Annotated in this window: 47 protein-coding genes and 6 tRNA genes; 17 read left to right on the plus strand and 36 right to left on the minus strand. The window is 36.3% G+C overall.

The window, feature by feature from the left end; genetic code table 11:
* The 5 genes from H6W52_RS09520 to H6W52_RS09540 all read left to right on the plus strand — a co-directional run bounded on the left by H6W52_RS09520 (position 1) and on the right by H6W52_RS09540 (position 2422).
* Positions 1 to 71: transfer RNA gene (locus H6W52_RS09520), tRNA-Phe, on the plus strand.
* 117 nt (positions 72 to 188) lie between these two features.
* A tRNA-Phe gene (locus tag H6W52_RS09525) sits at positions 189 to 261 on the plus strand.
* Positions 262 to 395: 134 nt separating this feature from the next.
* Entirely contained in the window at positions 396 to 1571 is a 1176-nt protein-coding gene (locus H6W52_RS09530; RefSeq protein ID WP_116097817.1) for a thioredoxin family protein, read from the plus strand.
* A 1-nt stretch (position 1572) separates the two neighbouring features.
* The gene (locus H6W52_RS09535; protein ID WP_116097815.1) at positions 1573 to 2211 is read left to right on the plus strand and encodes a DUF3575 domain-containing protein; all 639 of its coding nucleotides are present in this window, start codon (positions 1573 to 1575) and stop codon (positions 2209 to 2211) included.
* A gap of 4 nt (positions 2212 to 2215) precedes the next feature.
* Positions 2216 to 2422: a hypothetical protein gene (locus H6W52_RS09540; RefSeq protein ID WP_076392260.1), complete on the plus strand. Its 207-nt coding sequence runs from the start codon at positions 2216 to 2218 to the stop codon at positions 2420 to 2422.
* A 79-nt stretch (positions 2423 to 2501) separates the two neighbouring features.
* Here H6W52_RS09540 and H6W52_RS09545 read toward each other — a convergent pair whose 3' ends face one another.
* Entirely contained in the window at positions 2502 to 3713 is a 1212-nt protein-coding gene (locus tag H6W52_RS09545; RefSeq protein WP_116097813.1) for an exo-beta-N-acetylmuramidase NamZ domain-containing protein, read from the minus strand.
* Positions 3714 to 3717: 4 nt separating this feature from the next.
* Here H6W52_RS09545 and H6W52_RS09550 point away from each other — a divergent pair, with 4 nt between their 5' ends.
* Both H6W52_RS09550 and H6W52_RS09555 read left to right on the plus strand, forming a co-directional pair.
* On the plus strand, positions 3718 to 4947 hold the full coding sequence (locus H6W52_RS09550; protein WP_116097911.1) for an ABC transporter permease: 1230 nt from the start codon (positions 3718 to 3720) through the stop codon (positions 4945 to 4947).
* A 525-nt stretch (positions 4948 to 5472) separates the two neighbouring features.
* A complete protein-coding gene (locus H6W52_RS09555; RefSeq protein WP_076392256.1) occupies positions 5473 to 6456 on the plus strand; it encodes a PLP-dependent cysteine synthase family protein in 984 nt (327 codons plus the stop codon).
* 58 nt (positions 6457 to 6514) lie between these two features.
* On the opposite strand, the gene H6W52_RS09560 is transcribed toward H6W52_RS09555, so the two are convergent.
* The 3 genes from H6W52_RS09560 to H6W52_RS09570 form a co-directional block, all read right to left on the minus strand.
* Positions 6515 to 7042, minus strand: coding sequence for a YcxB family protein (locus H6W52_RS09560; protein ID WP_116097811.1), 528 nt, complete (start codon positions 7040 to 7042; stop codon positions 6515 to 6517).
* 133 nt (positions 7043 to 7175) lie between these two features.
* Complete coding sequence (locus tag H6W52_RS09565; protein WP_116097809.1) at positions 7176 to 7478, minus strand: chaperone modulator CbpM; 303 nt, start codon at positions 7476 to 7478, stop codon at positions 7176 to 7178.
* Positions 7479 to 7481: 3 nt separating this feature from the next.
* Positions 7482 to 8402: a DnaJ C-terminal domain-containing protein gene (locus H6W52_RS09570; RefSeq protein WP_116097807.1), complete on the minus strand. Its 921-nt coding sequence runs from the start codon at positions 8400 to 8402 to the stop codon at positions 7482 to 7484.
* Positions 8403 to 8496: 94 nt separating this feature from the next.
* Here H6W52_RS09570 and H6W52_RS09575 point away from each other — a divergent pair, with 94 nt between their 5' ends.
* Both H6W52_RS09575 and H6W52_RS09580 read left to right on the plus strand, forming a co-directional pair.
* Entirely contained in the window at positions 8497 to 9696 is a 1200-nt protein-coding gene (locus tag H6W52_RS09575) for a dicarboxylate/amino acid:cation symporter (protein WP_116097805.1), read from the plus strand.
* Positions 9697 to 9942: 246 nt separating this feature from the next.
* Positions 9943 to 10473, plus strand: coding sequence for a hypothetical protein (locus tag H6W52_RS09580; RefSeq protein ID WP_116097803.1), 531 nt, complete (start codon positions 9943 to 9945; stop codon positions 10471 to 10473).
* 2 nt (positions 10474 to 10475) lie between these two features.
* Here the strand turns inward: H6W52_RS09580 and H6W52_RS09585 are convergent, their stop codons facing one another.
* The 3 genes from H6W52_RS09585 to H6W52_RS09595 all read right to left on the minus strand — a co-directional run bounded on the left by H6W52_RS09585 (position 10476) and on the right by H6W52_RS09595 (position 13943).
* Entirely contained in the window at positions 10476 to 10859 is a 384-nt protein-coding gene (locus tag H6W52_RS09585; RefSeq protein WP_116097801.1) for a DUF779 domain-containing protein, read from the minus strand.
* Between the two features lie 254 nt (positions 10860 to 11113).
* Entirely contained in the window at positions 11114 to 12151 is a 1038-nt protein-coding gene (adhP, locus tag H6W52_RS09590) for an alcohol dehydrogenase AdhP (protein WP_076392242.1), read from the minus strand.
* A gap of 262 nt (positions 12152 to 12413) precedes the next feature.
* Entirely contained in the window at positions 12414 to 13943 is a 1530-nt protein-coding gene (locus H6W52_RS09595; RefSeq protein ID WP_116097799.1) for an aldehyde dehydrogenase family protein, read from the minus strand.
* Positions 13944 to 14124: 181 nt separating this feature from the next.
* On the opposite strand from H6W52_RS09595, the gene H6W52_RS09600 reads away from it, so the two are divergent.
* Positions 14125 to 15048 carry an AraC family transcriptional regulator gene (locus tag H6W52_RS09600; protein ID WP_116097797.1) on the plus strand — a complete coding sequence of 308 codons (924 nt, stop codon included), beginning with the start codon at positions 14125 to 14127 and terminating at the stop codon, positions 15046 to 15048.
* Positions 15049 to 15096: 48 nt separating this feature from the next.
* Here H6W52_RS09600 and H6W52_RS09605 read toward each other — a convergent pair whose 3' ends face one another.
* Both H6W52_RS09605 and H6W52_RS09610 read right to left on the minus strand, forming a co-directional pair.
* On the minus strand, positions 15097 to 16425 hold the full coding sequence (locus H6W52_RS09605; RefSeq protein ID WP_116097795.1) for a hydroxymethylglutaryl-CoA synthase family protein: 1329 nt from the start codon (positions 16423 to 16425) through the stop codon (positions 15097 to 15099).
* Positions 16426 to 16572: 147 nt separating this feature from the next.
* Positions 16573 to 17133 (minus strand): RNA polymerase sigma factor, encoded by a 561-nt coding sequence (locus H6W52_RS09610; RefSeq protein WP_116097793.1) that lies wholly within the window; start codon positions 17131 to 17133, stop codon positions 16573 to 16575.
* Between the two features lie 307 nt (positions 17134 to 17440).
* Between H6W52_RS09610 and tyrS the strand changes: the two genes are divergently transcribed.
* Positions 17441 to 18736 (plus strand): tyrosine--tRNA ligase, encoded by a 1296-nt coding sequence (gene tyrS / locus H6W52_RS09615; protein WP_116097791.1) that lies wholly within the window; start codon positions 17441 to 17443, stop codon positions 18734 to 18736.
* A 121-nt stretch (positions 18737 to 18857) separates the two neighbouring features.
* On the opposite strand, the gene H6W52_RS09620 is transcribed toward tyrS, so the two are convergent.
* Positions 18858 to 19310, minus strand: coding sequence for a hypothetical protein (locus H6W52_RS09620; RefSeq protein ID WP_076392232.1), 453 nt, complete (start codon positions 19308 to 19310; stop codon positions 18858 to 18860).
* Positions 19311 to 19555: 245 nt separating this feature from the next.
* On the opposite strand from H6W52_RS09620, the gene H6W52_RS09625 reads away from it, so the two are divergent.
* The 3 genes from H6W52_RS09625 (at position 19556) to H6W52_RS09635 (ending at position 22161) form a co-directional block, all read left to right on the plus strand.
* Entirely contained in the window at positions 19556 to 20194 is a 639-nt protein-coding gene (locus H6W52_RS09625) for an alpha/beta hydrolase (RefSeq protein ID WP_116097789.1), read from the plus strand.
* A gap of 109 nt (positions 20195 to 20303) precedes the next feature.
* Positions 20304 to 21635, plus strand: a complete 1332-nt coding sequence (locus H6W52_RS09630) for a PDZ domain-containing protein (RefSeq protein WP_116097787.1) — start codon at positions 20304 to 20306, stop codon at positions 21633 to 21635.
* 1 nt (position 21636) lies between these two features.
* Positions 21637 to 22161: a hypothetical protein gene (locus tag H6W52_RS09635; protein ID WP_116097785.1), complete on the plus strand. Its 525-nt coding sequence runs from the start codon at positions 21637 to 21639 to the stop codon at positions 22159 to 22161.
* On the opposite strand, the gene H6W52_RS09640 is transcribed toward H6W52_RS09635, so the two are convergent.
* From H6W52_RS09640 to H6W52_RS09765, 26 genes are all read right to left on the minus strand, one after another.
* A complete protein-coding gene (locus H6W52_RS09640) occupies positions 22158 to 23180 on the minus strand; it encodes a L,D-transpeptidase (protein ID WP_241277901.1) in 1023 nt (340 codons plus the stop codon). The genes H6W52_RS09635 and H6W52_RS09640 overlap by 4 nt on opposite strands.
* A gap of 211 nt (positions 23181 to 23391) precedes the next feature.
* Positions 23392 to 25611 carry a beta strand repeat-containing protein gene (locus tag H6W52_RS09645; protein WP_116097781.1) on the minus strand — a complete coding sequence of 740 codons (2220 nt, stop codon included), beginning with the start codon at positions 25609 to 25611 and terminating at the stop codon, positions 23392 to 23394.
* 51 nt (positions 25612 to 25662) lie between these two features.
* Entirely contained in the window at positions 25663 to 26346 is a 684-nt protein-coding gene (locus H6W52_RS09650) for a hypothetical protein (RefSeq protein ID WP_116097779.1), read from the minus strand.
* A 20-nt stretch (positions 26347 to 26366) separates the two neighbouring features.
* Positions 26367 to 26990 (minus strand): hypothetical protein, encoded by a 624-nt coding sequence (locus tag H6W52_RS09655; RefSeq protein WP_123891955.1) that lies wholly within the window; start codon positions 26988 to 26990, stop codon positions 26367 to 26369.
* Between the two features lie 475 nt (positions 26991 to 27465).
* Positions 27466 to 27846 (minus strand): hypothetical protein, encoded by a 381-nt coding sequence (locus H6W52_RS09660; RefSeq protein ID WP_116097775.1) that lies wholly within the window; start codon positions 27844 to 27846, stop codon positions 27466 to 27468.
* 157 nt (positions 27847 to 28003) lie between these two features.
* A tRNA-Asp gene (locus H6W52_RS09665) sits at positions 28004 to 28077 on the minus strand.
* Between the two features lie 32 nt (positions 28078 to 28109).
* Positions 28110 to 28183, minus strand: a tRNA-Asp gene (locus tag H6W52_RS09670).
* Between the two features lie 35 nt (positions 28184 to 28218).
* Positions 28219 to 28292 (minus strand) — tRNA-Asp (locus H6W52_RS09675).
* Between the two features lie 36 nt (positions 28293 to 28328).
* Positions 28329 to 28402: transfer RNA gene (locus tag H6W52_RS09680), tRNA-Asp, on the minus strand.
* 133 nt (positions 28403 to 28535) lie between these two features.
* A complete protein-coding gene (trxA, locus tag H6W52_RS09685; RefSeq protein ID WP_076392215.1) occupies positions 28536 to 28853 on the minus strand; it encodes a thioredoxin in 318 nt (105 codons plus the stop codon).
* 85 nt (positions 28854 to 28938) lie between these two features.
* Positions 28939 to 30114, minus strand: a complete 1176-nt coding sequence (locus H6W52_RS09690; RefSeq protein ID WP_116097773.1) for a cysteine desulfurase family protein — start codon at positions 30112 to 30114, stop codon at positions 28939 to 28941.
* A 117-nt stretch (positions 30115 to 30231) separates the two neighbouring features.
* Positions 30232 to 30819 carry an HAD-IB family hydrolase gene (locus H6W52_RS09695; protein ID WP_087712461.1) on the minus strand — a complete coding sequence of 196 codons (588 nt, stop codon included), beginning with the start codon at positions 30817 to 30819 and terminating at the stop codon, positions 30232 to 30234.
* Positions 30820 to 30890: 71 nt separating this feature from the next.
* Positions 30891 to 31616 (minus strand): SDR family NAD(P)-dependent oxidoreductase, encoded by a 726-nt coding sequence (locus tag H6W52_RS09700; RefSeq protein ID WP_116097771.1) that lies wholly within the window; start codon positions 31614 to 31616, stop codon positions 30891 to 30893.
* Between the two features lie 5 nt (positions 31617 to 31621).
* Positions 31622 to 32938 (minus strand): FAD-binding oxidoreductase, encoded by a 1317-nt coding sequence (locus tag H6W52_RS09705; protein ID WP_116097769.1) that lies wholly within the window; start codon positions 32936 to 32938, stop codon positions 31622 to 31624.
* A complete protein-coding gene (locus H6W52_RS09710; RefSeq protein WP_076392205.1) occupies positions 32935 to 33822 on the minus strand; it encodes a decaprenyl-phosphate phosphoribosyltransferase in 888 nt (295 codons plus the stop codon). The genes H6W52_RS09705 and H6W52_RS09710 overlap by 4 nt, the downstream gene beginning before the upstream one ends.
* Before the next feature lie 107 nt (positions 33823 to 33929).
* Positions 33930 to 34619, minus strand: coding sequence for an OmpA family protein (locus tag H6W52_RS09715; protein WP_116097767.1), 690 nt, complete (start codon positions 34617 to 34619; stop codon positions 33930 to 33932).
* 22 nt (positions 34620 to 34641) lie between these two features.
* The gene (locus tag H6W52_RS09720; protein WP_087712458.1) at positions 34642 to 35136 is read right to left on the minus strand and encodes a lipocalin family protein; all 495 of its coding nucleotides are present in this window, start codon (positions 35134 to 35136) and stop codon (positions 34642 to 34644) included.
* Between the two features lie 125 nt (positions 35137 to 35261).
* Complete coding sequence (locus H6W52_RS09725) at positions 35262 to 36929, minus strand: S8 family serine peptidase (RefSeq protein ID WP_116097765.1); 1668 nt, start codon at positions 36927 to 36929, stop codon at positions 35262 to 35264.
* Between the two features lie 4 nt (positions 36930 to 36933).
* Entirely contained in the window at positions 36934 to 37554 is a 621-nt protein-coding gene (locus tag H6W52_RS09730; RefSeq protein WP_372487775.1) for a WbqC family protein, read from the minus strand.
* Positions 37555 to 37664: 110 nt separating this feature from the next.
* Complete coding sequence (gene lepB, locus H6W52_RS09735; RefSeq protein WP_116097763.1) at positions 37665 to 39350, minus strand: signal peptidase I; 1686 nt, start codon at positions 39348 to 39350, stop codon at positions 37665 to 37667.
* Positions 39351 to 39472: 122 nt separating this feature from the next.
* Positions 39473 to 40174: a 4-hydroxy-tetrahydrodipicolinate reductase gene (gene dapB / locus H6W52_RS09740; protein ID WP_116097761.1), complete on the minus strand. Its 702-nt coding sequence runs from the start codon at positions 40172 to 40174 to the stop codon at positions 39473 to 39475.
* Between the two features lie 165 nt (positions 40175 to 40339).
* On the minus strand, positions 40340 to 40981 hold the full coding sequence (locus H6W52_RS09745; protein WP_116097759.1) for a DUF5683 domain-containing protein: 642 nt from the start codon (positions 40979 to 40981) through the stop codon (positions 40340 to 40342).
* Positions 40982 to 41872 carry a ParB/RepB/Spo0J family partition protein gene (locus H6W52_RS09750; protein ID WP_087712454.1) on the minus strand — a complete coding sequence of 297 codons (891 nt, stop codon included), beginning with the start codon at positions 41870 to 41872 and terminating at the stop codon, positions 40982 to 40984. It lies immediately after the preceding gene.
* Between the two features lie 35 nt (positions 41873 to 41907).
* Entirely contained in the window at positions 41908 to 42681 is a 774-nt protein-coding gene (locus H6W52_RS09755) for a ParA family protein (RefSeq protein WP_116097757.1), read from the minus strand.
* Between the two features lie 165 nt (positions 42682 to 42846).
* Positions 42847 to 43683 carry an energy transducer TonB gene (locus H6W52_RS09760; protein ID WP_116097755.1) on the minus strand — a complete coding sequence of 279 codons (837 nt, stop codon included), beginning with the start codon at positions 43681 to 43683 and terminating at the stop codon, positions 42847 to 42849.
* Positions 43684 to 44192: 509 nt separating this feature from the next.
* Positions 44193 to 45479: an adenylosuccinate synthase gene (locus tag H6W52_RS09765; protein WP_116097753.1), complete on the minus strand. Its 1287-nt coding sequence runs from the start codon at positions 45477 to 45479 to the stop codon at positions 44193 to 44195.
* Positions 45480 to 45645: 166 nt separating this feature from the next.
* Between H6W52_RS09765 and H6W52_RS09770 the strand changes: the two genes are divergently transcribed.
* The 3 genes from H6W52_RS09770 to H6W52_RS09780 are packed head-to-tail and all read left to right on the plus strand — an operon-like array spanning position 45646 to position 47146.
* Positions 45646 to 46497 (plus strand): toll/interleukin-1 receptor domain-containing protein, encoded by an 852-nt coding sequence (locus H6W52_RS09770; RefSeq protein ID WP_116097751.1) that lies wholly within the window; start codon positions 45646 to 45648, stop codon positions 46495 to 46497.
* 4 nt (positions 46498 to 46501) lie between these two features.
* The gene (locus H6W52_RS09775) at positions 46502 to 46639 is read left to right on the plus strand and encodes a hypothetical protein (protein WP_185144404.1); all 138 of its coding nucleotides are present in this window, start codon (positions 46502 to 46504) and stop codon (positions 46637 to 46639) included.
* Positions 46640 to 47146, plus strand: a complete 507-nt coding sequence (locus tag H6W52_RS09780; protein ID WP_116097749.1) for a hypothetical protein — start codon at positions 46640 to 46642, stop codon at positions 47144 to 47146.
* Positions 47147 to 47327 lie beyond the last annotated feature (181 nt).

The following is a 47327-nucleotide window of genomic DNA, read 5'->3' on the forward strand; positions in this document are numbered from 1 at the left end:
TTTCTTAGCTCAGTTGGTAGAGCAATGGATTGAAAATCCATGTGTCCCTGGTTCGATTCCTGGAGAAACCACTTAAAAAAACCACCTGTAAAAAGGTGGTTTTATTTTCAAAGTTTTAAATAAAATTTGCCAAGGTTAATAATTATTGTTACTTTTGCACCACTTCAAAAAAGAAGCAAAAATTAAATGGTTTCTTAGCTCAGTTGGTAGAGCAATGGATTGAAAATCCATGTGTCCCTGGTTCGATTCCTGGAGAAACCACTTAAAGTCATCTCATTTGGGATGACTTTTTTATTTTTTATTTCACATTGTTAAATCGTAGTTAATCCCATCACAATAGCATCTCCTTTACGTTGAAATTAAGTATATTCGCTTTTTTAAATTTTATTTGAAAAATGAAGAAGATTATCTCCGGTTTATTGTTATTTTCCGCCATTACGGCATTTGCTCAGGAAGCCATTAAATTTGAAGAACTGCCTTTTAAAGACCTTATTGCAAAGGCAAAAAAAGAAAAAAAGATTGTCTTTCTGGATGCCTATGCTTCATGGTGCGGTCCGTGCAAAATGATGGAAAGAAATGTTTTTACGCAGAAATCGGTCGGAGATTATTTCAATGCAAATTTTGTGAACGCAAGATTTGATATGGAAAAAGGAGAAGGAAGAGATATTGCGGCAAAATACGGAGTACGCTCCTATCCTACTTATCTTTTTCTGAATGGCGACGGAGAGCTTGTTTCCCAGAATTTCGGATATATGGAAGAAAGTATGTTTCTGACGATGGCGCAGGATGTAAATTCTCCTAACAACAAAAAAGGTTCGCTGAAAGAACGTTTTGCGAAGGGTGAAAAAGATTCCGATTTTCTGATCAATATTATGAAACTCAATTCCTCTTCGGATTTTAATTTTGCCAAACAGGCATCTGAAAGATATTTTGAAAATAAAAAAGCTACTGAAGAATTCTCAAAAGACGACGTTGGACTGCTGCTGTTTTTCTTAAAATCTACTGAAGACAAAAATTACAAAGTTTTTACAGACCGAAAAGCTGAAATCATCAAATTTTTACCGGAAGAAACGTATAAGGAATTTGACAATCAGATCAAGCTTGGCAAGATTGTGGAGCAGTCTATCGATCAGCAGAATAAAAAAATCAATGATGATTACTTCATGAAAAATGCAGAACCTCTTGTAGGAAAGCATGATGCGGAAGTGAAACTCAACCAGATGAAACTTGGCTATTATGAGCAAAATTCGAATTTTCCGGAATACGAGAAAGCAGCTTTAGCCTATTACAGAAATTCAGAAGCGTTTGAACCTAATGAATTATTAAAAGCAGCGTGGGTATTTGCGGAACACGTAAAAACCCCATCATCCCTGAAAAAAGCGGCGGAGTGGGCTGAAAAATCTGTGATGAGAGGCGAAAGTTCTGAAAACACATATATTCTTGCGAAACTTTATTTTCTAATCGGAAATAAAGAAATGGCAAAAACATACGCAGAAATGTCTAAAAATATGGCAACACAGGCTCAGAAAGATTCTACTTTAGCCGATGAGCTACTAAAACAAATAAAATAAAATGCTTAAAATAAGATTGATTGCAGGGATTTTAACCGTGTTTTTTTTAGGAACACTCAATGCACAGGAACAGGAAGCACAACCGACTTCTGAAAAAAGTGTATACCTTAAAGGAAATGCTTTGCTAATACCTGTAGGAGTTATAAATGTAGGATTAGAGCATCAGTTAAATAAAAAATTCACGGTACAGGGCGATGTTTTAATTTCTCCGTGGAAATCTTTTGCCGGACACGAATTGCAGTATTACTCCGTTTCGCTGGAAGGAAGATATTATTTTGATGAAGCTTTTAAACATTGGTATATCGGAGGAAATATTGCAGGTTCCCGCTTTATTGCCCAAAAGTGGAATTACTGGAGTGACGGCACTTTTGTTGACGAAAAAAATGGAAATGTCTACCAATATTCTGATGTCTACCAAAAAGGTTATTCCATAATAGTTGGAATTACAGGAGGCTATCAGTTTAAACTTGCTGAAAACTGGAACATGGATATTTATGCAGGAATCGGAACTTCTCAGGATTTTTACAAAGGCTATGTACGCTCGACGGGAGCTCGTTATGACGTAGCGGAAGGCTTTAACAAAAGCGGGGAAATTCTTCCTTACAGAGGCGGTGTCATGATTTCTTATAAACTAAAATAAAACAATGAAACTATTCGGTAAAAATCATATTATTATCTGCATCATCACTTTTGGGATTCTTTTTCTGATGAATTACCTGGGAAACGATCAGGCAGATAAGCTGGAAAGAGCTTTAATGATTGCGGCAGCGGGCGTTATCGGTCTGTCAATCGGTCTTGTGATCATGAATAAAGGAAAAGACGACAAAACTCCGCCGCAGAATTTTGATTAAAAAATTTCAATTGTCAATTGTCAATAGTGAATTCATTTTATTTGTGAATCTAAATTGACAATTGACAATTCACGTTTCATCAGTTTTCGTAAACAACATATTTCTTTCTGATTTTCTCGAATTTTTCCAAATCTGATTTCCAGGATGCTTTGATTTCCGAAGCTGATTTTCCGGCAACAATCTGTTTTCTCAGCTCATCGGTTCCGGCTAAAGTATCAAACCACAGATTACTTCCTGTGGTTGGTTTCAGGAAAAAGTCCAGATCAGGATTTTTATAGTTTTTATACGCTTTTATTACCCAGTCCAGATTCAGTTCTCTTAAGTCTTTTCTATAATCTGAAAGGTTTTCGCCGTAGCACAATTTTCCGTTTAAAAAAGGATCTTTTGCTCCTGCACTTGGCTTCGGAGTAAACTGATAAGGAAGATTTTTTGTCCATGGAGATCCGTAAATCTGGAACGGCAAATCTGTTCCTCTTCCCACGGAAACCTGTGTTCCTTCAAAAAAGCATAAACTTGGGTATAAGTTGATGGCTTTATCATTGGGTAAATTCGGGGAAGGCTTATCTGAAATCTGGTAACGCAACATTTTATGATAATTTTTCATCGGAATCAACGTGTATTTTGCCTGAACTCCGTTTTTCAGCCATTTTTCTCCATTTACCATTTTTCCGTACTCTCCTATTGTCAATCCGTATACAACCGGAACTTCATGCATCCCCACAAAACTTGTCCATTTTTTCTTTAAAACAGAACCATCTGTATATCCGTCATGCGGATTTGGCCTGTCTAAAACAATCACTTCAATATTATTTTCAGCGGCTGCTTCCATAAGATAGGTCAGTGTTGAAATATAGGTGTAAAACCTCACGCCGACATCCTGAATATCAAACACCAGAACATCCATTTCTTTCAGTTGTTCCGGAGTCGGTTTTTTATTTTTACCATATAATGATACGATGGGAATTCCGGTTTTCACGTCTACTCCATTCTTTACTTTCTCGCCTGCATCTGCATCCCCTCTGAAACCGTGTTCCGGCGCGAAGATGGATCTTATTCTGATTCCGTTTTTTACCAAAAAATCCACAACGTGCGTTCTATCGCTCATCAGTCCGGTCTGGTTCGTTACCACTCCTACAATTTTTCCTTTCAGCAAAGGCAAATAGAGCTCCGGCTGATCTGCTCCCGTTTTAAAATCTTTTTTATCTTGAGCCTGAGAATAATATTGATTGAATACTCCTAAAAAAATTAGGCAAATAAGAAGTAAATTTTTAATTTTGAAATCTAAATTCATAAGTTTGAAATTTCCTTTATATTTCTCGAAAAAAATAGCGTTTTCCAAAGATAACAAAAATAACCTTTCGAGGGTTATCATCTTCATCGGCAGACTTTCTGTGGCATTGGGAATTATTGTTTCTCTCATTACCGTTTCCACCGGATTCGGTTCTAAGAAAGCGATTAAGGAAAGACTTGCAGATTTCAGCGGACACGTTACCGTAAGATCCACGAGATCAAACTCTTCCTACAATACTTCAGTTCTTGATAATCAGGGACTGAATATCAAGAAAATAAAAGAACTTCCGGATGTTGAAAGTGTGCAGAAATATGCTACGGTAACGGGAATTATGCGGAACGAGCATAATTTTGCAGGGATTATTTTCAAAGGAATCGGAAAAGATTTTGACAGTGTAAGGTTCAAAAAATTTTTAGTTGCCGGAACTTCTCCGAAAGTTACGGAAGTTGGCTATTACAACGGAGTTACCATTTCCCAAAAGATTGCCAATGATCTTCATCTGAAAGTGAAGGACAGCATTGTAACGGTATTTTCAAAGGCAGATCAAAAGCCTATTTACAGAAAATTTGAAGTGGTCGGAATTTATAAAACCGATATTAAAATGATTGACGATCAGTTTGTGTTGGGAGGAATTAATCATGTAAGAAAAATTCAGGATATGAAGCCTGATGAAATGGGCGGACTGGATATTTTCTTTAAAAATGTAAATGATATCGACAGCGATTTTCCTGAAATTGAGAAACTCATCGGCTATAAAAATTATGCTGAAAAAGCCACTGAAAAATATCCTCAGATTACGGACTGGATTAGTATTTTCGATACCAATATCGCTCTGATTATCATCATCATGTTGATTGTTGTAGTCATTAATATCATCATGGTTCTTCTGATCCTGATTATTGAAAGAACAAATTCTATCGGTCTTTTAAAGACTTTGGGAGCAAGCAATTCACAGATCAGAGCCACTTTTATCAATTATACTTTAATTATTATGATTCCGGGATTGCTGTACGGAAATGCGATTGGTCTCGGACTGCTTTTGATTCAGAAAGTTTTTGGAGTGATTACCTTAAATCCGGAAAATTATTACGTTAGTACGGTTCCGGTAGATCTTAACCCGATTGCCATTATTTCAATTTCTGCCGGAATTCTGATTATTTCAGGACTGGCATTAATAATTCCGAGTTATCTGATCAGTAAGATTTCTCCAGTGAAAGCGATTAAGTATAATTGATATTAATTATTCGACGGAATTTGTCATTGCGAGCGAAGCGAAGCAATCTCAGATTTATAAAATTATATTCAACTTTTCTACAATTTGAACATTAAGTTTTATTAAGGCTTTAAGAGTATTAAGGTATAACTTCGTTTTGAGTTGAGATTGCTTCGTCACTACGTTCCTCGCAATGACAAATTTTCTGATAACGGCAAAATCCTAGCCCCGATAGAAACGACATCCTTTTTTGTTGCGGCTGGAGCATAAACTGGAGGTTTACGAACGTAGTTCAGGAAGCCGTAACAAAAAAGATACAGTGGATAGCGGGAATAAGCTCCTTATTGAGTTGGAGAGTGGAGAGTTGGAGAGGGTGAGCGTAAGAAGGTAAATAGAGTGAGAGGGTTTTGAGGGGTTTTTAGAGTTTGGGTTTGGATTGGAAAGGTTGGTTTTGAGGGGTTGAAATTGAGAAAACAGTATTAATTATTCATTTTTAATTATTAATTATCTGAAAGCCGTATCTTTGCAACGCTTTAAAAGACATTTATGAAATACGCAAACAACATCCTCGAAACCATCGGAAATACACCTCTTGTAAAACTTAATAAAGTTTTGGGTGAAGATTTTCCGGCACTGGTTTTGGCAAAGGTGGAAACTTTCAATCCGGGAAACTCTGTGAAGGACAGAATGGCTCTGAAAATGATTGAAGATGCTGAAAAAGATGGAAGATTAAAACCCGGAGGAACGATTATCGAAGGAACGTCCGGAAATACAGGGATGGGACTGGCTCTTGCCGCGATCATCAAAGGGTACAAATGTATTTTTGTAACCAACTCTAAACAGTCTAAAGAAAAATGTGATATTCTTCGTGCTGTAGGAGCAGAAGTTATTGTCTGTCCGACAGATGTAAAACCTACCGATCCGCGTTCTTACTATTCTGTTTCCAAAAGACTGGCTAAAGAAACGGAAAACGGATGGTATGTAAACCAATACGACAATTTATCCAACAGAGCAGCTCATTACGAGTCTACCGCGCCTGAAATCTGGGAACAGACGGAAGGAAAACTAACGCACTTCGTTGTAGGAGCCGGAACAGGAGGTACGATTACAGGCTGCGGAACATTTTTTAAGGAGAAAAATTCTGACATTAAGGTAATCGGAGTAGATACGTACGGTTCGATTTTAAAAGAGATTCACGAAACGGGAGAAATCAATTTAGGAAATGCTTACACGTACATTACAGAGGGAATTGGTGAAGATATTCTTCCTGAAAACTACGATATGTCTGTAATCGATCATTTCGAAAAAGTAACAGATAAGGACGGAGCAGTGTACGCAAGAAAACTGGCTAAAGAAGAAGGTATTTTCTGCGGATATTCTGCGGGAAGCGCAATTTCTGCTTTGGTACAGATGAAAGATCAGTTCACGAAAGACGATGTGATTGTGGTTCTTCTTCACGATCATGGTTCCAGATATGTTGGAAAAATTTACAACGACGACTGGATGAAGGAAATGGGCTGGCTGGATTAATCAGCTTTTTTATGATAAAATAAAACTCAGAGCAAAGCACTCTGAGTTTTTTGTTGTTTTATTCTGAAATATTTTTCTTTAAAACCTGCTTCAGAAAGCTGTATTCCTTTTCGCTCATTGATTTTCTGGGAAACATATAGCTGTATTTTCCTTCAACGGTAATGAATTCATTATTGCTGTAAAAATAAGTAAAATCTTTCCACTCGCTGGTTTCTTTTTCGCCATCGATATTTACGGTAAAGAAATTTTCATCAAACCGGATTTCGTAGATTTTACAGTTTTCAAGCTTATTTAAGTAATTATTAACCTGCTTTTTCCATCTCGAAACTTTATTGATGCTTACGGAAAGAAAAAACGCGCACAGCAAAAACAAAAAACTTACAAAATATAAAATTCCCGCTTTTTCTTTAGTAAAATCATTTCTGAAAACAAAAACGATCAGTAAAATAACAGCAATCACAATCGTTGTAATCGTTTTTCCTCTGGTAGTCGATGAAAAAAACAAACTTCCCTGATTTCCGCTGAAATATATTTCTTCAAAGTCTTTCCTTTTAGGTTTTAAAACAATAACTTTTTCTTCAGTCATAAACAGTAATTTCTGATGCAAAGCTAAAAGAAAAATTTAATTAAATGATGATCTCTTCATTGATCTATTGTTTTTTCACAACTCCAAAACATCAATCATCAATCATGATCCTTCAACTATCAACTATCAACTATCAACTATCAACAAAATTACCATCGATTGCAGAAAGTTTATTCATCAGTTCACGATTCCTCTGTCTGAGATCTTCCATTTTTTTCAGCATTTCATGGATTACTTCTAAACCCGGAAGATTGATTTCCAGATCATAATGCCAGTTGGTAAATCTTTCAAACATGGGCAAATCTTCATACATCAGATAACGGATTTCATTTTCTGTGTGAATAGTAAGCAATCCCGAGTTCACCAATTCATCAAAAAAAGTAATTTCTACGTTATATATTTTTACGAGTTCTTCCCGCGATATTCTTTCACTCATGGCTTAGGAATTTTTAAGTTGTTCAAAAAGTTCTTTCTGCTTTTCAGTCAGGTTGGTCGGTAATTTCACTTCATATGTCACGAAAAGATCACCAAATTCGCCCTCCTTCTTGTACACCGGAAAGCCTTTTCCTTTCAGTCTTACTGTTGTTCCGTTCTGTGTTTCAGGTTTTACTTTCAGATTTACACTTCCATTCAGCGTGTTTACTTTTACATCACCTCCTAAAACTGCGGTGTACAGATCAATTGAAACTTTAGATTTCAGATCATTGCCGGTTCTTTCAAAATTCAGATCAGGAGTGATATTGAACGTAATGTATAAATCTCCATTTGGGCCGCCATTGAAACCGGGATTTCCGTGACCTTTTAATTTAATCTGCTGACCGTCATAAATTCCCGCCGGAATGGTAATTCTTACTTTTTTGCCATTGATTTCAAAAGTCTGAGGATGTGTTGTTGCAGCATCTGTTAAGGTTAAAGTTAATTCTGCCTGAATATCCTGTCCTTTAAATTTTCCCGACGCACTTCCCCTTGAACTTCTGCCGAAACCTCCTCCTGCTCCTCCAAACATACTCTGGAAAAAATCTGAAAAATCTTCCCCGTCACCAAAATCCGCTTCCGAAAATCCGCCTCCGAAGTTTCCTCCCTGATTTTGATACTGTCTTTGCTGCTGTTGCTGTGCTTTTTCATATTCTTCGCCATGCTTCCAGTGTTCTCCGTATTTATCATACTTTGCACGGTTTTCGGGATTGCTCAGAACTTCATTGGCTTCATTCAGCTCTTTGAATTGTCTTTCGGCTTCCTTGTCATCAGGATTGAGATCGGGATGTAATTTTCTTGCGAGTTTTCGATATGCCTTTTTGATATCTTCCTGCGTTGCGCTCTTGTCTACGCCTAAAATTTTATAGTAATCTATATAAGCCATAGAAACGATGTTTACTCAAATTTAAGGATTTTATGACTGAATTTTATATAACAGAATGTTAAAAATTAAGCTATCTTTGGTTAAAAAGCAACGCATGAAAGAAGTGTTGAAAAACTACTCCGGAATTTTACTTTTACTGTTGGGAATCTCTGTCGGAAGCATCATCGGAATTGCGGCTCCCGATATTGTGGATTATATAAAACCTTTGGGAGATATCTTCCTGAACCTGCTGTTTGTAAGTGTTGTTCCGCTGGTTTTTTTTGCCGTTTCCAATTCTATTGCTTCACTGGAGCAACAGTCTAAGTTCGGAAAGATAATGGTAACCATGGCTTTTACCTTTCTGTTCTTTATTTTAACTGCGGCAATTTTCACGATTTGTGCCGTGTATCTTTTTCCGGTTTCCGGAGTTGCTGGAAGCTCGGAAATTGTGGAGGAAGCCACGAGTAATGACAGTTGGGGAAACAGAATCGTAGGATTTTTTACGGTAGGAGAATTTACACAGCTTTTTTCAAGACAAAATATGCTGGCTCTTTTAATTTTTGCTTTCATGACGGGATTTTCCGCCAGAAAAGCGGGAGAAAAAGGACAGGCTTTCCGCTCATTTATCGCTTCGGGCTATGAAGTGATGAAGGAACTGCTTTTGTTGATTATGAAAGTTGCCCCGATTGGTTTGGGCGCATATTTTGCGTATCAGGTTGCTACGCTGGGACCTCAGCTTTTCGGATTTTATGCAAAACCTTTAGGATTGTATTATATTGCAGGAGTAGTCTATTTTCTGGTCTTCTTTTCACTCTATGCGTTTATGGCAAAAGGTCAGAACGGAGTTAAAAGTTTCTGGACAAATGCTGTTTTCCCCACTTTAACCGCTTTGAGCACCTGCAGCAGCTTCGCCACGATGCCTGCCAATTTACTCGCAGCTTCAAAAATCGGAATTCCGAGCCAGATTTCAAATATTGTGATCCCGATTGGCACAACTTTGCATAAAAACGGTTCTTCCATGTCGTCGATCATTAAGATTTATGTGGCATTCTTAATCATCGGAAGAGACTTTTTTGATCCTATGAATCTTCTTTTAGCTTTAGGAATTACTGTATTTGTAAGCATTGTTGCGGGAGGAATTCCAAACGGAGGATATATCGGAGAAATGTTGATGATTTCCGTCTACAAATTACCACAGGAAGCAATTCCGGCAGTAATGATTATCGGAACTCTGGTTGATCCTTTGGCAACGGTTTTAAATGCGGTCGGACAATTGGTAGCTTCTATGTTTGTAAGTAGGTTTGTGAAGGTTTGATTTTTTTATCTAAACACAAATTGCACGAATGTTTTTTCGCGAATTGCACAAATGTTTTCTAAATAATTAAGATTGTCCATACTTTGTCACCATTGAAAAATCTTTAAGTTCTTTGCTGAGTGAAACGCCTTTGCGAACTTAAAAACAGTTGGTATAAAAAAAATATTAGCGATCCTTTGCGTTAAAATTAGCATTATGATCAATAATAGATAATCAAAAATAATTTTATTGTATTAATATTCCTGTATGAATTCTTTTTATAAAAGCATCGGACTTTATGAAAGTCTGAATTTTGACATTGAGATGAAGCAATCTGAGCTGATAGAAAGCCTGAGAAAGATTACTTATAAAACAAATCCCTCTTTTATTTCTTTAATTCCGGATTATGGAATTCCTACAAGATTTGAATACCGTGGAATGGTGAACCAGAAAAATTTTACCATTAAAAGAAGACGGCATTTTTTCGACTTTAATATTATGCATTGTATCATAAAAGGAAGTATTTTGGAACAAAACAACAAAACATTGCTTACGATAGAATTTATACCCTTTCTTTATCATTTTATGATCATGGTTGTCTCAATTGTTTTTGCGCTATGTATTGCTTTTCTAGCCAGTAAAGACGAAAAGAATTATTTTATTCTTGCTGTGCCGTTTCTTATGACGATTGTACAGTATTTCGTCCTGAAAGGAAGCATCCAAAGAGACAAATATGACTTTTTAAGAGAACTGAATTTTATCGCACAGAAAAATAATATCTTTAAAAATACAAAGTAATACTATTCACTGCGTTTCACCTGTTCTAAATTCTCCAGTTCTTCCAGCGTGAAAAGTCTGTAAATGACTTTGAATGTTTTTCCCAGAGGTGTTTCTAAAGAGAATCCGCCCGGTCCGAAACCATCGACAACATCGAGTGTAAAATGTGAGTATTTCCAGTATTCGAAGAGATCACGGTCGATCCAGAATTCATGATTATTAATGGTTCCGATCATCGCGTCATTCATTCTCGGGTAAAATCCTCCTTTTTCAAAACATTGGGGCTGCGTTCCTTCACAGCATCCTCCTGCCTGATAAAACATCAGGCCACCATATTTTTTTTCCAGTTCCCAAATGACTTCCAGAGCTTTTTCGGTTGCTGAAAGTCTTGCTATTTTTGTTTGCATTTTTCTTTATTTTTATTGAATTAAAGGTGTACGAACACAGTTCAGAAGTGAAGTAAAAAATCTTTATAAATGAGGTTTAGATTCTTCCTTCGTCAGAATGACAACATTTTCGGTATTTCAGAATGTCATTATCTCTTCTTTGATTCATTCGCAAAAATCATGTTCTTAACATCCGTTTACTTTGTCATTACCTTTCTTATTATAAAGTTAAAAAGTTTCGGTGAAATTTCATTTCGCCGAAACTCTAAATTTATTTAATTCGAACTTCCTGCAATATCGAGAACGATTCTGCCATCAATCTGCCCTTTCTTCATTTTGTCGAAAACATCATTAATATCTTCTAATTTTGCCGCGGTTACCGTTGCTTTTACCAGTCCTTCATTTGCAAAATCCAGCGCTTCCTGAAGATCTTTTCGAGTTCCTACGATGGAACCGCGCACCGTAATTCTTTTTAATACGGTTTCAAAAATCGGAAGTTCAAATGATCCCGGCGGAAGACCGTTTAAAGCAATGGTCCCTTTTCTTCGAAGAACATCAATTCCCTGTTTGAAGGCAATCGGAGATACTGCTGTTATTAATGCACCGTGCATTCCGCCAACTTCTTTATGAAGATATTCTCCGGGGTCTGTTGTTTTGGCATTAACGACCAGATCTGCGCCTAATTTTTTAGCCAGATCCAGTTTATCATCAGCGACATCAATGGCAGCAACATGCATTCCCATTGCTTTTGCATACTGAACAGCAACGTGTCCCAATCCACCGATTCCTGAAATGGCAACCCATTCTCCCGGTTTTGTTTCCGTTTCCTTTAAACCTTTATATACAGTAACTCCGGCACAAAGAATCGGTGCAATCTCTAAAAAGTTAACATCCGGTTTCAGATGTCCGACATATCGTGAATCTGCAATGACATATTCGGCAAAACCTCCATCAACGCTGTATCCTCCGTTTTTCTGGGCTTCACAAAGTGTTTCCCAGCCTGTAATACAATAATCGCAGCATCCGCAGGCGGAATAGAGCCACGGAACTCCCACTGCATCTCCTTCTTTTACAAAAGCTTCAGGACCACATGCAACCACGATCCCTACTCCTTCATGTCCCGGAATTAAAGGCATCTTCGGTTTTGCAGGCCAATCGCCGTCCACTGCATGTAAATCTGTGTGACAAACACCACAAGCGATTACTTTTACGAGTACTTCATATCTTCCAGGTTCTCTTACGGGAACTTCTTCTATTTTCAGGGGTTGTCCATAGCCTTGAACAACTGCTGCTTTCATTGTTTTTGGAATCATTATTTATTTTTTTGAGTTGGTTTTTAAGTTTAGTCTGGTTCTTTAAAGTTTTGATACGGTTCTAAATGACATGAAAATTCCTGCTCACCCGAAAATTCCGGATCAGGACGAATGGTTGTTCGCGTGAGGGATAGGAAGGGTGGCGAGGAACGAGCCGGTGCGGAGTGAAACGGAGCACCGAAACGAAGTGGAGCCCTGAATAGCCCGACCGTTTTTCCCCGTTGCCGAGACGGGGAAAACGGGCACGCCCTAATATTTAAGATTAAAAGAAACCTAGTTTGTTTTTGTTGTAGGAAATCAGCATATTTTTGGTCTGACGGTAATGATCCAACATCATTTTGTGGTTTTCGCGACCGATTCCCGACTGTTTGTATCCTCCGAAAGGTGCTCCTGCAGGATATGCATGATACTGGTTTACCCAAACTCTTCCTGCTTCAATATGACGCGGAATGTTATAAAGCTGATGCGCATCTCTTGTCCAGACTCCTGCTCCAAGACCGTAAATGGTGTCGTTTGCGATTTTTAATGCTTCTTCTTCGTCTTTGAAGGTGGTGAATGCCAGAACAGGTCCGAAAATTTCTTCCTGGAAGATTCTCATTCTGTTGTTTCCTTTAAAGATGGTCGGCTGAATATAATATCCGTCTTCCAGACCTTCTCCGACATGATTTACATCTCCACCGACAAGCACTTCTGCACCTTCTTCTTTTCCTAATTTGATGTAAGAAAGGATTTTATCTTTCTGGATCTGTGAAGCCTGCGCTCCCATCATTACGGTTTTATCTAAAGGGTTTCCGACTTTGATGGCTTTTACTCTTTCGATCACTTTGGCAATGAAAGCATCTGCGATATCTTCCTGAACCAGTAATCTTGACGGACAGGTACAGATTTCACCCTGATTCAAAGCAAAAAGAACTGCTCCTTCGATGGCTTTATCTAAAAATTCGTCGTCTGCATCCATTACCGAATTGAAGAAAACGTTTGGAGACTTTCCTCCTAATTCTAACGTTACCGGGATGATATTTTCTGTTGCGTACTGCATAACCAGTCTACCGGTTGCTGTAGAACCTGTAAAGGCTGCTTTTGCTACTTTCGGGTTGGTTACCAAAGCCCTTCCCAGTTCTGCTCCGAAACCGTTCACAATGTTTACCACTCCTGCCGGAAGCAAATCGCCGATGAGTTCCATAAGAACCATAATGGAAATCGGAGTACTTTCTGCAGGTTTTAAAACGACGCAGTTTCCTGCTGCCAAAGCCGGAGCTAATTTCCAGACTGCCATTAAGATCGGGAAGTTCCACGGAATGATCTGTGCGATTACTCCAAGCGGTTCGTGAACGATTAATGAAACGGTATCTTTATCCAGTTCGTTGTGAGAACCTTCTTCCGCTCTGATAACGGACGCAAAATATCTGAAATGATCAATTGCCAAAGGAATATCTGCGGCTAAAGTTTCTCTTACCGCCTTCCCGTTATCGATGGTTTCAACGGTTGCGATGTATTCTAAATTCTGCTCGATCCTGTCGGCAATTTTGTTTAAAATGATGCTTCTTTCTGTGGAAGAAGTGTTTTTCCACGTTTGGAATGCTTTTTCGGCTGCATTTACCGCCAATTCAAGGTCTTCTTTGGATGAATGCGCTGCCTGTGTGAAATTTTTACCGTCAATAGGTGAAACTACATCGAAGTACTGTCCGTTGACCGGAGCTGTAAATTGCCCATTGATGTAGTTGTCATATCTTTTTTTGAATTCAGGCCATTGGAGTAATGTTTCTGATTGTTGTTGTGTTGTAGTGCTCATATTCGTACAATTTTAATTTTTATCTATTGCCAAATTACATTTCCTTCAATGATTCTGATAGCACAATCGTACAAAAAAACTTCAAAATCGTACAGACAGAAAATTTTATTATTTCATTAACAGTCTTGTAAGCCGATTATTTTCTATATTTGAGTAAACAGGCTATTAAAAATGTTTAGAAATGAACAATAACAAGATTTTATTAGAAACTCCTGAATTGACAAGGGAAAACCAGCTTATGCACTTGGTTGAAAATCAGACAAAATTCAATCTAAACAATTGCGAATTCAGTATCTACGAAACGCATAAGGCTGCTTTCGATGTAAAACTGCATTTTGAAACGATTGCATTCACTGCAATGCTTCGCGGCAAAAAGCACATGAAAATAGATCATAAAACGGGCTATTTCGATTATTTTCCGGGAGAAAGTGTTCTGGTTTCGCCGGGAGAAACGATGGTAATCGATTTTCCTGAAGCGGATGAAACGCCTTCCCAATGTATTTCTCTAAGCCTGAATCCTGAATTCATAGAGAGTTCTCTCAATCACCTCAACTATCATCTTCCAAAGGTGGATGAAACTTCGCGCTGGAATATTGAACTGGATGAGTATTTTCTGTTTAATAATCAGTCTCTGGCTTCAGCTACGAATAATATCATGAGAATTGCGATGGACGACAATTCGCAGAAAGATATTATGGCAGATTTTGCTTTGAAGGAACTTCTGATCCGCCTGATGCAGACGCAAGCAAGAAGCATGGTGGAGAAAAATATTGTTAAAAACAAATCCAGAATTGGTTTTGTGGTAGATTATATTAAGAAAAATCTTCATCAGAAATTATCAATAGACAGCATTGCAAAAATGGCATATGTGAGTAAATCCAATTTCTTTAAAATGTTTAAAGACGAACTGGGAACTTCTCCGAATGAGTTTATTTTGCAGGAAAGAATCAATCGGGCAAAAGAACTTTTGGCGAACCAGAACAGCATTAAAGAAACGGCTTATCAGACAGGGTTTTCGGATGCGAATTATTTTACGAGAGTATTTAAGCAATTAGTGGGAGTAACGCCGAAAAGTTATCAGGATAAAGTTTTATTTCTTGAATAAAAAAAACACCTCAGATTGAGATGTTTTAATATTATTATTGATTTTTAATTATCCCTTATAATCATAATATCTTGCTCCTTTTAAAACAGGATTTTCCAGTTCTACTGATGTTAAACCAAAGCCTTTATAGTTTTCGTTAACTGAATTTTGCAGTTGTTTTCTGTGGAGTTTTTCATAAGTCTCAAAATCAATTGAGGTTCTGTTTTTTAAACTTTCAAATAAATTCCATTTTTTGACCACATTTTTCCAGTTTTCTGAAACTTTTCCGGCAAATACTTTGGATTTTGATCCGCTTCCGTATCCTAAAAATCCGATTTGCTGTCCTGCTAATTCTTCATTTTCGTTAAAAGAAGTCTGTAAAGCAGAAAGTAAAGCCATAAAAATGGAAGCCGTATATATATTTCCGATTTCCGAAGATGCACGTTGAGATTTTTCAATTTTATCATTAATAAACTGAAGGTATTCTTCTGATTTTGCCACCGCTTTTTGTTCTTCAGGCGTTTTGTAAAACAGACCGTTTTCTAAGCTGTAAATTTCTGTGAAAACTCTTTTTCCGTGAAAGGCGTATGGAAGATGGAAGATCAGATATTTCCAGTTTTCGTAAGGTTTATTTTTTCCAGTAATTTCTTTATAATGATCGTAGGCTTCTCTAATTCTGTCCTGATAACACTGGTTGGAATATTGTCCGTCAAAGACAGGTTCATCCGTGAAAATTTCTATTTTTTCGGGGAAACTTTCGGGAGCATTCGTTAAATCTTCTTTTTTGAAATGACGACGCGGCTTGAAAAAGTCAAAGACCGATTCTGTGGCAACACCCCAATTGTTCTCAATTTCAATGAGATCAGGTTTTGAAGAAATTAAAATCGCAACTGCTCCTCCACCCTGTGTATATTCTCCGGAAGAAGCCAGTTCGTATTTTGCGTAATCACTTGCAATGACTACTGCTTTTTTATCAGGGTTTGCTATTACAAAATCTAAAGAATTATGAAGCGCATCTACTGCTCCGATACACGCAAAAGTCATATCTACCACATCACAGTTCCTGAAAGTTCTTTCTCCAAATTCTTTTTCGAGAACTTTTTCTACCATCTGCATAGCGTAAGAAGCGGTTGGTTTAGCGGCATCTAAAGCGCTTTCTGTTCCTAAGTAAATTCTTGATATTTCTTTCGGATTGATATTATAATCCTTTATGAGTCTTAGTAATGCTTCTGCTGCAAATGTTGCGGCATCTTCATGAACATCGGGAAAGCCCATTTTATGCAATCCCAATCCTTTTTCGAGTTTTGCAGGTTCGATTCCTCTTTTTTCTGCTAAATCTTTAATTTCCAAATATAATGAAGGCACATAATAGCTTGCTGCCTCAATTCCAAAAGTCATATTTCTTAATTTTCATACGAATTTAGAAAATGTAAACGTTTAATCATATATGATTTTTAGTAATTATTGAAAATTTATTTAGAATATGATAAAATTCAGGAAAATTATATTTTTAAATTCTAAGATCGGGATTTTAAAAGTTTGTGATTATTGATCGTCAAACTCATTATTTTTCAACAGTTCTGCTAAGACTTTTTTTGCACGCATAACACGAACCTTTGTATTGGCAACAGAAATGCCTAATTCCTCAGCAATTTCTTTGATGCTTTTTTCTTCGAAAAATCTTAAACGAATGATTTCCTGATAATTGACATCTAAAGATTCTATTGTTTTAATAATTTTCTTCTGTTCTTCTTCGGAAATCATCAATTCTTCAGGAGATTTGGCATACTGGTTTTTTACCTCATCCAGATTTTCTGTAGGATCCTGATTTTCGCGGCTTTTTTTTCTCCAAAAATCGATGATGGTATTTTGAGCAATAGTTAAAATCCATGTTTTAAACTGAAAATGAGGATCAAACATATCCAGCTTTGATAAAACTTTTGAAAAAACATTTACGGTGATTTCGTCGGCATCATTTTCGTCGTGAACTTTTTTCATTACAAAAGAAAAAACATCAACCCAAAAAATGTTGATGAGCCTTGTCTGCGCTTTCTGGTCTTTTTCCTTCGCTTTCTGAATGAGAGGAAATAATTGTTCGTCGTTCATTACTAACAAATATAATTGATTTTAGCTAAAAATACAACGCAGAAGATCAAATGATTTTTTCTGTACAATTTGTATTCCGACTGAGGTTTAGCCATGATCGCAGCATTTGTCTGAGCTCATTTTGTTTGATTTTGGTTTCGGCGGCTTTGCCGCCGAAACCAAAATCAAACAAAATAGCGAGTGCGGAGAGCAGGAAACAGCTCCTAAAAAAATCAACCTGTTTTTCATCCTGAATTGAAAGTTTCTGTCTTCGCCTTATTCCCCTGAAATGATTATCTTTGCACATTAAATTTTAAAGCAGAAAATAATGAACTCTTTTATTGAAGAACTGAAATGGCGCGGGCTTTTTGCCGACATGATGCCCGGAACGGACGAACAACTGGATAAGGAAATGACAACAGCCTATATCGGTTTTGATCCTACTGCAGATTCTTTACATATCGGAAGTCTTATTCAGATAAAAATTTTAGCTCATTTTCAGCAGCACGGTCATAAACCAATTGCTTTGGTGGGCGGTGCGACAGGAATGATTGGGGATCCTTCGGGAAAGTCTGCGGAAAGAAATCTTCTGGATGAAGATACTTTGCTGCATTATGTAGACTGTCTTAAAAACCAGCTTTCCAGATTTCTGGATTTTTCGGGAAGCGAGCCGAATAAAGCGGAACTGGTGAACAATTACGACTGGATGAAAAATATTTCTTTCCTTGATTTTGCCAAAAACGTCGGGAAAAATATTACCGTAAATTATATGATGTCGAAAGATTCTGTAAAGAAAAGACTTTCCGGAGAGGCAGGAGTTGATGGAATGAGTTTTACGGAATTTACGTATCAGTTGATTCAGGGGTACGATTTTTTACATCTGTATCAAAATAACGGCGTTAAACTTCAAATGGGAGGTTCTGACCAGTGGGGAAACATAACGACCGGTACAGAACTGATCCGCAGAAAAGCACAGGGTGAAGCTTTTGCCTTAACGGTTCCTCTGATTACAAAAGCCGACGGCTCGAAATTCGGAAAGTCTGAAAGCGGAGAAAATTACTGGCTGGATAAAAAGAAAACTTCACCTTATAAATTCTACCAATTCTGGCTGAATGCAACGGATGAAGATGCGGAAAGATTCATTAAATTCTATACATTTTTAGGAAAGGAAGAAATTGAAACTTTAATTGAAGAGCATAAAACGGCTCCACACGAAAGAAAGCTACAGAAAAAATTAGCTGAGGAAGTTACGGTATGGGTTCACGGAAAAGATGAATACGAGAAGGCATTGAAAGCATCTGAGATTCTTTTTGGACGTTCTACGGCTGAAGATCTGGTAAGTCTTGATGAAGAAACTTTTCTGGAAGTATTTGACGGAGTTCCGCAAAAAGAAGTATTGAAGAATGATGTTTTAGGCGTAAATATCGTAGATCTTTTATCTGAAAAATCAGGATTTTTAAAATCGAAAAGCGAAGCCACAAGAGAGCTGAAAGGAAATGCTATTTCAGTCAATAAACAGAAAATTAATGACGTTTATACAGCTAATGAAAGTGATCTGATTGACGGTAAGTTTTTACTTCTTCAAAAAGGAAAGAAGAGCTATTTTATTGTGAAAGTAATCTAATAGTTTCGTAAAATATAAAAATCTGGGGCGCAAAATTGAAAATTTTGCGCCCCAGATTTTTTAGGTAACATCATAAAAAAAGACCACCTTTTCAGATGGTCTTGGTATTTTGAATGATTTTTTATAGTTCTAAGAAGCTGTAAGAAATTGAGGCACTTTGTGTACCCGATCCTACAACCTTTTTAGTTTTGGCAACTTCTCCGTCTACATAGATATTGATGATTAGCTCAGAATCTGAATAAGGAAGAACAGCATTTGCTGCTAAATTTAGCTGAGCCTGACTTGAGCTTACAAACTGCTCTCCGCTGGACCATGTAGTTCCTGTAGGATTAAAAGTAGTACTCTGCCCTGTTCCGATCTGTGTAACTACAGTAGAAAAAGTTCCTGTAACAGGTGGATTTGCAGGTGGATTTGGACCTTTTGTATTTATTTTAGCTTCAAACTGAATAATATGATCTGTAAATTCATCATCGTCATCTTTCTTACAAGAATTAACAACTAAGATTGCTGAAAATAATACAGCGAATAAAAAAGAAAGTCTAAGTAAACTTTTTGATTTGTAAAATTGCTTCATTTCTCCAAATAGATTTTTAATGTTCCAAATATAGGTTTTTTATCAATATAAAAATAACTTTTATGAAAAATTTCCAACAATGAATTGCAAATAATATCAATTCAATAAATAATTATAACGCTGTTTTTGTCTAAATGTTGGGCGGGTTTAATATTAGTTTTAAGACAGTTTGTCCATCTGTTTTAAATGGTCTTATTTTGATGGAGCTAAAGAATAAATACATCATTAATAATTATCTTTGCCGTATGAATTTAGATTATATTGTAAGAGAACCCGAAAATATCAGTTCCGACACCACGATTCTTTTCATGCTTCATGGCTACGGAAGCAATGAACAGGATCTTTTCAGCTTCAGAGAAACTCTTCCTAAAGACTGGATTATCGTAAGCTTCAGAGCACCAAGAAACACCCAGTTTGAAGGCTTTTCATGGTATGATATCGATTTTAACAATCCTGACAACTTTATTGATGTTCCGCAGGCTACAGAATCTTTAAACAGCGTTACGGAAAGTATTCTTAAAATTGTTAATAGTTACGGAATTACGGAAGGAAAAACTCACCTTTGCGGTTTCAGTCAGGGAGGAATTTTATGTTATGCTCTGGCTCTGAAATATCCTGAAATGTTTAATCTTGTGGCGTGTTTAAGCAGTTACCCGGAAGAAAAGTTACTTACAGATATTGTAAAGGATAAGAAAAAACTGGAAAGACTTCGCTTCTTTATTTCCCATGGAACAGATGATGCGGTAATTCCTTTGGAATGGGGAAGAAAAGCGGCAGATCTTTTATATGATTTAAGCTGTTATTTTACATTCAGGGAATACATGAGCGGTCATGGAGTGAACCAGAAAAATTATATGGATCTGATGGATTTTTTCTCCAAATAGATTATCGAAATTTAAACATTCATTTTAAATTATTAAACAAAATACAAACATTCTCATTTTGGGAATGTTTTTTTATTAAGGGTAAGGATAAATTCAGTAAATTCAGTAAATGAAACTGAGGTATTTTTTTGTGTTCTTACTGTTCGGCATTTTTATGAATGCTCAAAATTCTTTTGAAGTTCAGGATGCAAAAAAAACCGTCATCCCTTTTAAACTTATTGCCAATTTAATTTTTATTCCTGTAAATATTAATGGAGTAAATCTGACTTTTTTACTTGATACCGGAGTCGCAGAAACTTCTATTTTCAGTCTTGAAAATAAAGAAATCAATCTCCAGAATATTGAGAAGATAAAATTTGCCGGTTTAGGAGGAAGCGCAAGTATCGACGGATTTCGTTCCGATAATAATATTGCAAAGATCGTAAAGAATTTTGTAAATAATTCAATGACGGTTTATATTATTACCGATCAGGATTTTAATATTTCCTCCCATGTAGGAATTCCTGTGAACGGAATTATTGGTTATCATTTTTTCAAAGATCATCCTGTTTTAATTGATTATTCGTCTAAAAAAATTATCATTTACAACGATAAAACTTTATTTCAGAAAAAAATAAAAAATTTTAAAGAGATTGAGATCAGCATAGAAAAAAATAAACCTTATGTAATTGCCGATGTGGAAATGACCAGAGAGAGAAAGCCTTCAAAATTGCTGATCGATCTGGGAAACAGTGATCCGATGTGGCTGTTTCCTGCTTTGATAAAAGACTTTGTTTACAACCGACCGAATATTGATGATTATCTCGGAAGAGGTTTTAACGGGGATGTATTTGGAAAACGAAGCAGAATTCACAACCTGTATCTCGGAGATTTTAAATTTGAAAAACCGCTTACCGCAATGCCTGATGAATATTCTATTCAGCACGTAAATATGGTGGAAAACAGAAAAGGTTCCATTGGCGGAGATATCATGAGGCGTTTTACAGTTGCATTCGACTATTCTAACAAGAAAATATATTTAAAAAAGAATGGAAATTACGATGATCCTTTTCATTTCAATATGAGCGGTCTGGATTTTAAACAGGACGGCATGGAATGGACGAAAGATGTGGTGAATCTTCCCGCTAAAAGAAAGGAAAGTCCTTCCAACGGAATTGAAGTGATCAATAATAACCTTCAGTATAATTTTGTTTTAAAACCTATTTTTTCCATCGCCGGAGTGCGTAAAGATTCTCCGGGAGCTAAAGCCGGACTTCAGAAAGACGATCGTTTAATAAGCATCAATGGCAAAAAAACAGAGGACATGACACTCAATAAAATCATGGAAATGATGAAATCCGATGAAGGAAAAACCATCAATATGCTGATTGAAAGAAAAAATAAACAGATGACTTTAAGCTTCACCCTCGAAGATCCTATACCTTACCAAGAACAAGAATGATATGAAAACCGAAGAAACTACGCTGGACAAAATAAGAACCAGACCCCGATTTAAGATGTTTACTCATTTAACAAAAGATGAATACGCAGAAAATCTGAAAAAATATCTAAAAGAACATAAAGGTGAGTTTTCAGGCAACATTAATAAAGAGGTAGCAACCATCTGTGTAGAAACAGATTACGAAACCTACTGGAAGCCAAGACTATCTTTAAGAATTGAAATTGAAGACGAAAAAACTGCGATACGAGGCGTTTTCGGACCCAGTTCCGCAGTTTGGACGTTTTTTATGTTTTTATATTTTGCGTTTTCGATTCTCTGGATGGTATTTATTTCCATGTATTATGTGGAAAAACAGATTAAAAGTCAAGAATTTCCATGGGCACTTACCGCATCTTTTATTATGTTATTCTGCATTGCACTTACCTATGCAGCAGCACGTTTCGGGCAACATAAAGGAAAAGATGAAATGCTGAAACTCAGAAAATTCGCAGAAGAATCTACGCTGCAGTTTGAAAAACTGGATTAAGGAGCAACGGTCTTAGTGGTTTGCGGCATTTGTTCCAATACAGCTTTTGCCGCTTTTATAGAATCTACCACTTTTTCTCTGTTATCCTGTTCTTTAAGTATTCTTTCGATATTGGGCTCGATCATTTTAGTCATTTCTTCTACAGAAACGCTGTTGGCATTAGGATCGCTAAGAAGTTTTCTCCAGGGTTTTCTTTTTCCCCAACCGTAATCTCCATAAACCATTACAGCCGTTCCTTTTGCTTTTGTAGTCGCTCCTCCCGGATTTAAAACCCATGTATCTGCATAACCGTAAAGCCATTTTGCATCTTTCATCAACAATCTTAAACATGAATGCGATGCAGGGTAACCCGGAAGGTCATACTGATGCCATCCAATTCCGTCAAGATTAAAAATATTAAAATTGTAAGGTAATTTCCACTCGCTGCTTACGGTTGAAATTGCCAGTTGTTTTTTCCAGTTGGCAAAAGTAAGACCTGTCTTTGTTTTAGCGGTTTTCTTCCCCATACTTGTAGGACCCCATTTTACCAATGTTCCGTTTGAATATACTCCGTACGCCTGAATAGGGTAAGAGAATATTACAAACTTTTTCACCGGACTTAGTACATCAAGCTGCATTGGGAAAGGAGAATACTCCATTAATGTAGTATCAATTTTTGCAGGAACCACCAAAGTATCGGCATTCCATTTATTTTTAGAATCCAGTCTGTTTAAAGCTAAAATAGCATAACGTTCTTTCTCTGTATATTTTTTGTTAAAGACTCCGAATAAAGAATCTTTCATTTTTTTGTCTTTAGGGAAAATAAAAGCATTATAAAAACCATCTTCCTGCATTGCCGGAGGTAAAGATTCTTTTTCAACTACGGAATCTTTTTTCACAACCACAGAATCTGTCTCAGGATCAGGTTCAATGATTGATGAAGTGGTGTCATTGATTTTGTCGCTGATTTTTTCAATTTCTTTTTTACAGGAAATAATCATTAAGCTGATAAAGAATGCATAAAGAAGTGATTTTTTCACAAGTCTGTTTTTCATAAATAAAAGTGGGCAATAATTTTTTTTCTACTCAGTACAAATATCAGACCTAAAATCGGATAAAAAAAATGCAGAATCAATTTACCGTAAAAATACGGTGAACAGTTAATCTTTTGAATCGAGAATTATTAAATGTAGTGTTAAATATCGTATGAAATTGACTGAAATGTAAGGTATACGAGGTTAATTATCTGAATTAATTTAACCTGATGATTTTTAATCTGTGCTGACCGGTACCCGTTAAAGCGGTAACAGTACCCACTTCCCCGCCGATTTGTATATTAACAGTTTGTCCGGCTGTTAAGTTCACTACTGTTGACGGAGAGCTTGTAATGTTAACTCCGCTTCCTGCATATGGAGATGCCGAACAGGATGATTCTGTATCTGTTGTGCCATTTACAATAATTCGGGTTGTTATAGAGTGATTGGCAGCGGTATTTGCGCTGAAACTGTTGTTGACAATAATCTGGTAGGTTCCTGCTGCCGGAGCCGTAAAATTTCCAGAGGTTGTATTATAGGAAGTTCCTACATTTATTGCTGTCGTATTGTAGGGAATAACAGCATAGGCAACAGCAGGAGTATACGTTGTTGTTCTTGAAGCATCTACAAGCAACTGAGGAAAGGTATAATTACCGGGTTCCCATTGACTGGTAGTGTTATTGTAAATCAATGTCTGTCCGTTAGTCGGAGCTGTATTGGCAACATTTCTTCCCTGAATTTTCGCGACCGTGGAGGCTGCTAAAGTTCCGGTAACATCGCCTGCAATGGATATTCCTGATGTTGGATAAGTTCCGGCTGCTGTTAATTGTCCCTGTGCATTAACTGTGAAGGTAGGAATAGTTGTAGACGCTGTTCCATAAGCTCCGGCAGTGACTGCCGTATTGCTTAAAGATATAGTTCCTGTGGATGTTATGGGTCCTCCTGTAAGTCCTGTTCCTGTTGCAATATTGGTTACAGTTCCCGAATTTACTGCCGATATAGTTCCGTCTGGAGCAACATTTATTCCTGAGCCAATCTTTACCCCTCCAAGAGTTGTGGAACTTGCAATTGGTAAAGAATATGCCGAAGGAAGCAAATGCTTCTGTCCGTCTGCACCAATATAGGTGTTTGTATTTCCTGTTCCTCCCAAGACTCCCGGAGTTCCCGAAACAAGGTTACCAATACCCGTAACTAAATCGTAGTCTAAAGTTACTCCGCTTCCCAATGCAGCATTAGTCCCTCCGGTTACAGATAATCCTGTTGTTGATGTCGTTATATTGCCTCTTGTAAGCGTTGAATTGGGTGATATATTTATCCATGAAGTACCGTTATACTGCAAAATCTGTCCTGTTGCAAGTGCTGAAAGAGATACATCGCTTAAACCGGATAAAGAAAAATTCCCTAAAGTGCCGTTTCCTCTTATATATTGAGCAATTGTTCCCGAGCCGGAGACTGTGATCGTTCCCGAATTGGTAATCGGAGAATTGGAAACACTGAATGCAGCAGGCATACTCAGTCCTACACTTGTAACCGTTCCCGAATTTGCTGCCGATATTGTTCCGTCTGGAGCAACATTTATTCCTGAACCAATCTTTACTCCTCCAAGAGTTGTAGAACTTGCAATTGGTAAAGAATAGGCAGATGGAAGTAAATGTTTCTGTCCGTCTGCACCAATGTATGTATTTGTATTTCCTGTCCCTCCCAAGACTCCCTGAGTTCCCGAAACAAGGTTACCGATACCCGTAACTAAATTATAATCCACCGCTGTTCCACTGCCCAAAACGGCATTAGTCCCTCCGGTTACAGATAATCCTGTAGTGGTTGTCGTTAAATTACCTCTTGTAAGCGTTGAATTAGGCGATATATTTATCCATGAAGTACCGTTATACTGTAAAATCTGTCCTGTTGTAAGAGCAGAAAGCGATACATCGCTTAAACCGGATAAAGAAAAATTCCCTAAAGTGCCGTTTCCTCTTATATATTGAGCAATTGTTCCCGAGCCGGAGACTGTAATCGTTCCCGAATTAGTAATCGGAGAATTGGAAACACTGAAAGCAGAAGGCATACTAAGTCCTACACTCGTAACTGTCCCACTATTCACTGTATTAAGAATACCTCCGGAGAATGTAAGTCCGGCTCCTAAAGATAGCGGACTCACATTACCGGAAGCATTTGCATATAAAATTTTATTGAAAAGCGCCGAGTTGGTATAAACAGCGCCCACTGATTTTACAATTCCATTTACTTCAAGCTTTTCTGAGGGACTGGATATACCAATTCCTACATTTCCGGAGTTTTTATTATAAATATTATTCCCGGATAAAATCCATTTCGATTCATCAACCTGTTTAAGGGTACCTTTATTATCAATAACCCTGACCTGTGAATAGAGCGAAACAGATAAAACTAAAAAAAGAAAATCGAATAATTTGCCCATCTCGTGTTTATCAATAATATGAAAATAAATGATTGGTTTTTAAGAACAATCTTACTTCATGTACTGCACCTCAATAATATCGCCTGCCAATACAGACCAATCATTAGGAGCACTTCCATTCGGAACAAGCGTCACTGCAGATCCCGAAACAGTATAATCTTCATTAGCAATTAATTTTGCACCATTTCTGTAGACCCATACCTGAGAATATGTAGGTAACACAGGAGCTCCTGTTAAACTGTAAGATGTCTGACCTGCTGTTGAAGTAAATTTTTCATGTCCGCTCTGTACAAGATCTGTTGAAAGCATTTTTAAGACATTTCCTGTAGCTTCGTCTCTTACAAGAATCGTATATCCCGAAGTTCCCAGCGTTGCAGAAGTTGCCGGAACATTAGATCCTGCCTGATTGGTATTCGTATTCTGAAGTACATTGGCAAGACCAAATTTTTTCCCATTAAGATCTATACTGGTATCATCAGTAAGGGTTCCTCCCAGTTGCCAAGTTGTTGTTGTTACATTATTCGTAGTATTGGTAAGGGTTGTAATCCCGTTTTTAGCCTGCAGATATTTGATGGTTCCTTTGTTATCAATCACCCTGATAGTTCCGTTAAGAGCCTGCGCCGCTCCATTAGCAGAGTTCTGGGCTACATCACCTGTTGTTTGTTGTGCTTGTACAGCTCCGGAAGCTGCGAAAAGAAATACTAAAATTGCGGAAGTTTGTAGATACTTTTTCATGTTATTTAATTTTAAAATTTTTATAAGAATTTGTAAATTTTTATCTCATCGTTGGCATAGCAGGATACTCCGGTCTCCAGTTTTATATTAAATGAAGAAAGAACCTGAAAATCTATGTTTACCCCATTTCTGTAAACTTTTGTATTGGAAGTACTGATGCTCCATGGGGTGGGGAATTCTGTCTGACCGTCCGCAGCAATAATTTTTACAGAAAGGATTTCCGTTCCGGACATTTGCGAAATCCAGTTGCTGCCGTTATACACAAAAAGAGTTCCGGTGGAATTATTAACGTATATATCTCCGGTAGAATTCGTAGTAGGAATCGTTGGATCTGCGTTTCCGTAAAAAATTTTTGAGCTGTCGTTAAATCTAAGCCACTTGCTTCCGTCCCAATAATAATACCCTTTGGTAATTCCTGCATTTGAAGTCGTATTGTATACAAGGAGGCTTACTGCAGGATTAGGCACTGTAGTAATATCTGTAATGTTTTGAAGAGGAACACGAGGAATAAGTAAACCTTTATCTGATGCTTTAGCAACAATATCCAGAGCTGCCGAAGGATCGGGACTGGGTGTATTTATCCCTACCTGAGATAGAAAGAGAGGAGACATTAAAAATGTGCATACAATAAAAATGAACCTCATAGTGTTAAGGTTTTATACTTATTATTATAATCTAACAAGTTAAATGCTCAGTAAAATGTATTTGGAATAGATTGCAGAACAGCAACTACTTTAGGTTTTCGAAATAATTTTAATGACATTATTCAATCTGTTGTGATTAATTGAATAATTTTCATTTAACTTTGTGATTTGATGTCTAATATACAAGTTTAAACCAAATAAACAATGAAAAACATTATATTTTAATCAATTTAAAAAGAATACTTTAATTTATAAAATTTTATTATAGAAAAAATTAAAATTATAATTGAATATTTAATAAAAAACGAAAAAAATTAATTTATAACCTTTTAAAAAATGCCATATTTTATCACATTCTATGCAGAATTGACTACAAAAACCTTTAGTAATCAGTAAGTTTAACAGCCAATAATTTTATTTTAGGAAAGTTATATTTAGAATATCATCTTCAAAGTTGAATATTTTAAATATCTTATCAGATCTTTTTATTTTTCTCTAATCTGGTCTTGCAACGTAAAAAATAGTCTATAGCATCTTTAATCAGTTGGTCATTATTTACAGAACAGTAATCTTGCATTTCATCGATAAATAGCTCCTGAATGGTTTCCAATTCTGCTAGTGATCTTCTACGCGAAAAACTATCTCTGATATAGTTTTTTAGAATAAAGATGATATAATCTCTCTTAATGCATTTTTCGTCAAACATGTACGGAAAAATTATTCCCATCCATTCGTTATCAAAAAAAAGAACATCTTCATCATCTTCCAAAAGGATTAAATTTTCATCGTAAGCCCATTTTAAAAGATTTTCTTTTAATGCAGCTTTGTTGCTCCAATCGAAATTCAGTACGATCATAAGTTCTTTTTAATTTTAAGATTACTTCGGAAATATAAAAAATGATGTGTATACAAAATTCTGGAAAAGGTTTTTCAGAAAAGCACACATTACAGTTTATGAAATTACTCTGAAAATATAAAAATAAAAAAGTCTTCTAAGTTTTAGAAGACTTTTGCGATCCGGACGGGACTCGAACCCGCGACCTCCGCCGTGACAGGGCGGCATTCTAACCAGCTGAACTACCGGATCAATTTTTTTAAAAGAAATTGAGAAAACTTCTGCGATCCGGACGGGACTCGAACCCGCGACCTCCGCCGTGACAGGGCGGCATTCTAACCAACTGAACTACCGGATCAATTTTGTTTTAAAAGTAAATTGAGAAAACTTCTGCGATCCGGACGGGACTCGAACCCGCGACCTCCGCCGTGACAGGGCGGCATTCTAACCAGCTGAACTACCGGATCAAATTTTGTTTTAAAAGTAAATTGAAAAAACTTTTGCGATCCGGACGGGACTCGAACCCGCGACCTCCGCCGTGACAGGGCGGCATTCTAACCAGCTGAACTACCGGATCATGTTTTTGTTTTTAAAGAACGTTGTTTCTTTTTTGTGATGGCAAAAGTACAACTTTTTTCGTTACCTGCAAATTTATTTCAAAAAAAATGCCTCCCGAAAACGGAAGGCGTTCATTATCAAATTTATTATTTTTACAAGTGTGCGCTCAATTTCTCAGCGATCACTTCTTTTGGAGCTACTCCTACTAATTTGTCAACCACTTCTCCATTCTTAAAAATAAGAACTGTAGGAATATTTCTGATCCCGTACTGCATAGAAATATCCTGGTTGTTATCCACGTCTACTTTCCCTACTATTGCTTTTCCTTCGAAATCGCTTGCTACTTCTTCGATGATTGGTCCCAACGTTCTGCAAGGTCCGCACCATACTGCCCAAAAGTCTACTAATACCGGCTTATCTGATTTTAAAACCGTTTCCTGAAATGAGCTATCTGTAATTTCTAAAGCCATTTTTGTTTCTTTTATTTAAATTAATATTATTCTTTTATAATTTCCTTAATTGGATAATCAAAATTACGCTTTTTGAGTAATAAGACTATCTATGCTCAACATTTGTATTTTCTATAACGAAATCTTTAGAAATTTCTTTCAGAGCTGTTGCCAGTGCATCAATATCTTCTTTAGTGGTTAAATGGCTGAAAGAAATACGAAGCGGCGTGCAATGATCCATTTCATCTTCAGATAAAACCATCATCATCACCATAGAAGGTTTTGACGCTCCGGAAGAACACGCACTTCCCTGAGATATTGCAATTCCTTTCATATCTAACTGAAGCCCGATAAGAGGGTTTTTATACGGTAATAAAGCGCTTAAAACGGTGTAAAGACTGTTTTCCTTCTCAGAACTTCTTCCGTTGAATTTGATGCCCGGAATTTCCGCTGTAAGCCTTTCTACGGCGTAGCTTTTAATTTCCTGCATATGATGGGTATATGCTTCAAGATTTTTAAGAGAGATTTCCAGAGCTTTTCCTAATCCTACAATTCCTGCAACATTTTCTGTTCCTGCTCTTAAGCTTCTTTCCTGTGGTCCTCCCGTAATAATCCCCTTCAAACCGCTTGATTTTCTGATGAACGCAAATCCAACGCCTTTCGGTCCGTGAAATTTATGGGCACTGCAAGAAGCAAAATCTACCTGAATATCGGAAAAATCCAGATTCATGTGAGCCATTGTCTGAACGGTATCTGAATGGAAAAGTGCATTATTTGCCTTGCAGAGTTCCGCTACTTTTTTAATATCGATAAGATTTCCGATTTCGTTGTTGGCATGCATTAAACTTACCAGTGTTTTCTTTTCGGAAGCCTTTAAAAGTTCTTCCAGTTTATGAAGATCAATATCACCCTTTTCATTAGGACGGATGTAGTTTACCTCTACTCCTTTTCTGCTTTTCATATCCAGAACACTCTCAGAAACACATTTATGCTCAAGAGGTGAGCTGATGATTCTTTCTATTCCAAGATGCTCGACAGCAGATTTGATGATCATATTGTTCGATTCTGTACCGCAAGAGGTGAAAATAATTTCAGCGGGCGTTACATGAAGATAATCTGCAACCTGTCTCCTTACGTTTTCGATAAGAATTTTCGCTTCCTGACCAAAACTGTGCGTAGAGGACGGATTTCCGAAATTCATTTTCATGGTATCAACCATTGCATCGATAACTTCTTCCGAAAGTGGAGTTGTTGCAGCGTTATCAAGGTATACTTTATTCATTTTTACTTTGAAAATATTAGTTTCTGTGGAATATGTACAATCTGTAAAACCTACAAAATCAGTAGAGTTTATCGTTTTAAAAGGCTCTGCTTCATCTGTATATTTTACCGCCCAAAATTAGTGAAAAAATTGGTAATGTCCTTCATTCGCCCACTTCAACATCGGCTTATCTCCGGAAGTATCTCCAAAAGCGATAATTTTATCGTATTTATGATTGCTGATTTCCTGCTGAATTCTTACCAGTTTTTCGTTTCCGTTGCAGTTTTTTCCCACAAAATTTCCGGTAAAAACTCCGTTTCTAAACTCGGCCTTGGTGGAAACAAGCTGCATTTTAAAAGCTTCGGCAAATGGTTTTGCCCAAATGTCTAACGATGCGGTAACCAATAGACTGTACGTATTATTATGATCTATATTTTGAATAAAATCCAATGCATTTTCCCTTACGATTTTAGGATAATAATGTTCAAAGAACTGTCTGGATTTTTTTTCAATTTTTTCCTGAGTCTGCCCTTTCAGAATTGAACCGATAAAGCTTTTTTTTACTTTTTCCGTATCGGCAAGTTTCAGTTTTAAAAGAACAAAAAGCGGAACATGCTTCAAAAACTGCAAACGAAATCTTGTAGGATCATAGAATTTAAGATACATAAACATAGTATCTTTATAAGTAAGCGTTCCGTCGAAATCGAAGCAGTACAGTTTTTTCATCGCTTTAAGTCAATTTTAGAATATTTATCTTGTAACGTAAAGATCGAAAGTATATTTTAAATAAAATAATTTTAAAGCTTTAATTTTTTAAAAATAAATTCAGGAATATTTCTGATGATCATCATGATAATTCCCCAGACCGGCAAAACATAGGCTACGTTTTTCTGTTTTTTATAAGCTTTGAAAATAAATTCTGCTGCCTGTTTCGGGGTTGCCGTAAGTTTTGGATTCAAAGGCAGACCTTCAGTCATTTTTGTTGCCATAAAGCCGGGCTTCACCGTCATTACGTGAACTTTTTTATCGAAAAGATAATTCCTCAAACCACTTAAATACGCTGTAAAAGCCGCTTTTGCACTTCCGTAAATAAAATTACTCTGTCTTCCGCGATCTCCTGCAACAGAAGAAAGTCCGATAATCGTTCCGGATCTTCTGCTTTCAAATTTCTGCGCAAAATAATTCATCACAGGAACCAGTTTAGCATAATTGATATCAATAATCCGTTGTGTATTTTTATTGTCATACAATCCTTCTTCTGTTCCCTCTCCTAAATATCCTGTTGCACAGAACAGCAAATTTGAATTGATATAGTCAAACTGATTGTAATCTATCCCTTTCATGAGATCGAGCTCTATTACTTCGGACTGCTGAAGAAATTTCACATCAATATGCCTTGCAAATCTTTCGGTCGTTTCTTTACTGGAGGTAAAAAGATAGATTTTTTCAAATTTCTCTCCTTCCTGCAATGCTTTTTCTACAAAAGCCTGTGCTACTTCCGATGTACTTCCTAAAACGATCATGTCTGCTAAATATTATTTAAAATTCTTTTATGCTGCAGAGACACAAATTTTGAGCTCTGTACATTTTTCAGATAGTTGGTAAGCGAAGATCTGCTCATGCTGTCTTTGGTAAGATAAATTTTACCGTTATACTGCTCTACAATATCATCCAGTTGATCAATCAGTTTTTTCAGTTTGGAATTGACTTTGAAGTCCAATGCCAGAGAATATCCTTCAAACGGAAAGGAATTGTAAGCTTCCGGATTTTCTTTTCCGTACAGCTTTAAAACAGCTAAAAAAGAACCGTTTCCACTGTTGGCAATGGTTTCCAGAATTTTTTTCATTCCTTCTTTTCCGGATTCTTTGGGAATCATCATCTGATACTGGATGAAGCCTGATTTTCCGTAAATCTTATTCCAGTCGTGAACGAAATCAAGAGGATAAAAGAAGGTTTCATAATCAATAAAATTTTTAACTTCCTTCTTAGACTGTTTTTTATAATAGAGATAATTAAAAATCTTTACTGTTAAACTGTTTAGAACAAATCCCGGAAAATAAAACGGAACGGTAGGTTCAAATTTCTTCTTTAAACGTAAAGGTTTTTCTTTAAATTTCTGAGGCAGTTCATGCTGAAAAGCGTGTTCTCCTCTCATCAGAATACTTCTTCCGATATTTTTACCTTTCTGAAGACAGTCGATCCATGCTACAGTATAAGTCCAGCTTTCGCTTTCCTCAAACAAGTTAAAGATTTCATCCAAATTTTCCGCTTTAATGCTTTCCTGACGGATGTATGCAGATTCAATATTTTTAAGCTTGAATTTCGCCGTTAAAATGATTCCGGTTAATCCCATTCCGCCAATAGTCGCCCAGAATTTATCTGAATTTTCTTCTCTTGAACAGTTGATGATGTCACCGTTTTCGATCATCAGTTTAAATTCAATCACATATTCGGAAAAACATCCTTCAGCATGATGATTTTTACCATGAACATCGGAAGCAATGGCGCCTCCCACAGAAACAAACTTCGTTCCCGGCGTTACATATAAAAAATATCCCTGCGGAACGGCAATTTCCAGCACATCAGAAAGAAGAACTCCCGATTCGCATTCGATAATTCCGTTCAGACGGTCGAAACTGATGAATTTATTTAATTTTTTGGTTGAAAATATATGCTCTCCCAATGAAGAATCTCCATAACATCTTCCGTTTCCTCTTGCAATCACTTCATTATGATTCAGAACAAATTCTTTTATTTTTCTGAAGCTGTCATCAGACCTCATTTCTTTTTCCACTATGGGAAAATTGCCCCAATTGGTTACTTTTTGTACAAAATTCGGCTTCATTTTTTAAAGTAGATTTGAATTAAAAATGCAGCAACCCACAACACTAAGGTGATCTGAATGTATCTGTCTCTGTAAACAATTTTCGTGGGAGATTCGGTTCTGTTGTATACCAAAGTCTGCTGTAAATATCTTAAGAAGGCAAAAACAACAAAAATTACGGTGTAAAATACTCTTGAATGAAATCTTGCCTGAACTTCTGGAGACAGGGTAAACATCAGATAACAGACAATAGCGAGGGTAACGGAAATGGAGAGTGCAATGTCTGCAAACTGTACATTATAGCCGTCTAATGCTCTTCGCGTTTTTCCGGAAACCTGCGCATTGATGAGTTCTCCACGTCTTTTTCCTATGGCTAAAACCAGTGCAAGTACAAAAGTAAGTAAAATAGCCCATTGAGAAATGCTAATTCCTGTAATGTAACCTCCCGATAAAACTCTTAATACGAATCCTACCGCAATGATTGAAATATCAATAATCGGAACGTGTTTCAGTTTAAAAGTATAAGCAAGATTCATCACGAAATAAAATCCTACAATGGTTGCAAATTTCCACAAACTTTCCTGAAAATACATTTGTGCAAAGAAAACCAGTGCGATGTCCAGAATAATAAGTCCTGTAAAAATTCCTACCGCCTGAGATTTTGAAATGGCTCCGCTCGCCAAAGGTCTTCTTCTCTTTTCGGGATGTTTCTTATCTGCTTCAATATCGTTATAATCGTTTAAAATATAAACGACACTTGCTGCCAAAGAAAAAATGATAAAAGCAAAGATGCTTTTTGCGAGTAAATCGAGGTTTTTTATATTACCCGAGAAAAAAAGAGGAACAAAAACAAACAGGTTCTTCACCCATTGCTCAACACGGAGCAGCTTTAAATATTTCTTCATTTATGTTGTTTCAAATGCAAAAATAGTAATTTAAAAAAATATCACCATAAAAATACAAAAATAACCGCTATTGCGGTTATTCACGAAAATATTTATATGTTAAATAATTATTGACCGTTCTGTGCGTCGTTAATCATTTTTTCATTGGCAGTAATGGCAAATTCTACTCTTCTGTTTTTAGCTCTTCCTTCTTCTGTATCGTTTGTTGCAACCGGCATACTTTCTCCTTCACCTAAAGCAAATAATCTGTTTGAAGCAATTCCTTTGCCTGCTAAATACGCTTTTACAGAGTTTGCTCTTCTTTCGGAAAGACTCATGTTGTAAGAATCTGAACCTTTGCTGTCTGTATGTCCGTAGATATTAATATTGGTATCCGGATTGTTCGTTAAAACCTGAGCCAGTTTATCCAGGTTGGTTTTTGCAGTACTTGTTAAAGCTGAAGAATCGAAATCGAAATTCACGATGCTTTCATTCAACGTAATTTTGATACCGTCTCCTACTCTTTCTACCTGAGCTCCAGGTAAAGTTTCTTTAATTTCTCTAGCCTGCTTGTCCATTTTAGAACCGATAACGTTACCTGCAACACCACCGATTATACCTCCTAAAACAGCTCCTAAAGCAGCATTTTTACCTTTTCCTACGTTATTTCCCAAAATACCACCAATCACAGCTCCTGAAGCAACACCTACTGCTGTTCCTCTTTGCTGATGGTTGGAATTCTGTACCGCCTCACAGCTTGTAAGCAATAAAGCTGATGATAAAAATAACGCTCCGATATATGTTTTTGTAAATTTCATCTTTTTATATTTTTATGTTAAGTTATTTCATTCCTGTTCTCTCGAAGTTGTAAACAACTCTTACGTTTTCTCCGTCGAAAGGAATATTCTGTTCCAATGAGAATTGGTCTGTATTCTGATTAATCAGCGTTAAAGTATAACCTGCTGTATTTTGTTTTGCTTTTGTACCGTCAGCAATTTTTTTGAAATTGAAAGTATTTCCGCTTACCACATCAATCTTAATTGGCTGTGTAAATCCTGTTCCGCACGTTCCTCCTCCGTTTAATGTATAAGCTCCTGTCCAGTTATTAGGAATCAGTCTCCAGTGACTTCCTACGAAACACTGTGCATCTACTCCATCATCAAATGGCTTTACTTTAAAATTTTTATCGTAATTCACACTGACGATCTGCCAGTCTCCTTTCATTTTCAAAAATTCTGATCTTTGAGTTTGGGCTGTTTTAGCATTATTTACTGCGGAACAAGACACTGCAAAAAGCGCTGTTCCCAACATCCCTGCAAGTAGTAACTTTTTCATTTTGTTGTTTATTATTTTGTTACAATAAAGTTACAAAAAACCGTGCCAAAATTAAATATTACCAATAAAAAAAGTCCGAAAATTTCGGACTTTATATGTTTCTTTCTTAAATACAGGAAGATATACTATTTTTTAACAGTCTTTTTTACGGATTTTTCAGCCTTCTTTGAAGCACCTCCTTTTCCGTTATAGAAGTTTGTATATGCATATTCCGCTGCTTTTTTAAGATCTATTACGCCTCCTGCTTCAGAGAAATCCCCAAATTGGTTTGCAGTACTTGGATTGCTGGATTTTACCAAAGATTCTATGATCTGTGCCGGAGTTAAATTAGGCATATACGCTAATAAAACTGCTGCAGCTCCTGCTACAACCGGAGAAGCCATGGAAGTTCCCTGTAAATATTTATACTCGTTGTGAGGAACGGTAGAATAAATTTCTTCACCCGGAGCAAAAACATTTACCATTTTCTTATTGAAGTTGGAGAAACTCGCTCTTAATGCATCATTTTTATTGGTACTTGCTCCTACAACCAAAACGTTGTTTACAAATGGTTTTTCATCTGTTACATTTTTAAAGTTGGTAGGATAAGCCAGATGTTCTGCCACATCTTCGTTTTCATTTCCTGCAGCTTTTACCAGAAGAACTCCTTTATCCTGAGCATATTTAAATGCATCCCAAACTACATTTTTACCCGGAGAAACAGGTTTTCCGAAACTCATGTTTAAAACTTTCGCACCGTTATCAACAGCGTATCTTATTGCATTGGCAACGTCTTTATCTCTTTCATCACCATTCGGTACGGTTCTTACAGACATGATTTTCGCTACTTTCGAAGCAACTCCATACTGTATTTCTTTTCCGTTGGGAAGACCAGCGATGATTCCTGCAACGTGAGTTCCGTGTTCTGCATCCGGACCTTCGTAATGGTTGTTTCCGTAGTTTTTCTCAGAATAGTCGTCATAGTTATCTCCTACGATTTCTTTTCTCGGATCATAATCCAGATTGTATTGTTTTTCCTGAGGACCAAAATAGTCTAAAGCTTCTTTAATCTGACCGCTCATTGCTTTTTCGAATTCAGCAGCAGATTTTCCTTTAAATTCAGGACTCTGCGCAACCTGTGTTAAAACCTGTACAGCCATTGCTTCTCTCTGATCTGCCGGTTTTATAGCGGCAACATTTTCAGGAGTAAGAGGTTTTCCGTTCAGTAGTTTTACCATGACAGGGATTGCCTCATTAATCATGGAATAGGTTTTGAAACCCTGTTTTGCTTCCACACTCTTCTTGGTGAAAAGATCTTTGGCTTTCATATACATGGCAAATTCTTCAGGCATTTTAGCTTGATTTGCTTTGTTTTTTGTAGAATCGTCTCCTTCAAAAACAGGCTTATATTTAGCAACAACTCTGGTTACCTCCATGTTATCGATATCAATATCTCCGTTTTTTCCACCAATGAAGTTCCATCCGTGGATATCATCGATGTAACCGTTTCCGTCATCATCTTTTCCGTTGTTGGGCACTTCGTTAGGATTTGTCCAGATATTTTTTACCAATCCGGGATGATCTACCTGAACTCCGCTATCTAAAACTCCCACCAAAACTGTTTTAGGTTTAAGACCTTTAGATTCTAAAAACTTATAGGCATTTTCTGTATTTACCCCATAAACTTTCGTTGTAGCAAAATCTTTATGATACCATGTCATAAGATCTTTATCCTGCATCGGATCTTTTGCTTCCTGCGCTTGAGAAAAACCAATCCCCACTAAAAAAACAGCAGCTAATAATACCTTTTTCATTTTACTATGAATATTTAATATTTTTAATATAAGTCAAAGATTCCGGTCCTTTGTTACAAATTAAGTCCAAAACTGATAAATCTTTCAGGAAACCGCGTTTATCAGAGAACGTTTGATAATACTCGTCCATTTCGTATTCTGAAGGAAGTTTTGCCGAAAATTGATCTCTGAAATTAATTTCTTCCGGAAATTTAATATATTCTTCATTCAAAGAGTGTGCCTTTTCTGTTTTAAGGATCTGCTGAATAATTTCCAGTGTTTTCAGATTAAAATCCAACAGATATTTTTCTTTAAGATCATAAATCTTTCTGAATTTATCTTCATAAAATTCAAAATAAGGCGAACTCTGATATGCCGTTTTAATGGATTTCCAATGAAGATTTCTCCAGTCTTCACGGTGAGAAATTTCAATATCCTTAAATTCTCTGCATCCGTTATGAGCAATAGGAATGATTAATGATAATTTTCCGTTTGCTCCAAAAATGTTGGCTCTGTTTCTGTAGGTTTGTTTGGGAAAACTTTCAAACTGTTCAAATATAATTTCATTTTCAGGATCTAAAAACACTGAAAACCAAGAAATTGGCGGTAAATAAAACGCCGGTAATAATACATTCTTCATATTCATAATGCAAAAATGAAGTATTTTTTCAAATACTTCATTCTATTTATAATTTTTTTTCAATTAAATAATTGATTTTGAAACTTTGTCAAAGATTTAAACTTTGACAAAGTGAATTACACATCGTCTTCCGTTTTTTTCTTTCTGAATAATTTCACGAAATATTCCCAACCGAAGAACAAAATAAGAATCATCGCTGCAATCCACCAGTACGAAGTTTTGTTTGCCTCCCCTGTGTTTGTTGCTTTAAACATTCTGTCCCAACGGATTCTCCAACCGTCCGCCTGAAAAGAAGCGCCTGAATCACTAAATGCTCCTTCGATACTCATCCATGTGAACATAGGCTTTCCAACAATATTTTCTTCAGGAACAACACCGAAAAATCTAGCGTCCAAGGACGCATCTCTGTTATCTCCAACCATCATATAATAATCCTGCTGGATGGTATATTGATTGGTTTCTTTTCCGTTGATAAAAATTTTACCGTTTTTGTTTTCTAAACTATTATGTTCATATTCTGAAATAATCCATTGATACATTGGAAGAGACTCCTTATCAATAGTAACAACATCACCTTTCTTCGGAATTCTAAGTGGTCCATACCAATCTTGATTCCATGGTTTATTAATTGGGTAAATAGACTGTGTTGTATCTATTTTTGTTCTCATTTCATCTCTATAAGCAACGGCAGCATACCCTTTATCTAAAATATCTTCATGAACAGAAACAACTTGAGGCAGAGACTTAATTTCTTGTAATCTCTTATCTGTCAATTGCATTACATACACGGTATTCTTAGGATTAAGACCATATTTTTCAACTTTACTTTGAAAATATGGACTTGAAGTATCTACTTGAGCAATTGAGATATATTCTAATCTCTTAAACAATTCTTTAGTGTCAATTTCGCTTCCTGTTTCTACGATAAAAGAATGTTGCTCTTCTTGATCTCCTAAAATTGTTTCCGGTTTTCCATTTACAAAAAGTCTTCCTGCTCTCATTTCGAAAGTATCTCCCGCAACAGCAACACATCTTTTTACGTAAGGATCCTTTCTATCGATCGCGGTATGTACAGAATCCTGAGGATAATTAAAAACAACAATATCGCTCTTTTGAGGTTTGCTGAACTGAAAAATTCTTTCATAAGGTAATTTTACAGCATCCACATAAGATTTAGGATCATCTTTCGGGTTTCCTTTTTCTCCTGTATCCATGATGGTTCCCTGAAGGAAAGGAATTGCAAGAGGACGCATCGGAAGTCTGTACCCGTAACTCCATTTGTTTACGAAAAGGAAATCACCTACCAATAAAGTTCTTTCCATAGATCCTGTCGGAATTCCGAAAGGCTGCGTTATAAAAACGTGAATTATTGTTGCGAAAACTACGGCAAACGTCACAGATCCCACAAATGAATCTTTCTTTTTTGCGTTTTTTTCTTCGTCGGTAAGGAATATTGCATTTTCGTCTTCCAATTCAACATCTTTTCCATAATTTACCGTTGCCATATAGATAAACGGAAGAATTACGGTAAGAAGCTGATCCTTAAAGAGCGTTTTCCCGAATTTCTTCATTAAATACAAATGAAAAACAGACATCATAATAGGTCCCACGATTGGCAGATACGATAAAATTGCCCACCATTTCGGATGTTTTGTCTCTTTTAAAATAATGAAATAGTTGTAAAAAGGAATAAACGCGAAAAGCGGACTATATCCTAATTTTTTGAACAGTTTCCATGTGGAAATCCCCATCAATACAGATAAAATGAGAACATAAACTGCGTACGTTAAAAAATAATTCATAAATTTTTGTGCCTAATCTATAATATAATTGATGAATGATGTCTGATAATGATGACAAATTCACTATTAACGTTTCATCATTCATTCTTATTAGTTTGCAATGTAAGAATTTTGTTACAATATTAAAGTCCCAAAACGTCCTTCATCGTGAAATTTCCTATTTTATCTTTAATCCATTCTGCCGCAACTACTGCGCCCAAAGCAAAACCACTTCTGTTGAACGCGGTATGTTTGATTTCTATTTCGTCCACTTCGCTTCTGTAAAAAACACTGTGCGTTCCCGGAACCTCATCTTCACGGATGGCAAAAATGCCCAGTTGTTTTCCCTGTGTTTCTTCCAGTTTCCAGGAATCGAATTTCGGATTGTTTTTAAAAATTCCTTCGGCGATGGAAATTGCCGTTCCGCTTGGAGCATCCAATTTGTGAATGTGATGAATTTCTTCCAACTGACAAGAATATTCGTCCACATTTTTCATTAAATCTGCCAGTTTTTCGTTTAAGGCAAAAAATAAATTAACACCAAGACTAAAATTTGAACCATATAAAAAAGCGGTTTCTTTTTCTACAGCCAATTTTTCAATTTCGGATTTTTTTTCCAGCCAGCCCGTTGTTCCGCAGATCACAGGAATTTTGTTTTCCAGACAGGCTTTGATGTTTTCGTAAGCAACTTCGGGTAACGAAAATTCAATTACGACATCGGGATTATTCAGATTTTCAGCAGTTGGAGTTTCTTTTAACCGGGCAACGATTTCATGTCCTCTTTTCGTGGCAATTTCATCAATGATCTTGCCCATTTTACCGTATCCAACTAATGCTATTTTCATGTACTTCTTTATTTAATTTTATAATCTAACGCAACGCCCGCAAAGATTTATTTAAAATTCTCCTGCATATTTTTCGTTCGCAAAGGCTTTTGACTTCGTCGAATCTTCGATTTCACTTAACCAAGTCAGCAATAAATTAGTTTAACAGAATTAATATTAATTATTTTAAAATCTGTAACTTAAACTTAAGCCGGTTTTAGGAGGTGCAATTCCGTACTGATCCTGAATCATTGCCGGATTCAGCGTAAGATCCGGATCGTGTCTTGCTTCGTATAAATGTGCATCTACTACCGCATCTACGATGTTCAGAATGTAAATTAATCCTGTAATTGCAATGGCGTAATCTCTCTGTCTCTTGGATCTGTCCTGTGCATTTCCGAGAGCCACTTTATCGAGCCATGGATGGGTATCTACAAATTCATTCGGTGTTCCGTTGAGCTTGGCGATGTAATATTCGCGGTATTTTCTGTACTGGTTGTCATTCCATACCGCAATTCCTACTCCTGCTCCTACTGCTCCTAAAACAATAGGAACCTTCCAGTATTTTTTATTATACACCTGTCCCAATCCCGGAAGCACAGCAGAATACAATCCTGCTTTTGTAGGATTCAGTTTCAGTGTTTTTTTGGTAGGTCCGTTTGCTTTTTCCAGATCTGCAACTACCCTGCTTTCTGTTTTGGTGTTGTTCTTTTCCACGGCAACACTGTCTTTCGGACGATAGTCTACCCGAATGGTGTCGTTAGGATTTACCTGTGAATACGCAACTGCAAACAGACACAGAAAAAATGTGAAAAGTATTTTCTTCATTTATTTAATATGGGATAAAATATATTCCAGCTCATCTTCATTTTTGAAGTCCAGAACAATTTTACCTTTTTTACCGTTTGGAGAGGCTTTGATTTCAACTTTTACATCTAAAATATCTGCAATTGTTTTCTGCGCTCTTTTATAATTATTGGAAAGCTCGGCTTTTGCTTTTTTTGCCGCCGGAGATTTCGGGTTTTTAATGGCTGTAGCTGCCTGTTCAGCCTGACGAACGTTCAGTTTTTCTTTAATGATGAGATCAAACAAAATCTGCTGATGTTCTTCGCTTTCAAGACTGATGATGGCTCTTCCGTGTCCTGCAGAAATTTCTCCGCTTCGGATCGCATTCTGAATATCCGGATGTAACCTCAGTAATCTGATGGAATTTGTAATGGTACTTCTGTCTTTCCCAACTCTGTGGCTGAGATTTTCCTGAGTAAGACCGATTTCTTCCATCAATCTCTGATACGTTAATGCAATTTCTATCGCATCAAGATCTTCTCTCTGGATGTTTTCAACAAGTGCCATTTCAAGCAATTCCTGATCATTAACGAGACGGATGTATGCCGGAATAGACTCTAACCCTGCAATTTTACTTGCGCGGTAACGTCTTTCCCCGGAAATAATTTCAAACTTTTCGCCGTCTTTTCTTAAAGTAATCGGCTGAATAACGCCTAAATTTTTAATTGACTGTGCGAGTTCGTTCAAGGCTTTTTCGTCAAAATAAGTTCTTGGCTGAGACGCATTGGGATAAATATCTTCTAATGCAATTTCTACGATATTCCCTACAAACTTATCCGCTCCCTCATCGGTGGCAGAATTGATCGTTGCTTTGGATTCGGCACTAAGAATTGCGCCCAAACCACGCCCCATCGCTCTTTTTTTATCCTTCATATTTTGTTTTTAGCGTTTAGCTTAGCTAGCTGCTTTTAATTCTTTACTAATTTCTCGTTTTTCAATAAAACTTCTTCTGCCAACTGAATGTACTGTATTGCTCCTTTGCTTTCTGCATCGTAATTCAGGATACTTTCTCCGAAGCTTGGTGCTTCGCTTAATCGTACGTTTCTGCTGATGATGGTTTCGAATACCATTTCAGGGAAATGAGAGTTTACTTCTTCCACGACCTGATTGGATAGTCTCAAACGGCTGTCGTACATGGTAAGAAGCAGACCTTCGATATCAAGATCCTTATTATGGATTTTCTGAACGTTTTTAATGGTATTCAGTAATTTTCCAAGACCTTCCAATGCGAAATACTCACACTGAATCGGGATAATTACAGAATCTGCTGCTGTAAGCGCATTTACGGTAATAAGACCTAAACTCGGCGCACAATCGATAATAATATAATCATAATCGTCTCTTATGCTCTGTAAAGCTTTTTTAAGCATATACTCACGCTCTTCTTTGTCGACAAGTTCAATTTCCGCTGCCACCAGATCGATGTGAGAAGGCACAATATCCAGATTCGGAGTTGCTGTCTGCTTGATGCATTTTGCCGTATCTACACTATGCTCCAAAAGATTGTATGTAGAATATCTTACGTCTTCCACGCCCAAACCTGAAGTTGCATTCGCCTGAGGATCTGCATCGATGATTAATATTTTTTTCTCTAATACCCCTAATGCTGCGGCTAAATTAACAGCTGTTGTTGTTTTCCCAACTCCCCCTTTCTGATTAGCGATACCTATGATTTTTGCCATTGTTAGAACTTTAAGTTTCAAAAATACACATTTTTCCCTGCTCTTAATAAAGGGATAAAACGAAATTTGAGTTAAAATATTGTTAATAAGCAATTTAGCAATAAAAAAAATTATCCACAAAAAAAATTCTTTGTGGATAACTGTTCAAGATTTGTTTTTTATGCCTTATTGATCAAATTTCATCGTAATCGGAAATTTGAAATAACTTCTTACGGATTCACCCTGTTTGTTTTTTGCAGGTGTCCATTTTCCTTTAATCGATCTGATTGTTCTTACCGCCTCACTATTGAAATCCGCATCTGAACCCGCAGCTTTTATTCCAGAAATGGTACCGTCTTTTTCTACAATGAAAGTAATGGTGGTTTTCATTACATCACCAGAATCAAATCCTGATCCGTCAAAATTACTCATTACTTTATTTCTGAATGAGTCGATTCCACCATCAAAATTTGCTTCTTTTCCTAAATCTCCACTATTGAAAATTTTATTGGGATCTTCTTTAGGTACTACTACTGGTGGAGCCGTAGTAATTACAGGACCAGTTCCGATAGTTGGAGTTGTTGGTATATAGGTAGGTGTGGTAACCTCTTTCCCATCAGATGTCTGTGTACCTGAAACAGCATTTAGATTATCTTTCGGAGTGTCCTTTTTCTCATTGATAACAATTGCCTTTGGCTCAGGCACTGTTGTATCAATTGTTTTTACTCTTTCGGGAGCAGGTTGTGGTTTTACTGCCGGCGGATCTTTTTCAGGAGTTTCCACCTGCGTTATAACATGTGTTCCTCCATCAATTGTATCTTCAATTATCGGCTCTGATTTAAATGCATTAATCGCAAGCGGAGTTAAAGAAACGGCAGCCAATACACTGACTCCTATAAAAAATGCTTTTGTTAAGATTCTGTCTGATTCTCTTCTTAATACATAAGCTCCGTATTCTTTGTTACGGTGTTCGAAAAGAACTTCGTTAAAACGAAATTCCTGATTTTGATTTGTGTGTTTCATCACTAAAATATTTAAACTGTTAAAAAAATTTGATTATTAGTTTTTATGATCTTACCAATAAGCATTGATTCAATATCAAATTTTTTGCCAAATATTTGTTAAAATGACAACATTTTTAAAATTTTCATGCCAAGTAAGAAATTTAACTATGTTGTAAATAATAAATTTCTGAGTTTAAATATTTTACGGAGAAAGTTAAAATTGCAGACCTGTATTTTAGCCCAGATTGAGCGGCATGTCTGAGCTCTTTTTGAGGTTTCGGCGGGGGCAAAGCCATCGCTGAAACCTCAAAAAAGCGAGTAGCGAAAGCTGGAAAAAGCTCCTGAAAAGGGAATTGGTTGATAGTTGATAGTTGATAGTTGATAGTTGATAGTTGATAGTTGATAGTTGATAGCTGATAGCTGAAATTTACGGAATGAACAGAAAGCGGAAATTTAGTTTTTATAAATTTATTCATAAAAAAAGAGACCATCGTTTGATGATCTCTTTCTGTATGTTAAAAAATATTCTTAGAATAATTCTTTTCTGATGATGTTCTGGCTTCTTTCCGGTCCAACAGAAACCAAGTAAACGTTGATTCCTAAATATTTTTCGATAAACTCGATGTATTCCTGAGCCGTTTGCGGAAGCTCGTCGTAGCTTCTGGCTTTCGTGATATCTTCGTTCCAACCCGGCAAATCCTTATAAATCGGTTCATAGTTGTATAATTTTTCGGTGGATGAAGTGAAATAATCGATGATTTTTCCGTCTTCGGTTTTGTAATGCGTAACGACTTTTAAATTTTCAATTCCTGTAAGAACGTCTAATTTTGTAATCACTAAATTATTGATTCCGTTGATCATACAAGCGTGCTTCAAAGAAACAAGGTCTAACCAGCCTGTTCTTCTAGGTCTTCCTGTTGTTGCTCCGAATTCTCCTCCGATCTGTCTGATTTTCTCACCCAGTTCGTTATCCAGTTCTGAAGGGAAAGGTCCGTTTCCTACTCTTGTACAGTATGCTTTGGCAACACCAATTAAATTCTGCAGCGAAGTCGGCGGAACTCCCGCTCCTGTACAAACGCCTCCAGTTGAAGGAGAAGAAGAAGTTACGTAAGGATACGTTCCGAAGTCGATATCCAGCATTAAAGCCTGCGCTCCTTCGAATAAAACATTTTTACCGTCTCTAATCGCTTCATTCAGTTCAAGTTCTGTATCTACGATTCTGTCCTGAAGCTGTTTTCCGATTTCTAAATATTCGTTGTAAATTTCTTCAACGTCCAATGTAGGTTTTCCGAAGTATTTTTCAAAAAGAGAATTCTTGATTTTTAAGTTTTTCTCGATTTTGTCTCTTAAGATCTCAGGATTCAAAAGGTCGATCATTCTGATTCCCACTCTTGCAATTTTATCTTCATAGCAAGGTCCGATCCCTTTTTTTGTTGTCCCGATCTGCGTTCCTCCGTGCTCTTCTTCACGGTACGTATCCAAAAGAATGTGGTAAGGCATGATGACATGCGCTCTTCTGCTGATGAAAATGTGATCTGTCTTTAAGCCTTTGCTTTCGATCTGATTCACCTCTTTAATGAAAGATTTAGGATTTACCACTACTCCGTTCGCAATGATACATTTCCCTTTGCACTGAAGAACTCCCGATGGAAGAAGGTGCAAAACGAATTTCTCTTCACCTACATAAACCGTGTGACCCGCGTTGTCTCCTCCTTGGAAACGTACAACGTAATCTGATTTTGCCGATAAAACATCCGTGATTTTTCCTTTACCTTCATCTCCATACTGAAGACCTACAACTACGTAAGTTGACATATTTTACTTTTATTTTAGATTCATGCAAAATTACTTTTAAAAAATTGGGTGGGCAAATTTGTGGCGGATTTTATTTTTTGGGTGGGTGGGAATAATTATGGTTTCCCATAATTATAATAACATGTTATTGTGTATATTTGATTATTAACCATAGATTAAACATAAGATGAATCCCAGTTACTACCAAAATCAAATAAATAAAATTGAAAAAGATATTGCTGATTTACACAAAAAAATAGCAGATGAAAGTAAAAAAGAAAATGATAAAATTAGGCAGATAGATTCTGTTAATAAGTCAATAAATAAAAGTACTTCTATTTCGACTTTGCAAAGTAAACAAAAACAAATTGTAAACTATCAAACCGAAATTCTTAATTGTAAAAAAAAGGTAGCAGATTATCAAAACAAGATATCTACAAAGACAATTGAATTAGGAAAGAAAAAACAAGAGTTACGTAAAGCGGAAAATAATGAATTAAAAAAGCAAAACCAGAAACAAACTGATTTTCAAAAGAATTTACAACGTACTATTGAGGAACAGAAAGCTCACTTAAATGATTTAATAAATCAAAACTATTCATCAAAGACAATTACTATTGGAAATAATGAACAACAAAAACAATATGATTTTTTTATTTCTCATGCATCAGAAGATAAAGAAGATATTGTAAGAAATTTAGCAGAAGCTTTAAGAGAAAGTGGTTTTCAAGTTTGGTATGATGAATTTGAATTAAAAATTGGAGATAGCTTAAGGAAAAAAATTGACTTGGGCTTAATTAATTCTAAATTTGGAATTGTTATTATTTCGCCTTCTTTTGTAAGAAAAAATTGGACAGAATATGAACTCAATGGAATGGTTGCTCGTGAAATGAATGGACATAAAGTAATATTACCTATTTGGCATAAAATTACAAAAGATGAAGTCCTTAAATTTAGTCCAACATTAGCTGATAAAATGGCGTTAAATACTTCAATTCATACAATTGATGATATTGTTGCTTCTTTAAGAGAACTGTAATATAATGGAGAAAAATAAATTAAAATTAGAAAATGACTTTGAATTAATTAAGCAGCTAAAAAAAGGCGAAAACTCAGGTTTCCTTAAAAATTTTAATCGCAAAAAATTCTTAAACAATCTTCATAAAAAACACGTAAAATAAATGCAGGAAAACAAAGAAGAATATCTAAAAATAGCCAGAGAATATGTACTAAACAATGCGGGAAATCATGTTGAAGTCAGCTATACGGAAGACTATGATGATATATTCGTTTTTGGTTATCAAGCAAAAGACAAAAAAGTAAGGTTAGTAGGTCAAGGTCCTATACTCCTTGTAAAGAAAGACGGCAGAATATTTGAATTTGGAAGCGCCACTGGAGTAAGACAAGCCTTAGTTGAAGTTATCAAAAAATTAAATAAAGAAAGATTAATAAGAGTTTTTTATAAACATTATGATATTCAAAAAAACAATTACAATTTAATAATCAATGACATTTACAAAGATGATGAATATGATGACAATAAAGAGTTTGATGAATTGATAACTGTTTTACTGAGAAACAAAATCTACCATCTTGTACGTGATGAAAGTAATGAAGTAAAGCGTCATTATTATACTAAAGAAAAACTGGAAGAAACTTTACAACAAACACCAGTAAATTTAGGTTAGAACTTTTTTGAAAACTTTGAAGATGTTCTTATTGACCTTATTAATACCAGTATTTATTTTAAATGGACATTATCAGAAGCTAAATAATCATCATTCCGCAAACCTGGTAGTGTCCTACTAACTGTGTAAGTAGAAAAGTTATTCTGAAAAATTTTGAGCCCTCAAAGCTCAAAAAATTTTT

It is taken from the genome of Chryseobacterium sp. C2(2020) (assembly GCF_014218915.1).
GTDB lineage: Bacteria > Bacteroidota > Bacteroidia > Flavobacteriales > Weeksellaceae > Chryseobacterium > Chryseobacterium mucoviscidosis.

What these genes read in the sequence shown, in the direction of transcription:
- H6W52_RS09780 (WP_116097749.1), top strand. Translation starts at nt 46,640, where the DNA reads ATGCAGGAAAACAAAGAAGAATATCTAAAAATAGCCAGAGAATATGTA.
- H6W52_RS09565 (WP_116097809.1), bottom strand. Translation starts at nt 7,478, where the DNA reads ATGAGTGAAAGAATATCGCGGGAAGAACTCGTAAAAATATATAACGTA.
- H6W52_RS09560 (WP_116097811.1), bottom strand. Translation starts at nt 7,042, where the DNA reads ATGACTGAAGAAAAAGTTATTGTTTTAAAACCTAAAAGGAAAGACTTT.
- H6W52_RS09600 (WP_116097797.1), top strand. Translation starts at nt 14,125, where the DNA reads ATGAACAATAACAAGATTTTATTAGAAACTCCTGAATTGACAAGGGAA.
- H6W52_RS09745 (WP_116097759.1), bottom strand. Translation starts at nt 40,981, where the DNA reads ATGAAGAAAATACTTTTCACATTTTTTCTGTGTCTGTTTGCAGTTGCG.
- H6W52_RS09770 (WP_116097751.1), top strand. Translation starts at nt 45,646, where the DNA reads ATGAATCCCAGTTACTACCAAAATCAAATAAATAAAATTGAAAAAGAT.
- H6W52_RS09700 (WP_116097771.1), bottom strand. Translation starts at nt 31,616, where the DNA reads ATGATCGTTTTAGGAAGTACATCGGAAGTAGCACAGGCTTTTGTAGAA.
- H6W52_RS09765 (WP_116097753.1), bottom strand. Translation starts at nt 45,479, where the DNA reads ATGTCAACTTACGTAGTTGTAGGTCTTCAGTATGGAGATGAAGGTAAA.
- H6W52_RS09715 (WP_116097767.1), bottom strand. Translation starts at nt 34,619, where the DNA reads ATGAAATTTACAAAAACATATATCGGAGCGTTATTTTTATCATCAGCT.
- H6W52_RS09555 (WP_076392256.1), top strand. Translation starts at nt 5,473, where the DNA reads ATGAAATACGCAAACAACATCCTCGAAACCATCGGAAATACACCTCTT.
- H6W52_RS09585 (WP_116097801.1), bottom strand. Translation starts at nt 10,859, where the DNA reads ATGCAAACAAAAATAGCAAGACTTTCAGCAACCGAAAAAGCTCTGGAA.
- H6W52_RS09580 (WP_116097803.1), top strand. Translation starts at nt 9,943, where the DNA reads ATGAATTCTTTTTATAAAAGCATCGGACTTTATGAAAGTCTGAATTTT.
- H6W52_RS09610 (WP_116097793.1), bottom strand. Translation starts at nt 17,133, where the DNA reads ATGAACGACGAACAATTATTTCCTCTCATTCAGAAAGCGAAGGAAAAA.
- H6W52_RS09645 (WP_116097781.1), bottom strand. Translation starts at nt 25,611, where the DNA reads ATGGGCAAATTATTCGATTTTCTTTTTTTAGTTTTATCTGTTTCGCTC.
- H6W52_RS09625 (WP_116097789.1), top strand. Translation starts at nt 19,556, where the DNA reads ATGAATTTAGATTATATTGTAAGAGAACCCGAAAATATCAGTTCCGAC.
- H6W52_RS09540 (WP_076392260.1), top strand. Translation starts at nt 2,216, where the DNA reads ATGAAACTATTCGGTAAAAATCATATTATTATCTGCATCATCACTTTT.
- H6W52_RS09630 (WP_116097787.1), top strand. Translation starts at nt 20,304, where the DNA reads ATGAAACTGAGGTATTTTTTTGTGTTCTTACTGTTCGGCATTTTTATG.
- H6W52_RS09760 (WP_116097755.1), bottom strand. Translation starts at nt 43,683, where the DNA reads ATGAAACACACAAATCAAAATCAGGAATTTCGTTTTAACGAAGTTCTT.
- H6W52_RS09575 (WP_116097805.1), top strand. Translation starts at nt 8,497, where the DNA reads ATGAAAGAAGTGTTGAAAAACTACTCCGGAATTTTACTTTTACTGTTG.
- H6W52_RS09775 (WP_185144404.1), top strand. Translation starts at nt 46,502, where the DNA reads ATGGAGAAAAATAAATTAAAATTAGAAAATGACTTTGAATTAATTAAG.
- H6W52_RS09620 (WP_076392232.1), bottom strand. Translation starts at nt 19,310, where the DNA reads ATGAAGCAATTTTACAAATCAAAAAGTTTACTTAGACTTTCTTTTTTA.
- H6W52_RS09660 (WP_116097775.1), bottom strand. Translation starts at nt 27,846, where the DNA reads ATGATCGTACTGAATTTCGATTGGAGCAACAAAGCTGCATTAAAAGAA.
- H6W52_RS09755 (WP_116097757.1), bottom strand. Translation starts at nt 42,681, where the DNA reads ATGGCAAAAATCATAGGTATCGCTAATCAGAAAGGGGGAGTTGGGAAA.
- H6W52_RS09545 (WP_116097813.1), bottom strand. Translation starts at nt 3,713, where the DNA reads ATGAATTTAGATTTCAAAATTAAAAATTTACTTCTTATTTGCCTAATT.
- dapB (WP_116097761.1), bottom strand. Translation starts at nt 40,174, where the DNA reads ATGAAAATAGCATTAGTTGGATACGGTAAAATGGGCAAGATCATTGAT.
- H6W52_RS09635 (WP_116097785.1), top strand. Translation starts at nt 21,637, where the DNA reads ATGAAAACCGAAGAAACTACGCTGGACAAAATAAGAACCAGACCCCGA.
- H6W52_RS09725 (WP_116097765.1), bottom strand. Translation starts at nt 36,929, where the DNA reads ATGAAAAAGGTATTATTAGCTGCTGTTTTTTTAGTGGGGATTGGTTTT.
- H6W52_RS09655 (WP_123891955.1), bottom strand. Translation starts at nt 26,990, where the DNA reads ATGAGGTTCATTTTTATTGTATGCACATTTTTAATGTCTCCTCTCTTT.
- H6W52_RS09695 (WP_087712461.1), bottom strand. Translation starts at nt 30,819, where the DNA reads ATGAAAAAACTGTACTGCTTCGATTTCGACGGAACGCTTACTTATAAA.
- lepB (WP_116097763.1), bottom strand. Translation starts at nt 39,350, where the DNA reads ATGAATTATTTTTTAACGTACGCAGTTTATGTTCTCATTTTATCTGTA.
- H6W52_RS09710 (WP_076392205.1), bottom strand. Translation starts at nt 33,822, where the DNA reads ATGAAGAAATATTTAAAGCTGCTCCGTGTTGAGCAATGGGTGAAGAAC.
- H6W52_RS09595 (WP_116097799.1), bottom strand. Translation starts at nt 13,943, where the DNA reads ATGAGCACTACAACACAACAACAATCAGAAACATTACTCCAATGGCCT.
- H6W52_RS09750 (WP_087712454.1), bottom strand. Translation starts at nt 41,872, where the DNA reads ATGAAGGATAAAAAAAGAGCGATGGGGCGTGGTTTGGGCGCAATTCTT.
- H6W52_RS09730 (WP_372487775.1), bottom strand. Translation starts at nt 37,554, where the DNA reads ATGAATATGAAGAATGTATTATTACCGGCGTTTTATTTACCGCCAATT.
- H6W52_RS09705 (WP_116097769.1), bottom strand. Translation starts at nt 32,938, where the DNA reads ATGAAGCCGAATTTTGTACAAAAAGTAACCAATTGGGGCAATTTTCCC.
- H6W52_RS09690 (WP_116097773.1), bottom strand. Translation starts at nt 30,114, where the DNA reads ATGAATAAAGTATACCTTGATAACGCTGCAACAACTCCACTTTCGGAA.
- H6W52_RS09650 (WP_116097779.1), bottom strand. Translation starts at nt 26,346, where the DNA reads ATGAAAAAGTATCTACAAACTTCCGCAATTTTAGTATTTCTTTTCGCA.
- H6W52_RS09570 (WP_116097807.1), bottom strand. Translation starts at nt 8,402, where the DNA reads ATGGCTTATATAGATTACTATAAAATTTTAGGCGTAGACAAGAGCGCA.
- tyrS (WP_116097791.1), top strand. Translation starts at nt 17,441, where the DNA reads ATGAACTCTTTTATTGAAGAACTGAAATGGCGCGGGCTTTTTGCCGAC.
- trxA (WP_076392215.1), bottom strand. Translation starts at nt 28,853, where the DNA reads ATGGCTTTAGAAATTACAGATAGCTCATTTCAGGAAACGGTTTTAAAA.
- adhP (WP_076392242.1), bottom strand. Translation starts at nt 12,151, where the DNA reads ATGATTCCAAAAACAATGAAAGCAGCAGTTGTTCAAGGCTATGGACAA.
- H6W52_RS09720 (WP_087712458.1), bottom strand. Translation starts at nt 35,136, where the DNA reads ATGAAAAAGTTACTACTTGCAGGGATGTTGGGAACAGCGCTTTTTGCA.
- H6W52_RS09605 (WP_116097795.1), bottom strand. Translation starts at nt 16,425, where the DNA reads ATGACTTTTGGAATTGAGGCAGCAAGCTATTATGTGCCTTCATTATAT.
- H6W52_RS09530 (WP_116097817.1), top strand. Translation starts at nt 396, where the DNA reads ATGAAGAAGATTATCTCCGGTTTATTGTTATTTTCCGCCATTACGGCA.
- H6W52_RS09535 (WP_116097815.1), top strand. Translation starts at nt 1,573, where the DNA reads ATGCTTAAAATAAGATTGATTGCAGGGATTTTAACCGTGTTTTTTTTA.